The sequence below is a fragment of the Streptomyces sp. NPDC059785 genome (assembly GCF_042732375.1).
Taxonomy (GTDB): Bacteria; Actinomycetota; Actinomycetes; order Streptomycetales; family Streptomycetaceae; genus Streptomyces.
Map to the genome: position 1 here is coordinate 1 of NZ_JBHWHV010000006.1, position 54,306 is coordinate 54,306.

At 73.1% G+C, this 54,306-nt stretch carries 54 protein-coding genes and 5 tRNA genes; 22 read left to right on the top strand and 37 right to left on the bottom strand.

Translation table 11 applies throughout. The annotated features are described in order from the left end of the window. Positions 1–199: 199 nt before the first annotated feature. Positions 200–763, top strand: coding sequence for a CGNR zinc finger domain-containing protein (locus tag ACFV6E_RS06030; RefSeq protein ID WP_385169506.1), 564 nt, complete (start codon positions 200–202; stop codon positions 761–763). Between the two features lie 168 nt (positions 764–931). On the opposite strand, the gene ACFV6E_RS06035 is transcribed toward ACFV6E_RS06030, so the two are convergent. Beyond that, complete coding sequence (locus ACFV6E_RS06035) at positions 932–1,084, bottom strand: hypothetical protein (RefSeq protein WP_385169509.1); 153 nt, start codon at positions 1,082–1,084, stop codon at positions 932–934. 162 nt (positions 1,085–1,246) lie between these two features. Then, on the bottom strand, positions 1,247–1,696 hold the full coding sequence (locus ACFV6E_RS06040; protein WP_385169511.1) for a hypothetical protein: 450 nt from the start codon (positions 1,694–1,696) through the stop codon (positions 1,247–1,249). Positions 1,697–1,911: 215 nt separating this feature from the next. Between ACFV6E_RS06040 and ACFV6E_RS06045 the strand changes: the two genes are divergently transcribed. Next, complete coding sequence (locus ACFV6E_RS06045; RefSeq protein ID WP_385459633.1) at positions 1,912–2,436, top strand: DsbA family protein; 525 nt, start codon at positions 1,912–1,914, stop codon at positions 2,434–2,436. Positions 2,437–2,521: 85 nt separating this feature from the next. Here the strand turns inward: ACFV6E_RS06045 and ACFV6E_RS06050 are convergent, their stop codons facing one another. The 3 genes from ACFV6E_RS06050 to ACFV6E_RS06060 form a co-directional block, all read right to left on the bottom strand. Further along, positions 2,522–3,346 (bottom strand): GNAT family N-acetyltransferase, encoded by an 825-nt coding sequence (locus ACFV6E_RS06050; protein WP_385459635.1) that lies wholly within the window; start codon positions 3,344–3,346, stop codon positions 2,522–2,524. Positions 3,347–3,466: 120 nt separating this feature from the next. Next, positions 3,467–4,288: an aminotransferase class IV gene (locus ACFV6E_RS06055; protein ID WP_385169518.1), complete on the bottom strand. Its 822-nt coding sequence runs from the start codon at positions 4,286–4,288 to the stop codon at positions 3,467–3,469. A gap of 23 nt (positions 4,289–4,311) precedes the next feature. Then, positions 4,312–5,328, bottom strand: a complete 1,017-nt coding sequence (locus tag ACFV6E_RS06060) for a chorismate-binding protein (RefSeq protein ID WP_385169520.1) — start codon at positions 5,326–5,328, stop codon at positions 4,312–4,314. 156 nt (positions 5,329–5,484) lie between these two features. Between ACFV6E_RS06060 and ACFV6E_RS06065 the strand changes: the two genes are divergently transcribed. The 5 genes from ACFV6E_RS06065 to ACFV6E_RS06085 all read left to right on the top strand — a co-directional run bounded on the left by ACFV6E_RS06065 (position 5,485) and on the right by ACFV6E_RS06085 (position 5,963). Then, positions 5,485–5,557: transfer RNA gene (locus ACFV6E_RS06065), tRNA-Gly, on the top strand. 38 nt (positions 5,558–5,595) lie between these two features. Next, positions 5,596–5,669, top strand: a tRNA-Cys gene (locus ACFV6E_RS06070). 1 nt (position 5,670) lies between these two features. Next, a tRNA-Val gene (locus ACFV6E_RS06075) sits at positions 5,671–5,742 on the top strand. Positions 5,743–5,767: 25 nt separating this feature from the next. After that, positions 5,768–5,839: transfer RNA gene (locus tag ACFV6E_RS06080), tRNA-Val, on the top strand. A 49-nt stretch (positions 5,840–5,888) separates the two neighbouring features. Next, a tRNA-Val gene (locus tag ACFV6E_RS06085) sits at positions 5,889–5,963 on the top strand. Positions 5,964–6,011: 48 nt separating this feature from the next. Here ACFV6E_RS06085 and ACFV6E_RS06090 read toward each other — a convergent pair. The 4 genes from ACFV6E_RS06090 to ACFV6E_RS06105 form a co-directional block, all read right to left on the bottom strand. After that, positions 6,012–6,305: a zf-TFIIB domain-containing protein gene (locus tag ACFV6E_RS06090; RefSeq protein WP_385169523.1), complete on the bottom strand. Its 294-nt coding sequence runs from the start codon at positions 6,303–6,305 to the stop codon at positions 6,012–6,014. A 79-nt stretch (positions 6,306–6,384) separates the two neighbouring features. Next, the gene (locus ACFV6E_RS06095; RefSeq protein WP_385459771.1) at positions 6,385–7,287 is read right to left on the bottom strand and encodes an aminoglycoside phosphotransferase family protein; all 903 of its coding nucleotides are present in this window, start codon (positions 7,285–7,287) and stop codon (positions 6,385–6,387) included. Between the two features lie 696 nt (positions 7,288–7,983). Next, complete coding sequence (locus tag ACFV6E_RS06100; protein WP_385169525.1) at positions 7,984–8,193, bottom strand: hypothetical protein; 210 nt, start codon at positions 8,191–8,193, stop codon at positions 7,984–7,986. A gap of 247 nt (positions 8,194–8,440) precedes the next feature. Next, entirely contained in the window at positions 8,441–8,674 is a 234-nt protein-coding gene (locus ACFV6E_RS06105) for a hypothetical protein (RefSeq protein ID WP_385169527.1), read from the bottom strand. 196 nt (positions 8,675–8,870) lie between these two features. Between ACFV6E_RS06105 and ACFV6E_RS06110 the strand changes: the two genes are divergently transcribed. Then, positions 8,871–10,244, top strand: coding sequence for a serine/threonine-protein kinase (locus ACFV6E_RS06110; RefSeq protein WP_385459773.1), 1,374 nt, complete (start codon positions 8,871–8,873; stop codon positions 10,242–10,244). Positions 10,245–10,274: 30 nt separating this feature from the next. On the opposite strand, the gene ACFV6E_RS06115 is transcribed toward ACFV6E_RS06110, so the two are convergent. From ACFV6E_RS06115 to ACFV6E_RS06150, 8 genes are all read right to left on the bottom strand, one after another. Beyond that, positions 10,275–11,093, bottom strand: coding sequence for a TrmH family RNA methyltransferase (locus ACFV6E_RS06115; protein WP_385169530.1), 819 nt, complete (start codon positions 11,091–11,093; stop codon positions 10,275–10,277). A gap of 64 nt (positions 11,094–11,157) precedes the next feature. Continuing rightward, positions 11,158–12,414: a uroporphyrinogen-III C-methyltransferase gene (gene cobA / locus ACFV6E_RS06120; protein ID WP_385459637.1), complete on the bottom strand. Its 1,257-nt coding sequence runs from the start codon at positions 12,412–12,414 to the stop codon at positions 11,158–11,160. A gap of 459 nt (positions 12,415–12,873) precedes the next feature. Continuing rightward, complete coding sequence (gene cobT, locus ACFV6E_RS06125) at positions 12,874–16,650, bottom strand: nicotinate-nucleotide--dimethylbenzimidazole phosphoribosyltransferase (protein ID WP_385459639.1); 3,777 nt, start codon at positions 16,648–16,650, stop codon at positions 12,874–12,876. Positions 16,651–16,994: 344 nt separating this feature from the next. Next, positions 16,995–18,203, bottom strand: a complete 1,209-nt coding sequence (gene cbiE, locus ACFV6E_RS06130) for a precorrin-6y C5,15-methyltransferase (decarboxylating) subunit CbiE (protein ID WP_385169537.1) — start codon at positions 18,201–18,203, stop codon at positions 16,995–16,997. Between the two features lie 265 nt (positions 18,204–18,468). Further along, entirely contained in the window at positions 18,469–19,104 is a 636-nt protein-coding gene (locus ACFV6E_RS06135; RefSeq protein WP_385169541.1) for a GNAT family N-acetyltransferase, read from the bottom strand. Positions 19,105–19,291: 187 nt separating this feature from the next. Then, on the bottom strand, positions 19,292–20,119 hold the full coding sequence (locus tag ACFV6E_RS06140; RefSeq protein WP_385169544.1) for a MetQ/NlpA family ABC transporter substrate-binding protein: 828 nt from the start codon (positions 20,117–20,119) through the stop codon (positions 19,292–19,294). An 80-nt stretch (positions 20,120–20,199) separates the two neighbouring features. Further along, positions 20,200–21,003 (bottom strand): methionine ABC transporter permease, encoded by an 804-nt coding sequence (locus ACFV6E_RS06145; RefSeq protein ID WP_385459640.1) that lies wholly within the window; start codon positions 21,001–21,003, stop codon positions 20,200–20,202. Then, positions 21,000–22,034, bottom strand: a complete 1,035-nt coding sequence (locus ACFV6E_RS06150) for a methionine ABC transporter ATP-binding protein (protein WP_385459642.1) — start codon at positions 22,032–22,034, stop codon at positions 21,000–21,002. The genes ACFV6E_RS06145 and ACFV6E_RS06150 overlap by 4 nt, the downstream gene beginning before the upstream one ends. 730 nt (positions 22,035–22,764) lie before the next feature. On the opposite strand from ACFV6E_RS06150, the gene ACFV6E_RS06155 reads away from it, so the two are divergent. Together ACFV6E_RS06155 and ACFV6E_RS06160 are read left to right on the top strand one after the other, a co-directional pair. Continuing rightward, complete coding sequence (locus ACFV6E_RS06155) at positions 22,765–23,124, top strand: hypothetical protein (RefSeq protein ID WP_385169551.1); 360 nt, start codon at positions 22,765–22,767, stop codon at positions 23,122–23,124. 148 nt (positions 23,125–23,272) lie between these two features. After that, on the top strand, positions 23,273–23,638 hold the full coding sequence (locus tag ACFV6E_RS06160; protein ID WP_385169585.1) for a hypothetical protein: 366 nt from the start codon (positions 23,273–23,275) through the stop codon (positions 23,636–23,638). A gap of 162 nt (positions 23,639–23,800) precedes the next feature. Here the strand turns inward: ACFV6E_RS06160 and ACFV6E_RS06165 are convergent, their stop codons facing one another. The 4 genes from ACFV6E_RS06165 to ACFV6E_RS06180 form a co-directional block, all read right to left on the bottom strand. Next, positions 23,801–24,304, bottom strand: coding sequence for a GNAT family N-acetyltransferase (locus ACFV6E_RS06165; RefSeq protein WP_385169554.1), 504 nt, complete (start codon positions 24,302–24,304; stop codon positions 23,801–23,803). A 45-nt stretch (positions 24,305–24,349) separates the two neighbouring features. Then, positions 24,350–24,856, bottom strand: a complete 507-nt coding sequence (locus ACFV6E_RS06170; protein ID WP_385169556.1) for a sigma-70 family RNA polymerase sigma factor — start codon at positions 24,854–24,856, stop codon at positions 24,350–24,352. Between the two features lie 74 nt (positions 24,857–24,930). Continuing rightward, positions 24,931–26,094: a glycerophosphodiester phosphodiesterase gene (locus tag ACFV6E_RS06175; protein ID WP_385459644.1), complete on the bottom strand. Its 1,164-nt coding sequence runs from the start codon at positions 26,092–26,094 to the stop codon at positions 24,931–24,933. 171 nt (positions 26,095–26,265) lie between these two features. Further along, positions 26,266–26,502 (bottom strand): hypothetical protein, encoded by a 237-nt coding sequence (locus tag ACFV6E_RS06180; protein ID WP_385459645.1) that lies wholly within the window; start codon positions 26,500–26,502, stop codon positions 26,266–26,268. A gap of 198 nt (positions 26,503–26,700) precedes the next feature. Here ACFV6E_RS06180 and ACFV6E_RS06185 point away from each other — a divergent pair, with 198 nt between their 5' ends. Beyond that, positions 26,701–27,390, top strand: a complete 690-nt coding sequence (locus ACFV6E_RS06185; protein WP_385459647.1) for a lysophospholipid acyltransferase family protein — start codon at positions 26,701–26,703, stop codon at positions 27,388–27,390. 298 nt (positions 27,391–27,688) lie between these two features. Here ACFV6E_RS06185 and ACFV6E_RS06190 read toward each other — a convergent pair whose 3' ends face one another. From ACFV6E_RS06190 to argH, 4 genes are all read right to left on the bottom strand, one after another. Beyond that, on the bottom strand, positions 27,689–29,242 hold the full coding sequence (locus ACFV6E_RS06190; protein ID WP_385459649.1) for an MFS transporter: 1,554 nt from the start codon (positions 29,240–29,242) through the stop codon (positions 27,689–27,691). After that, the gene (locus tag ACFV6E_RS06195) at positions 29,239–29,790 is read right to left on the bottom strand and encodes a TetR/AcrR family transcriptional regulator (protein ID WP_385169568.1); all 552 of its coding nucleotides are present in this window, start codon (positions 29,788–29,790) and stop codon (positions 29,239–29,241) included. Before ACFV6E_RS06195 ends, ACFV6E_RS06190 begins: the two co-directional genes overlap by 4 nt. A 131-nt stretch (positions 29,791–29,921) precedes the next feature. Further along, on the bottom strand, positions 29,922–30,893 hold the full coding sequence (locus tag ACFV6E_RS06200; RefSeq protein ID WP_385169571.1) for an aldo/keto reductase: 972 nt from the start codon (positions 30,891–30,893) through the stop codon (positions 29,922–29,924). Positions 30,894–31,054: 161 nt separating this feature from the next. After that, positions 31,055–32,482: an argininosuccinate lyase gene (gene argH, locus ACFV6E_RS06205; RefSeq protein WP_385169573.1), complete on the bottom strand. Its 1,428-nt coding sequence runs from the start codon at positions 32,480–32,482 to the stop codon at positions 31,055–31,057. A 238-nt stretch (positions 32,483–32,720) separates the two neighbouring features. Here argH and ACFV6E_RS06210 point away from each other — a divergent pair, with 238 nt between their 5' ends. The 6 genes from ACFV6E_RS06210 to ACFV6E_RS06235 all read left to right on the top strand — a co-directional run bounded on the left by ACFV6E_RS06210 (position 32,721) and on the right by ACFV6E_RS06235 (position 38,205). Continuing rightward, positions 32,721–33,584 carry a hypothetical protein gene (locus ACFV6E_RS06210; RefSeq protein WP_385459651.1) on the top strand — a complete coding sequence of 288 codons (864 nt, stop codon included), beginning with the start codon at positions 32,721–32,723 and terminating at the stop codon, positions 33,582–33,584. Between the two features lie 145 nt (positions 33,585–33,729). Further along, on the top strand, positions 33,730–34,317 hold the full coding sequence (locus ACFV6E_RS06215; RefSeq protein WP_385459653.1) for a pyridoxamine 5'-phosphate oxidase family protein: 588 nt from the start codon (positions 33,730–33,732) through the stop codon (positions 34,315–34,317). A 2-nt stretch (positions 34,318–34,319) separates the two neighbouring features. Beyond that, positions 34,320–35,030: a L,D-transpeptidase gene (locus ACFV6E_RS06220; protein WP_385167445.1), complete on the top strand. Its 711-nt coding sequence runs from the start codon at positions 34,320–34,322 to the stop codon at positions 35,028–35,030. Between the two features lie 164 nt (positions 35,031–35,194). Beyond that, positions 35,195–36,532, top strand: coding sequence for a ferric reductase-like transmembrane domain-containing protein (locus tag ACFV6E_RS06225; RefSeq protein WP_385167505.1), 1,338 nt, complete (start codon positions 35,195–35,197; stop codon positions 36,530–36,532). A 40-nt stretch (positions 36,533–36,572) separates the two neighbouring features. Then, the gene (locus ACFV6E_RS06230) at positions 36,573–37,412 is read left to right on the top strand and encodes an FMN-binding protein (RefSeq protein WP_385459655.1); all 840 of its coding nucleotides are present in this window, start codon (positions 36,573–36,575) and stop codon (positions 37,410–37,412) included. 55 nt (positions 37,413–37,467) lie between these two features. Beyond that, positions 37,468–38,205: an FAD:protein FMN transferase gene (locus tag ACFV6E_RS06235; protein WP_385167507.1), complete on the top strand. Its 738-nt coding sequence runs from the start codon at positions 37,468–37,470 to the stop codon at positions 38,203–38,205. A 34-nt stretch (positions 38,206–38,239) separates the two neighbouring features. Here the strand turns inward: ACFV6E_RS06235 and ACFV6E_RS06240 are convergent, their stop codons facing one another. From ACFV6E_RS06240 to ACFV6E_RS06265, 6 genes are all read right to left on the bottom strand, one after another. Next, entirely contained in the window at positions 38,240–38,776 is a 537-nt protein-coding gene (locus ACFV6E_RS06240) for an arginine repressor (RefSeq protein WP_385167448.1), read from the bottom strand. A gap of 7 nt (positions 38,777–38,783) precedes the next feature. After that, on the bottom strand, positions 38,784–40,001 hold the full coding sequence (locus tag ACFV6E_RS06245; RefSeq protein ID WP_385167450.1) for an acetylornithine transaminase: 1,218 nt from the start codon (positions 39,999–40,001) through the stop codon (positions 38,784–38,786). After that, entirely contained in the window at positions 39,998–40,930 is a 933-nt protein-coding gene (gene argB, locus ACFV6E_RS06250; protein ID WP_385167452.1) for an acetylglutamate kinase, read from the bottom strand. The genes ACFV6E_RS06245 and argB overlap by 4 nt, the downstream gene beginning before the upstream one ends. Further along, positions 40,927–42,078, bottom strand: coding sequence for a bifunctional glutamate N-acetyltransferase/amino-acid acetyltransferase ArgJ (argJ, locus tag ACFV6E_RS06255; RefSeq protein ID WP_385167454.1), 1,152 nt, complete (start codon positions 42,076–42,078; stop codon positions 40,927–40,929). The genes argB and argJ overlap by 4 nt, the downstream gene beginning before the upstream one ends. Further along, complete coding sequence (gene argC / locus ACFV6E_RS06260) at positions 42,075–43,103, bottom strand: N-acetyl-gamma-glutamyl-phosphate reductase (RefSeq protein WP_385459657.1); 1,029 nt, start codon at positions 43,101–43,103, stop codon at positions 42,075–42,077. Before argC ends, argJ begins: the two co-directional genes overlap by 4 nt. A gap of 103 nt (positions 43,104–43,206) precedes the next feature. Beyond that, on the bottom strand, positions 43,207–44,328 hold the full coding sequence (locus ACFV6E_RS06265; RefSeq protein ID WP_385459659.1) for an FAD-dependent oxidoreductase: 1,122 nt from the start codon (positions 44,326–44,328) through the stop codon (positions 43,207–43,209). A gap of 53 nt (positions 44,329–44,381) precedes the next feature. Here ACFV6E_RS06265 and ACFV6E_RS06270 point away from each other — a divergent pair, with 53 nt between their 5' ends. After that, positions 44,382–45,074, top strand: coding sequence for a TetR/AcrR family transcriptional regulator (locus ACFV6E_RS06270; protein WP_385167459.1), 693 nt, complete (start codon positions 44,382–44,384; stop codon positions 45,072–45,074). 74 nt (positions 45,075–45,148) lie between these two features. On the opposite strand, the gene ACFV6E_RS06275 is transcribed toward ACFV6E_RS06270, so the two are convergent. Continuing rightward, positions 45,149–45,355 (bottom strand): hypothetical protein, encoded by a 207-nt coding sequence (locus ACFV6E_RS06275; RefSeq protein WP_385167461.1) that lies wholly within the window; start codon positions 45,353–45,355, stop codon positions 45,149–45,151. 90 nt (positions 45,356–45,445) lie between these two features. Between ACFV6E_RS06275 and ACFV6E_RS06280 the strand changes: the two genes are divergently transcribed. Beyond that, on the top strand, positions 45,446–45,604 hold the full coding sequence (locus tag ACFV6E_RS06280; protein ID WP_385459661.1) for a hypothetical protein: 159 nt from the start codon (positions 45,446–45,448) through the stop codon (positions 45,602–45,604). A gap of 171 nt (positions 45,605–45,775) precedes the next feature. On the opposite strand, the gene ACFV6E_RS06285 is transcribed toward ACFV6E_RS06280, so the two are convergent. The 3 genes from ACFV6E_RS06285 to ACFV6E_RS06295 form a co-directional block, all read right to left on the bottom strand. After that, positions 45,776–46,237 carry a hypothetical protein gene (locus ACFV6E_RS06285; protein ID WP_385167463.1) on the bottom strand — a complete coding sequence of 154 codons (462 nt, stop codon included), beginning with the start codon at positions 46,235–46,237 and terminating at the stop codon, positions 45,776–45,778. A 60-nt stretch (positions 46,238–46,297) separates the two neighbouring features. Beyond that, on the bottom strand, positions 46,298–47,488 hold the full coding sequence (locus ACFV6E_RS06290) for a DUF6745 domain-containing protein (RefSeq protein WP_385167464.1): 1,191 nt from the start codon (positions 47,486–47,488) through the stop codon (positions 46,298–46,300). A gap of 298 nt (positions 47,489–47,786) precedes the next feature. Beyond that, complete coding sequence (locus ACFV6E_RS06295) at positions 47,787–50,267, bottom strand: alpha-L-arabinofuranosidase C-terminal domain-containing protein (RefSeq protein ID WP_385167466.1); 2,481 nt, start codon at positions 50,265–50,267, stop codon at positions 47,787–47,789. A gap of 136 nt (positions 50,268–50,403) precedes the next feature. On the opposite strand from ACFV6E_RS06295, the gene ACFV6E_RS06300 reads away from it, so the two are divergent. Continuing rightward, the gene (locus ACFV6E_RS06300) at positions 50,404–50,859 is read left to right on the top strand and encodes a DUF6314 family protein (protein ID WP_385167509.1); all 456 of its coding nucleotides are present in this window, start codon (positions 50,404–50,406) and stop codon (positions 50,857–50,859) included. On the opposite strand, the gene ACFV6E_RS06305 is transcribed toward ACFV6E_RS06300, so the two are convergent. Together ACFV6E_RS06305 and ACFV6E_RS06310 are read right to left on the bottom strand one after the other, a co-directional pair. After that, entirely contained in the window at positions 50,856–51,440 is a 585-nt protein-coding gene (locus ACFV6E_RS06305) for a histidine phosphatase family protein (RefSeq protein ID WP_385167467.1), read from the bottom strand. The two genes, ACFV6E_RS06300 and ACFV6E_RS06305, sit on opposite strands and share 4 nt — an antisense overlap. Before the next feature lie 62 nt (positions 51,441–51,502). Further along, complete coding sequence (locus tag ACFV6E_RS06310; protein WP_385459663.1) at positions 51,503–52,990, bottom strand: PLP-dependent aminotransferase family protein; 1,488 nt, start codon at positions 52,988–52,990, stop codon at positions 51,503–51,505. Between ACFV6E_RS06310 and ACFV6E_RS06315 the strand changes: the two genes are divergently transcribed. Both ACFV6E_RS06315 and ACFV6E_RS06320 read left to right on the top strand, forming a co-directional pair. Next, entirely contained in the window at positions 52,989–53,981 is a 993-nt protein-coding gene (locus tag ACFV6E_RS06315) for a DMT family transporter (RefSeq protein ID WP_385459665.1), read from the top strand. The two genes, ACFV6E_RS06310 and ACFV6E_RS06315, sit on opposite strands and share 2 nt — an antisense overlap. Positions 53,982–54,079: 98 nt before the next feature. Then, the gene (locus tag ACFV6E_RS06320; RefSeq protein WP_385167473.1) at positions 54,080–54,274 is read left to right on the top strand and encodes a DUF1918 domain-containing protein; all 195 of its coding nucleotides are present in this window, start codon (positions 54,080–54,082) and stop codon (positions 54,272–54,274) included. Positions 54,275–54,306 lie beyond the last annotated feature (32 nt).

The following is a 54,306-nucleotide window of genomic DNA, read 5'->3' on the forward strand; positions in this document are numbered from 1 at the left end:
ACCGGAGGCGCCACGACCGCCCCACCCCGGACCGGAGGCGCCACGACCGCCCCACCCCGAACCGGAGGCGCCACGACCGCCCCACCCCGAACCGGAGGCGCCACGACCGCCCCACCCCGAACCGGCACGCACGACGAAACCGCTAGGCTCGGCCAGCATCGGCGGGCGCCCGCCCGACCTCCAGTCCAGGGAGCGAAACGTGCTGATCACCCACGACACCCGGTGCGCACTGGACACCGTGGTGGATCTGGTGAACACCGCACCGGACGACGACGTACCCGAGCGGCTCCCGGACCTCGCCGCGCTCGAAAGCTTCGTCCAGGGCCACGAGGTCAGCGACGTAGGCGCCCTGTCGGACGCCGACCTCACAGCCGTACGCGCGGTCCGCAACCGATTCTCCGGCGTCTTCGCGGCAGCCGACGCGCACACCGCCGCCACCCTCATCAACGACCTGGTCGCAGGAGCGGGCACCACACCCAGGCTCACCGACCACGACGGCTACGACTGGCACGTCCACTATTTCGCGCCCGGCGCCTCACTCGCCGACCACCTGGCGGCCGACTGCGGCATGGCGCTGGCGTTCTTCGTGGTCGCCGGTGAACAGGAACGGCTACGCCGCTGCGAGGCACCGGACTGCCGGCGCGCCTTCGTCGACCTCTCCCGCAACCGCTCCCGCCGCTACTGCGACAGCCGCACCTGCGGCAACCGCCTGCACGTGGCGGCCTACCGCGCACGACGCAAGGAAGCCGAAGCGGCCGGCTGACTGCCGGCCCCCGCAAGAAAACCGAAGCCGCAGCCGAAACCGAACCCAGCCCCACCCGCAGCCCCAAACCCAAACCCAAATCCAGCCCCGATTCTGAAGCCAAACGTGAAGCCAAACCTGCTGGCTACGGAGCCCGCGACGGGTGACGCCAGGGGCTCCGTGTACGGCTCACAGCAACAGCAGGTCGTGCAACGCAGCCATGAGCAGCAGACAGCCAATCACCGCCAGGAAGATCATCAGCGGGGGCTGGGAGAGCGCGAAGAGACATCCGCGTCGCTCCTCGGAAGGGGCGCCGGTGTCGCTCTGTGTTGTGTCCGCCATCTCGCCGCGATGATGACGTACCCGGCACCTTGTCTGCGATCAACACGCCCGGAATGGCCGGGAGTTCACGTATGTCCCCGAGCCACATTAACGGACATGATCACTTCCGCGGGCACACCTGATCACTTCCGGCCGCACCCGGTCCGAGGGGGTCGTCCCGGTTCATATGCCGTGCTTCTTGAGGATCGCCTCGATGTCACTGAAGTCGTCCGCGGCGGAGGGGCCGGCCTTCGGCGCGGCGGCGGGCCGCACGGCGGGCGTCGAGCCCTGACCGAGCGAGGGCGCCGACGCGGCCGGAGCCACCGCCTCCCGCCGGGCGGCCCTGGCCGCCGCCTTGCGCTCCTTGCGCGTGCCACCACCGCGCCGCTCCAGGGCACGCGTGGTCATGAACAGCAGCCAGGCGGCGCCGAGCACCCCGAAGCCGGCCCAGGCGGCCGGACTGAAGGCGGTGTCCGCCGCCCAGCCGACGACGCCGGTCATCACCAGCCCGACGGGCACCAGCGAGTAGGCGGCGACACGGGCGGCCGCGAGGAAACGCCTGCGGTACGCGGTGACCACGGCGATGCCCAGCCCGGCCGCGGACACGGCGGAACAGACGGTTTCGGCAATCATCCGGTCCTCCGGACGGGATTCGGTCGAGCACGGGCGCTTTCGTCCCTTCCATCCTGCACCGTCCCCCAGCCGCCATGCCATGCCCCCGGCAGACCTCAGGGACATCTCCGGGTCGCCCTCCTCCCCAGGTGCCGCCCCGAAGCGCTCCCCGACGCCCCCGATCGCCCCCGGGTCCCGGTTGGGCCGCCGGCGCCGGGGCTGGAAGACTGTCGACCATGAACGACGCCTCCCCCGCCCGCCCCGCCGCACCCGTACTGGACGTCTGGTGCGAGCTCCAGTGCCCCGACTGCCGCACTGCCCTGGACGACCTGCGCGCCCTGCGCGCCCGCTACGGCGACCGCCTGGAGCTCCAGCTCCGGCACTTCCCGCTGGAGAAGCACAAGCACTCCTTCGCCGCCGCGCAGGCCGCCGAGGAGGCCGCGGTCCAGGGCCGGGCGTGGCCGTACGTCGAAGCCGTGCTCGAGCGGGTCGAGGAGCTGGACCGTACGGGAGAACCCTTCCTGGTCGAGGTGGCCCGCGAACTCGGCCTGGAAGCCGACGAGTTCGACACCGCGCTGATCGACGGCCGGCACATCCTGGTCGTCGACACGGACCAGGCCGAGGGCAAGGCCATCGGCGTCACCGGCACCCCGACGTACGTCATCGGCGGGGAGCGCCTGGACGGGAGCAAGAGCCAGCAGGGCCTGCGCGAACGCATCGAGCAGATCGCCGACCGCCTGCTGTCGGAGCAGGGCGCGTAGTCAGTCGGGGCAGGGCGCGTAGTCAGTCGGAGCAGGGCGCGTAATCAGAGCGGCCCAAAGCGCCCCCAGCACCCTGCCCCAGCCCCTAGGCCAGCTGCTTGGAGAAGTGGTACGAGGTGGTCCGGTACCCCAGCGACTCGTAGAGCCGCTCGGCCGGAGCGTTGTCGGCGAAGACGTTGAGGGCGATGGCGGGCCTGCCCGCGGCCACCGCCTGCGCCTCGCCCAGCAGCATCAGCGTACGGCCGTGCCCCCGGCCCCGGTGGGCGGCGTCGACCACGACGTCGAAGACGAAGGCGCGCTCCTCCTGGAGGGCCAGCCACAGCGTCCCGACCGGGACGCCCTCGTTCTCCAGGACGCTGAACAGCATGTTCTCGCTCGCCGTCCCGCGCCCGAGGAGCTGTTCATGGTCCCGCCGCGCCTTCTCGCGTGCCTGCGCCTCGGGCACGCCGCGCTCCATCCAGGTCTGCGCGTAGCTCTCCCGGCCCTGCTCCTCCCAGGGGACGAACTCGGCCTCGGTCATGGGCCGGCCCGAGCTGCCGGCGGGCAGTCCGGGCGGGGTGGGGCCGAGCGGCTTCTCCATGCCACGGTTGCGGAGCACGTACCCCAGGGCGCGCGTCAGCCGCAGCGCGGCCTCGGCGTCGGCGGACACGGACACCTCGATCCGGCGGCACCCCCAGCCGCGCGCCACCTCCTCGGCGGCCAGCGCGGCGACCGTGCCCCGCCCGCGCCCGCGGTCCGGTTCCTCGATGCGCAGGTCGGTGAGCCGGGCCACGGAGGACCCGAAGACGGGGTGGGTGCTGAGGCGTATGCCGCCCACGGGACGGCTGTTCACGCACACCTGGTAATGGCGCGAACGCGTGCCGTCGGCGGCGTTCTGAAGCGGCTCGGTCGGCCGCAGAGTCGTGGTCATCACGGGTGTTGTACCCGCCCGTGGCCCACCCGTCATCCGGATTTGACGGTCACGCGCCCCGCCGTGACCCGTGCCTCCTGCCGCCTCCCCGGTCGGCTCCCCGCCCCCCCGTCCCATCCCTCACGGATCGAGGTCGTCCCCGGCCCGCTCGCGGAAGATCTGCATCGCCTTGGCGGTCACCGGCCCCGGCGCCCCGGGCAGTTCCCGCCCGTCGACCCGGTGCACACCCTGTACATCGCGCAGCGTGGACGTCAGGAAGACCTCCTCGGCGCGCCCGAGGACGTCCAGCGGCAGGTCGGTCTCCCGGGCGCCGGTCCACTCGACGGTCAGGGCGCGGGTGATGCCGGCCAGGCAGCCGGAGGCGACCGGCGGGGTGTGGATCTCGCCGTCGAGGACGACGAAGACGTTCGACCCGGTGCCCTCACACAGCCGCCCCACGGTGTTCGCGAACAGCGCCTCGGTGGCGCCCTGTTCGCGCGCGCGGGCGAGCGCCATCACGTTCTCCGCGTACGAGGTCGTCTTGAGGCCGGCCAGGGCGCCGCGCTCGTTGCGCGTCCAGGGCACCGTGACGACGGCCGTGGCGTCGGGGCGCGGGGTGACCTCGCCCAGCGCGACGACCAGGGTCGGCCCGTACTCCCCCCGGTCGGAGCCGAGCGGCCCGTGGCCTCCGGTGTACGTGATCCGCAGCCGGCCCAGCGGCACGGGGCCCGCGTCGACGACCGCGGCGCAGGCCCGCCGTACCTCGTCGAGGTCGGGCTCGGGCAGCCCCAGACCGCGCGCCGAGCGGGCGAGCCGGTCGAGGTGCCGGGTGAGGGCGAACGGCCGCCCGCCGACCGTCTTCACGGTCTCGAAGATGCCGTCGCCCACGGTCAGCCCGTGGTCGAGGACGGAGACACGGGCGGACTCCATGTCCTGGAGCGCGCCGTCGAGCCAGATCTTCACGTCAGGGTCCCTCCACTCGCCTGTTACGCGCCCGACGCTACCCCGAGCAGCCGGGACGCCTTCAGCTCGGTCTCCTGCCACTCCCGGTCCGGGTCCGAGCCCCAGGTGATGCCGGCTCCCGTGCCGAAGCGCAGCGCCCCGGCGGCCCGGTCGAGCCAGAACGTACGTATGCCGACGGCGAGCTCCGCGGTGCCGCGGTCGGCGTCGACCCAGCCGATCCCGCCGCAGTACGGGCCGCGGGGCGCGGTCTCCAGGGCGTCGATGATCCGGAGCGCGCTGGACTTGGGGGCGCCGGTGACCGAGCCCGGCGGGAAGGCGGCGGCCAGCAGCTCCGGCCAGCCCGCGTCCGCGCGCAACTCGCCGCGGACGGTGGAGACGAGGTGGACGAGTCCGGGGTGCTTCTCGACGGCGCAGAGGTCGGGCACGGTCACGGTGCCGGGGACGCAGACCCGGCCGATGTCGTTGCGGACCAGGTCCACGATCATCACGTTCTCCGTGTGGTCCTTCTCCTGGAGATCGGCCTCCGTGCGTCCGGTGCCCTTGATCGGCCCCGACTCGACCGTTCGTCCGACGCGGCGCAGGAACAGCTCGGGCGAGGCGGTGGCCACCTCCACGCCGTGCCCGGGCAGCCGGACCGTCCCGGCGTACGGGGCAGGGTTGCCGCGGGCGAGGAGGGCGGTCAGCGCGTCCACGTCGGCGTCGGGGGCGACGGACGCCGAGAGGACGCGGCAGAGGTTCGCCTGGTAGACCTCGCCGGCCGCGATGTGCTCGCGGATGCGGCGGACGCCCGCGGTGTACGCGGCGCGGTCGAGGGAGGACACCCAGTCACCGGCCGCGGGGCCGCGCCAGCCGCCGGGAACCGGGGCGGGCACGGGCTCGGCCCGTACGTGGTCGAACCGGGCGCAGACGAGCCGGCCCTCGAAGTCGGCGCAGACCGCCCAGAAGCCTCTGGAGTCCAGGGCTCCGGGGTCGTGGGTGACGTCGGCGAGACCGGTCGCGACGAGGCCGCCGAACCGGGCCAGAGCAGGGAGGTCGTGCACATGGTCGAGTCTATGGCGGGTGACCTGCGGGTGGCCCGGCCGTGTCCGGGCGCGGACGCACCGCAGCACGCTGCACAAACGCGTTTTTGTACTGGCCCCGGAATCCGCTAGAGTTCAACACGTCGCCGGGACGCGCAAGCGGGCCGGAACCGACAAGCGGACGTAGCTCAGTTGGTAGAGCGCAACCTTGCCAAGGTTGAGGTCGCCAGTTCGAACCTGGTCGTCCGCTCGCTGGAAGCGGTGGTCCTCGTGGACCGCCGCACTCCTGGTGGAGTGGCCGAGAGGCGAGGCAACGGCCTGCAAAGCCGTCTACACGGGTTCAAATCCCGTCTCCACCTCCAAGGACGATTAGCTCAGCGGGAGAGCGCTTCCCTGACACGGAAGAGGTCACTGGTTCAATCCCAGTATCGTCCACTGGATCTTCCGAAGATCCGTACCCGCGCGATTAGCTCAGCGGGAGAGCGCTTCCCTGACACGGAAGAGGTCACTGGTTCAATCCCAGTATCGCGCACGCAGCACCCGCAGTACCTGTAGTGAGCGTGGCTCTGGCCTCGCGACCTGCGCGATTAGCTCAGCGGGAGAGCGCTTCCCTGACACGGAAGAGGTCACTGGTTCAATCCCAGTATCGCGCACCAGCCGAAGCCCCCGGCCGTCTCGTACGGCCGGGGGCTTCGTCGTGCACCTCAGGACGAGAAGAGCATGTGGCCGAAGCTCTTGTGCCGGTGGTGGCCGCCGTGGCCGTAGTGACCGCCGTGGCCACCGTGCGGGGCGCCCCAGGCCGGGGCGGGAGCGGCCGGGTAGGCCTGCGGGGCGGCCGGGGGCGGTGGCGCGGGCTGCGACCACTGGGACTCCAGGCGGGTCAGCGACTCCAGCTCGCCGTAGTCGAGGAATATCCCGCGGCAGCCACTGCACTGCTCGATCTGGACGCCATTGCGGTTGTACGTGTGCATGGGCGCGTGGCACTTCGGACACTGCATGCTCGGCTCAACTCCTCGCCGTCGGTGCTGCTTCGTTTTACGCCAGCACAGACACTGTCCGGCCGCCGTCGGTTGCAGCCTACTTCGCGCCGTCCGCGGCCAACTCCGGCGGGACGGCGGGCATTCGGGCGCAGGCGTCGACCACGGCCTGCTGGACCTCGTCCAGCGGACGGTCCGCCGCCGCCGACTTGGCGATCGCCAGCGCCGCGGTCTGCACGGTGAGGGCGCGGGCCGGCACGTCCAGGGCGGGCCAGGGGTCGCCGTCCGGGGGCACGGCCGGGCCGCCCGCCCGCTGGTAGGCGGTGAGGAAGCGGTGCCACTCGTCCGGGGGCAGCAGGCCGCAGGCGTACCAGGCGGCCGGGCGGGCCAGGTCCCAGGCGGGGACTCCGGCGCCGAGATCGTCCACGTCGATGAGCAGCCAGGGGCCGGTCGCCGCGGGGTGGCGCACGAGCTGGCCGAGGTGGAGGTCGCCGTGGCAGAGCCGGGCGGGCCGGCCGGGCCGCTCCGGCATCGGGGCCTCGGCGCGCGCCCAGGGCGGCAGGCCTGCCCAGGCGCGCAGTACGGGGGCGGCGGCCGGGTGGGGGCCGGCCGCGCGGAGCCGCGCGACGGCCCGGGCCGCCTTGGCCGGGCCGCGCATCGGCGGCAGCCCGTCCGGTACGGGCGCCCGGTGCAGGCGGGCCAGCAGGACGGCGGCCTCCTCCCAGGGGGCGGCGTCCGGGTCCAGCGGGTCCACGGGGCTGCCGTACGGCCAGAAGGTCACCGGGTGGCCGTGCAGTTCGACGGGGTCGGGGCGCAGCGGGGGCAGGAGGACGCCGGCGAGGGCGGGGTCCGCGGCGACAGCCAGCCGCCGGGCGAGCGCGCCGCGGTCGCTGCCCGCCTCGTGGGCCTTGCCCACGGTGTCGCCGTGCCGGACGACAGTACCGTCCCGCCGGTCGGCGAGCACGGCGTCGCGGTGCCCGCACCCGGTACTACCGCCGGACACGACGGCGGCACGGGTACCGGTGTCGGTCCCGGCACGGGTCACGGTGTCCGCACCAGCACGAGTCCCGGTGTCCGCACCAGCACGAGTCCCGGTGTCCGCACCAGCACGAGTCCCGGTGTCCGCACCGGCACAGGCCCCGGCGTCGGCCCCGCCGCGGGTACCGGTGTCGGTCCCGCCGCGGGTACCGGTGTCGGTCCCGCCGCGGGTACCGGTGTCGGTCCCGCCGCGGGTACCGGTGTCGGTCCCCGCGCGAGTACTGGTGTCGGTCCCCCCACGGCCCTCGGTGTCGGTACCGGCACGGATCCCGCTCCGGAAACCGTCCCCGCCGTGGGCGGTCGCCCGGGCCTCGGCGGTCAGGGCGGGCAGTACGGACAGGGCGTCCGCGGTCACGGGTCCCTCCCCCTGGGGTGTGGTCCGGGACGGGCTCGACACGGCCCGTACGCGTTCGGTCGAGTGGTGAGCGTACGTGAGGGCGCGGCGTCCCCGGCCAGGGCGGTCGTGCTCCCAGCGCAAGACGGCCGCCGGGCGCTCCTCCACAGGGAACGCGCGCTCGGTCGCGGTGCGGGCGGGCAAGGCAATGCCCGCGCAGCTCCCCAGCTGCGCGGGCATATGTGCCGTCCGCCGCACCCCCGTCCCCACGGGGTTTCATGGCCGGATGTCCCCGCCCGGACCGCTCTTCCGGGCCTGGGGCGCCGCTCAGCGCCCCAGCATCACGCCCACGGACGACGCTTGTGTGACCACTGCCTCCCAGCCGCCGAAGGCGACCACCAGCAGGGCCGCCAGAGGAAGGACCATCGCCGCCGCCACCAAGGGGTGGCGCCGGCCCGTACGGCGGGTGCCGAACGCGACGCCGTACGCCCTGCGTCCCTGCGTGCGGAGCTGTGTCCGCTGTGCCGTGTGGGCCATGGTCCCTCTCCTGACCGAACTCTTCTTCGCTCGATGTGTGGCAGCGGCGGGTGCTTGACCTCGGGGGACGAGTGCTGCACCCGCCGCTTGACCTCAAATCTAGGCGCGGGGCCCAGGCGGGTCGTCATGCCTTCGTACTGATTGGCGGGCCTCCCGGAGGATGAGCCATGACCTGCGGCGTACTCCTCTGGGTGGAGACGCGGCCGCGGGTCTCAGGGTCTCCCCCGAGGGGACGCCCGGAGTGCGGCTACTGTTCCGAACTGTCCTCGCGCGGCACCGGCTGTTCCACCAGTGCCAGAACCCGGTTCGCCATGAAGCGGGCGGTGCGCACCACTGATCCACTTCGGGTGACTTCGCTCACTTCCACCACACCTCGGCGGACGGCTGTCTCCACCCTGCGGCCGGCTCTGCTGGCCACCACCTCGTACGTACGCGTCGTGTCCCCGGCGTCCACGACTATCTCGACTCGGTCACCCTTCACGGGTCCAATCCCCCTTCCGCGACGGATGGTTGGGATCACAGGCCGCCGGCAGCTGACCTGTCGGCCCGATCCCTGACCACCTCTCAAGTTTCCCACCTGGCACTGACAATCGATCGGCCCGCGAGGGCGCGGCCTATGCGCGCACCCGGCCGTGGAAACGTAAGCTGTGGCTCGTCAAACGGACCGGGCAGCGGGGATGGACATGGCGATGATGCGCCTGAGGCGCGAGGACCCGCGTGTCGTCGGCTCGTTCAGGCTTCACCGACGGCTCGGCGCGGGCGGTATGGGTGTGGTCTACCTGGGCTCCGACCGGCGTGGTCAGCGGGTCGCCCTGAAGGTGATCAGGCCCGATCTGGCGGAGGATCAGGAGTTCCGGTCGCGGTTCGCGCGGGAGGTCTCCGCGGCCCGGCGGATCAGAGGCGGCTGCACGGCCCGGCTCGTCGCGGCCGATCTGGAGGCGGACCGGCCGTGGTTCGCCACCCAGTACGTGCCAGGTCCCTCGCTGCACGACAAGGTCGCCGAGGAGGGTCCGCTCGGCGCGGCCGACGTGGCGGCGGTCGGTGCCGCGCTCTCCGAGGGGCTCGTCGCCGTGCACGAGGCCGGGGTGGTGCACCGCGACCTGAAGCCGTCCAACATCCTGCTGTCCCCCAAGGGTCCCCGGATCATCGACTTCGGGATCGCCTGGGCGACGGGGGCCTCCACGCTCACCCACGTCGGTACGGCCGTCGGGTCGCCCGGCTTCCTCGCCCCCGAGCAGGTGCGCGGCGCCGCCGTCACCCCGGCCACCGACGTGTTCTCGCTGGGCGCCACCCTGGCGTACGCGGCGACCGCCGACTCGCCCTTCGGGCACGGCAGTTCCGAGGTCATGCTGTACCGGGTGGTGCACGAGGAGGCCCACCTCCACGGCGTCCCGGACGCGCTGGCCCCGCTCGTACGGGCCTGTCTGGCGAAGGATCCCGAGGAACGGCCCAGCACGCTGCAACTGTCGCTGCGGCTGAAGGAGATCGCGGCCCGTGAGGCGCAGGGGCTCGCGGACGTGCGGCCGCCGGCGCCGCGCAACGATCCGGACCGGCCGAGCGGACGGCTCGCCGAGCAGTACGCGGAACAGCGGACCCAGCGGCGTCCGCAGCACACCCAGGGCACGCAGGGCTCCCAGGGCAGCGGTCCGCGCTCTCAAGGCGGCGGGGCACCCCGTACGGGTGGCGGGTCCCGTACCGGCGGCGGGGCGCGGACGGGCGGCGGCTCCCGGTCGGGTGCGCGGCCGACGCCGCCCCGCAACACCACCCGCTCCGGTGGCCGCCCCGCGCCGCGCAGTGGCGCCGGACGTCCGGCCTCCCGCACCACCAAGACCGGGCGCCGCCCCGCCAATCCCCGGCTGCTGCGCCAGCGGCTGATCGTGTTCGTCGTGGTGACGCTGCTGGTGGCGCTGGGCATCGCGGCGGCCCAGGGCTGCCAGGGCCCGTCGCGCGGCCTCGACGACGGGGGCGTCCGCAAGGACGTACAGCAGGGGCAGTCGTACGGGGGGACGGCCGGCGGCGAGTCCGGCGGGCGGTCCGCGGCGCCGCAGTAGCCGGAACGGCTGTTTCGGCGGGCCTCGTGGTCAGAGCTGCGGGCGGCCCGTCGCCACCGCGTAGAAGGCGACCGCGGCGGCGGCGCCCACGTTGAGCGAGTCGACGCCGTGGGCCATCGGGATGCGGACCCATTCGTCGGCGGCCACCAGGGCCCGGGTGGACAGGCCCTCGCCCTCCGCTCCCAGCATCAGGGCGACCCGGTCCATCCGGTGCGGCGCGGTCTCGTCGAGGGTCTTGGCCTTCTCGTCGGGGGTGAGCGCCAGCAGCGTGAAGCCCGCCTCGCGGACCGATTCAAGGCTCCGGGGCCAGGAGTCGAGCCGTGCGTAGGGCACCGAGAAGACCGCGCCCATGGAGACCTTCACGGAGCGGCGGTAGAGCGGGTCGGCGCAGTCCGGCGAGAGCAGGACCGCGTCCATGCCGAGGGCGGCGGCCGAGCGGAAGATCGCGCCGATGTTGGTGTGGTCGTTGACCGACTCCATGACGACGACGCGGCGCGCGGTCCGCAGCAGGTCGGCCGCCGTCGGCAGCGGCTTGCGCTGCATGGAGGCGAGCGCCCCGCGGTGCACGTGGTAGCCGGTGACCTGCTCGGCGAGTTCCGGGCTTACCGCGTACACCGGGGCCGGGAGTTCGTCGATGACGTCGCGCATGACGTCGACCCACTTGGCGGAGAGCAGCATCGAGCGCATCTCGTAGCCGGCCTCCTTGGCCCGCCGGATGACCTTCTCGCCCTCGGCGATGAACAGGCCCTCGGCGGGTTCGCGCTTGCGGCGCAGCTCGACGTCGGTCAGGCCCGTGTAGTCGCGCAGGCGCGGGTCGTCGGGGTCGTCAACGGTGATGAGATCGGCCACAGGGTGATACTGCCTTGTCCTGGGTGTGGTGCCAACGGCTGGGAACGGGTCGGGTTACCCGCGGTTACTCGGAAGACTCCGGGGCCGCCTGCGCGGACCCCCGCGGGCCCACCTCCACCACGTCGCCGATGACGATGACGGCCGGGGGCCTGACGTCCTCGGCGCGTACGGTGTCGGCGACCGTCGCGAGGGTCGCGTCGACGCGGCGCTGGGCGGCGGTGGTGCCCTCCTGGACCAGGGCGACCGGGGTGCCGCCCGGTCGGCCGTGGTCCATGAGCGTACGGGCGATGGCGCCGATCTTGTCCACGCCCATCAGCACGACCAGGGTGCCGCGCAGCTTCGCGAGCGCCGGCCAGTCGACGAGCGAGCGCGCGTCGTCGGGGGCGACATGGCCGCTGACCACGGTGAACTCGTGGGCGACCCCGCGGTGCGTGACCGGGATGCCCGCGGCGCCGGGCACCGAGATCGAGCTGGAGATGCCGGGCACGACCGTGCAGGCGATGCCCGCCTCGGCGAGCGCCTGCGCCTCCTCCATGCCGCGGCCGAAGACGAAGGGATCGCCGCCCTTGAGCCTGACCACCGACTTGCCCTGCTTCGCGTGCTCGATCAGCGCGTTGTTGATGGCCTCCTGGGCCATGTAACGGCCGTACGGGATCTTCGCCGCGTCGATCACCTCGACGTGCGGCGGCAGCTCGGCGAGCAGGTCGCGCGGGCCGAGGCGGTCGGCGATGACCACGTCGGCCTCGGCGAGCAGCCGCCGGCCGCGCACCGTGATCAGGTCGGGGTCGCCGGGGCCGCCGCCGACCAGGGCGACGCCCGGGGTGCGGGTGCGGTGGTGCGGCGCCACCAGGGTGCCGTCCCGCAGGCCCTCGACCACCGCGTCGCGGATGGCGGCGGTGTGCCGGGGGTCGCGGCCCTGCGCCCTGGTGGTGAGCACGGCGACGGTGACGCCCTCGCTGTGTCCGGTGGCGGGCGTCCAGGCGGTGGCCGCGTCGGCGTCGTCGGCGCGGACGCACCAGACGCGGTGCGCCTCGGCCTCGGCGGAGGCTCGCGCGTTCGCCTCGACGTCGCCGGTGGCGATCAGGGCGTACCAGGCGTCGGCGAGGTCGCCGTCCTCGTACGGGCGCCGGGTCCAGCTGATCTCGCCGGCGTCCGCCATGGCCTCCACGGAGGGGGTGGCGGACGGCGACACCAGACGGACGTCAGCGCCCGCCGCGATCAGCGCGGGCAGCCGGCGCTGGGCGACCTGGCCGCCGCCGAGGACGACCACGCGGCGGCCGGCGAGGCGGAGGCCTACGGGGTAGGCGGGGTGTTCGGCCATGGCGGTACGGCTCCTCGTGCGGGGCGGTGGGGACGGGGCCCCTGCGGCAGCGGAACGGGCCCCTGCGGCGCTGGAGCGGCCCTTGACGTGCGCATCTGTGCGGATTTTAGAGTGCGGGCGGGTGCGGTGGCCGGGCGGGTCGGGATGTGTCACCCCAGGCTCGCACCGGACTCGCACCGAACCCGCACTGGGCCCGCGCCTGCCTCCGGCCCGGTGCGCGGTGCTGCCGGGCCGGAGCGCGGTGTCACCCGGCCGGTCCCGGGGTGCGGACGGTCCGGTTCGCGGTGTCACCCGGCCGGTCCCGGGGTGCGGACGGTCCGGTTCGCGGTGTCACCCTGCCGGTCCCGGGGTGCGGACGGTCCGGTTCGCGGTGTCACCCTGCCGGTCCCGGGGTGCGGACGGTCCGGTGTCACCCGGCCGGTCCCGGGGTGCGGACGGCCGGGTGGTACCGCGGAACCGCTACTTCTCAGTTACTCCCGCGGAGTCGAAGGTCGCCACCTCGTGCATGGCCCGGGCCGCGCTCTGCACCACCGGCAGGGCCAGCAGGGCGCCCGTGCCCTCGCCGAGCCGGAGGTCCAGGTCGACCAGCGGGCGCAGGCCCAGCTTGTTCAGGGCGGCCACGTGGCCGGGCTCGGCGCTGCGGTGGCCCGCGATGCACGCGGCCAGCACCTCGGGGGCGATCGCGCGGGCCACCAGGGCGGCGGCACCGGCGCTGACGCCGTCGAGGACGACCGGCGTACGCAGGGACGCGCCGCCCAGCAACAGGCCGACCATCGCAGCGTGTTCGAAACCGCCGATCGCGGCGAGCACCCCGATGGGGTCGGCCGGGTCCGGCTGGTGCACCTCGAGCGCGCGGCGCACGACCTCGGTCTTGCGGGCCAGCGTCTCGTCGTTGATGCCCGTGCCGCGGCCGGTCACCTCGCCGGGGTCGGTGCCGGTGAAGACCGAGATCAGGGCCGCCGACGCGGTGGTGTTGGCGATGCCCATCTCGCCGGTGAGCAGCGCCTTGTTCCCCGCCGCCACCAGGTCACGGGCCGTCTCGATGCCCACCTCGATGGCCGCCTTGGCCTCCTCGCGGGTCATCGCGGGACCGGTGGTCATGTCGGACGTGCCGGCGCGGATCTTGCGCGGCAGCAGACCGGGCGTCGCGGGCAGGTCGGAGGCCACGCCCACGTCGACGACGCAGACCTCGGCGCCCACCTGGTTGGCGAAGGCGTTGCACACCGCGCCGCCGCCCAGGAAGTTGGCCACCATCTGGGCCGTGACCTCCTGCGGCCAGGGGGTGACGCCCTGGGCGTGCACTCCGTGGTCGCCCGCGAAGATGGCGACGGCCGCGGGCTCCGGGATCGGCGGCGGGCACTGCCGGGACAGACCGGAGAGCTGCGCGGAAATGATCTCCAGCATGCCGAGCGCGCCCGCCGGCTTCGTCATCCGCTTCTGCCGCTCCCACGCCTCGCCGAGCGCCTTGGCGTCCAGCGGCCGGATGTTGGAGACGGTCTCGGCGAGCAGATCGTGCGGCTCCTCACCGGGCAGCGCCCGGCGGCCGTACGTCTCCTCGTGCACGACCCACGACAGCGGGCGGCGCTTGGACCAGCCGGCCTGCATCAGCTCGGGCTCGTCCGGGAACTCGTCGACGTAGCCCACGCACAGGTACGCCACGACCTCCAGGTGCTCGGGCAGGCCGAGGGCGCGGACCATCTCGCGCTCGTCGAAGAAGCTGACCCAGCCGACGCCCAGGCCCTCGGCGCGCGCCGCGAGCCACAGGTTCTCGACCGCGAGCGCGGAGGAGTACGGGGCCATCTGCGGCTGGGTGTGCCGGCCCAGGGTGTGCCGGCCGCCACGGGTCGGATCTGCGGTGACCACGATGTTGACCGGGGTGTCGAGGATGGCCTCGATCTTCAGTTCCTTGAACTGCTTGGCCCGGCCCTTGGGCAGCGATTTGGCGTACGCCTCGCGCTGGCGCGCCGCCAGTTCGTGCATCGCCCGCCGGGTGTCGGCGGAGCGGATGACCACGAAGTCCCAGGGCTGGGAGTGGCCGACGCTGGGCGCGGTGTGGGCGGCCTCCAGGACGCGCAGCAGCACGTCGTGCGGGATGGGGTCGGAGCGGAAGCCGTTGCGGATGTCGCGGCGCTCGCGCATCACCCGCAGGACGGCCTCGCGCTCGGCGTCCTCGTAACCGGGAGCGGCCGGACCGGTGGACTCTCGGACGTCTTCCACGGGGGCCGTGCTCTCTTCCTCGTCGGCGGCCGAGCCCTCGATGGGGGCCAGGTCCTCCGCCTGCTGTGCGACTACGGGTTCCGGGGCGACGGGCTCCGGAGCGACGGCGGGCTCACCCGCGCGGGGGGCGGGCACGGTGGCCTGCTCCCCGGCCGCCGGTACGACGGGCTCGGGGGTCGCGGGGGCCTCGAAGATTTCGGGGGTCTCGGGAACCTCAGGGGTCTCGGGGACCTCCGCGATCGGGGCCTCGGCCGCCGGGGCGACGGACTGCTCGGCATCGGGGGCGGTTTCGACCGCGGGCGCGGGCGCAGGCGCGGCTGCGGCTGCGGCTTGGATCTCAGGCTCCGCCTCGGGCTCCGGGTCGGCGTCGGCCTCGGCCTCGGGTGCCGGGGGCGCCACGACCGGTTCCGGGGCCGCCTCGCCGGGCACGGCGGCGGGGGCCTGGACCTCCGGCTCGACGGCGGCCGGAGCGTGTGCCTGTGCCTCGGGCTGCTCGTCCGGTTCTGCCTGCGCCTGCTGGTCCTGTGCCTGCTGCTGCTCCGGTGCCTCCGGGAGGTCCGGTACGGGTGCGGGGGTCGGGGCCAGATGCGGCGCGGTCGGCACCGAGCCCTCGACGGGCACGAACTGGCCGAGGGCCGGGTCGGCGGGCTGCGGTGCGCCCTGCGCCTGTCCCATGACGGCGTGCGCTCCGCCGGCCGGAACGCCGACGGCGACCGGGACACCCTGGAACTCGTGGAGCTCATGGAACTCCTGGGCGCCCTCGCCGAGTTCGTCGGAGGCTACGGCCTCGGGTACCGCAGCCTCAGGAAACTGCTGCTCCGCGTACTGCGGCTCGGCGTACTGCGGTTCCGCGTGCTCAGGCTCCGCCTGCTGCTGGACCAGCGGCTCCTCCGGCTCGTCGGCGGCCGGGACCTGCGCCTCGTCCACCGGGGGCGGGGTCTCGGCGGCCGGGACCGCCGGGTCCTCGGCGAGCCGCGGGCCCTGGGGGTCCGGAACGGACTGGAACTCCGGGAGGACCTGTCCTTCCGGCGCGAGCACGGGTTCGACCGCCTGCTCCGACTGCTGCTCCGGCTGCTGCTCCGGCTGCTGGTCCTGCGCGGGCACAGGCTCGGGCGCGGGCTGCGCGACGTCCTGGCCGGGGACACCGGCGTGCGGTTCCACGACCGGCGCGGCAGGCGCGGCAGGCGCGGCCGGAGAACCCTCCAGCGGCCCCTGCACCGAGCCGTCCAGCGAACCGTCCAAGGATCCGTCGAGCGAGCCGTCCCAGGCGTTGGGGTCCGGGGCGCCCTCGTACGGCTGCGGAATCGCGTCGGCGACGGCCTGCACGGGCGGTACGGCAGCGGGCGCGGGCGCGGCTTCGGGGGTCACGGGAGCGACCGCGTCCTGCGACGGCTGCGCGGGCGCGGGCGCGGGCTCCTGGAGCGCGGACGCCTCGGCGCCGGGTCCGAACTCGACGGGCGTACCGGCCTGGTCGGCGGGGAGGGGAGCGGCGGCCGACGGCGCGGCGCCGGGCTGCGGGGCGGCGCCCCAGGGCGCGCCCTGCTGCGGCAGGTCGGCGAGCTGGGGGCCGTCGAGGTACTCGGGCGCGGGCGCCGGAGGAGTCGGCTGCCGTACGGGTGCCGGGGCACCGGCCGGGCCGCGGTCCGCGAGCGAGCGCACCGGGCTCGACGAGCCGTCCGGGGTCGGCGGGCCGAGGTGCAGCGGGCGGCGCGGCGCCACCGGCTGCGGGGCGGGCGCGGGTGCGGGCGGCGGCGTGCGGACGGCGCCGACGTCGACCGAGCCGGTGTCCCGGCCGCCCGTCTCGTGCGGTCCCGGCTCATGGGCCGCGGGCACCGGGGGCGGCGGCGCCACCTCGTTGCCCCAGGCACCCTGGGCACCCGGCATGAGCAGCAGATCGTCGTCCTCGGCGGGGGTCTCGGAGGGTTCGAGGTAGGCGTACGCAGCGGGGGCGCCCGGCTGCTCCACCATGCCTGCGTTCTCCGGCAGCCCCTCGCCCGGGACCTGGCCGGTGTCGGTCATGCGTACCCCTCGCCCATCGGTTAGTGCTCCTACGACCAGCTCGCCGGAACGGCGCACCGACCGCCCCGCCATGAAGAACGAGCGTGCGTGCCGAGCGGCACGAACGACCCGCCCGCAAAGCAGACAAAGCCATTAACTGGCATTGTCGCGGTCGTCCCGCCGTCGCGACAGCTTGATCCGCGACGGCCCACTGTGGACTGCGCCACGTTGCGCGTCCTCCGGTCCCGCCGTACCACACCCACCTCAAACGGGTGGCGTTTTCCGGACATTGGCCGACGAAGCGCCGGGCAGCCGGGTGCGGTACAACGATCGGCCAGCCTACCCCGCGCGGTAGGACAAACAGATCACGGGGCGCGGTCCGGGAGGACCCCGGTGAGCAGGAACGCGACGCTCCGCTCCGTCTCCGTCCAGGCCCTGGTGTCGAGTTCGACGGACTGCAGGAGGGCGCACTCGACGAGGTAACCGTGTTCGGTCAGATTCCGGCCGACGAGTTCGGCCGCGTCGCGGGTGGCGGCGTGCGTGACGATGCGCTGCGGGCGGCGGTCGGCGACGGCGGAGACCACTGCCGCTCCCCCGCCGCCGACGCGTACGACGTCGGGTTCGGGGAGGTTCTCCAGGACGTGCGGGGCGATGCCGTGCACGACGTGCAGCTGGACGCCGAAGCGGCGGGCGGCGTCCTCGGTGCGGGCGCAGTACCCCTGGTCGCGGTCGACCGCGATGACGGCGGCGCCGCCGCGCGCGGCGTCCGTGGCGAAGGCGCCGCTGCCGCAGCCGATGTCCCAGACGAGGTCGCCCACGCGGGGTCCGAGGCGGGCGAGTTGGGCCGCGCGCAGCAGCTCCGTCTCGCCCTCGCCGACCGTGCCGCCGTACGCCTCGGCGGGCAGCGCCCAGCCCCGGGGGCCGGCGGGCTCGCGTCCGGCGATCCAGCCGCCGCCCTCGGCCGCGGCCATGAAGCCGCCGATGACGATGACGACGTTGGGGTCGCGCCAGGTGTGGTCGGCGGCCTTGTCGGAGGTGACGACGGTGACCTGTTCGCGTTTGGTGCCGAGTTCCTCGCAGATGACGAAGGTGCGGTGCACTCCTTCGAGGAGCAGCCCGAGTTCCGCGGGGCCCGCGCCCGGTGAGGTGAGTACGGCGACCTTGGTGTGGGCTCGGCACACATTCACCGCGCGTCGCAGCGAGCGGGGGTGTGCGACGACCACGTGTGCGTCGTCCCAGGGCATACCGGCGCGGGCGAAGGCGGCGGCGACCGAGGAGACGGCCGGGACGACCTCGACCTCGAGGCCGAACTCGGGGGCGCGCAGGGTGCGGACCACTCCGAAGAAGCCGGGGTCGCCGTCGGCGAGGACGACGGCGGTGCCGCGGTGTCCCGCGATGCGGCGGGCGGCGAGGGCGACGCTGCCGAGGCGGATGCGTTCGGCGCCGGCCGGTACCTCGGGCAGTGCCAGGTGGTGTCCGGCGCCGGCCACCAGCGTGGCGGCGCCGAGGGCGGAGCGCGCCGCGGCGGTCAGCGGCGAGCCGTCCCAGCCGATCACCGTGACCCGGTCGGCCATCGTCGTCAGTCTCCAGGGTTCTCGCAGCTCGGCAGGGGTACGCCCGGGGGCGGGCTTGGTGAGGGTACCTGGTGGGGCCGGGCGGCGCCGCGCCGGGTACCGCGCCGTGGGAGCGGTCCCGCGGCTCCGGTTCCGCTCCTGGTACGGGAGGGGTCCGGGTACGTGGGGCCGGTTCCGGTCCTGGTACGGGGTTCGGTTCCGGTCCTTGTACGGGGTTCGGTGCCGGGCCGGGTACGAGGGCTCGGTGCCGGTTCGGTACGAGGGTTCAGTTCCAGTCCGAGTACGAGGTGAAACCCGAGTCGGCGAGATCCTCCGCGACTCCCTCAAGGTCCTCGGGCAGCAGGCTCCACACGATGAAGTCGGTGCGGATCTCGGCCCAGGTGCCGTCCTCGGTGCGGGTGCGCGCTATGCAGGCGTTGCGCAGGACGCCCTCGCTGATACAGCCGATCTTCTGGGCGACCTGCTGGGAGGCGGTGTTGGCGGCCGCGGTGCGCAGCTCGATGCGTTCGAACTTCTGGTCGCGGAACAGCCATTGGGCGGTCGCGAGGGCCGCTTCTGAGGCGTAGCCCTCGCCTCGGGCCCAGGGCGCGATGATGTACGACAGCTCGGTGGAGCGCACGTGCCAGTTGGTCTTGCCGAGCTGCACGACGCCGACCAGGCGCTGGGTGAGGAACTCGGTGACGGCCAGGTCGAGGCCGCGGCCCGCGGCGCGTTGGGCGGGCGCGTACTCGGTGATCCAGCGGCGGGCGCCGGTCTCGCCGAACGGCTGCGGCACCGATGTCCAGGCCGCGACCAGTTCGTCGTTCATCATCTCGGCCAGGGCGGGGACGTCGTCCTCTTCGAGCGGGCGCAGCACCAATCGCTCCGTGCTGATGGAGATGCCGGGGAAGGTGCTCGTCATGCGCCGCTCCGTAACCTTCGGAAACCTTCGGGCCTTCGGAAATCGTCGGGCCTGCTGAACTGCCCAGCATGCAGCATGAAAGCATGCCGCCGCACCACGGGGTCCACTCCCGGTGAGGAGTGGACCCCGTGCGGTGACCGGCGGGCCGGCCGGCGTGGCCGGTCCCCGCCGTTCGCGGAGGCGTGGGTCAGAAGGACGCGATGACGGAGCCGGCGTACTTGTCCTCGATGAACTTCTTCACCTTGTCCGAGGTGAGGAGCTTGGCCAGCTTCTTCACGCGCGGGTCGTCCTCGTTGCCCTCCTTCACGGCGAGGAAGTTGCCGTAGGGGTTGTCCTTGGCGGACTCGAGGACCAGGGCGTCCTTGGACGGCTTGAGGTCGGACTCGATGGCGTAGTTGCCGTTGATCACCGCGGCGTCGACGTCGTCCAGGGAGCGCGGGGTCTGGGCCGCCTCCAGCTCCTTGAACTCGAGGTTCTTCGGGTTCTTCGCGATGTCCTTGGGCGTCGCGTCGTTGCCCGCGCCGTCCTTGAGCGTGATGATCCCGTTGGCGTCGAGGAGCTTGAGCGCCCGCGCCTCGTTGACCGTGTCGTTCGGGACGGCCACCGTCGCCCCGCTCTTGAGGTCGTCGACCTTCTTGATCGTGTGCGAGTACAGGCCGAGCGGCTCCAGGTGCACCGTGACGACGGGCACGATGTGGGTGCCCTTCTTCTTGTTGAAGTCGTCGAGGTAGGGCTGGTTCTGGAAGTAGTTGGCGTCCACGGACCCGTCCTCGGTCGCCGTGTTCGGCGTGACGTAGTCGGTGAACTCCTTGACCTCGAGGTCGAGCCCGGCGTCCTTCGCCAGGTTGTCCTTGACGTAGTTGAGGATCTCGGCGTGCGGGACGGGGCTCGCGGCGACGACCAGCGGGCCGCTGGTGTCGGAGCCGGAGTCCTTGTCGGAGCCGCAGGCGCTGAGCCCGAGGGTGAGGGCTCCGGCGGCGAGGACGGCGGTGGTGATCTTGGCGGCGTTACGCACGAAAAGTGCCTTTCCTTGGTGAAGCGGCCCCGTCGTCGGGTGGGACGGGGAGATCGGGGGGACGGGCGTCCTTGCGGGCGTCAGCCCTTCCTGACGGCATCGGCCGCCACGGTGCCGGGCTTGACCGTGTCGGTCCCGGCCGTGCCGGTCCCGGCCGAGTGAGTCCCGGCCGTGCCGGGCGCGCCGCCCCTGAGCGGGCGGAAGAGCAGCAGCGGACCGGTCCTCGCCGCCCTGCGGTGCAGCGAGCGGGCGGCGAGGTCGCCGCCGAACTGGAGCACCGAGATGACGACGGCCAGGATGGCCACGGTGATCCACATCAGGCCGGTCTCGAAGCGCTGGTAGCCGTAGCGGATGGCGATGTCGCCGAGGCCGCCGGCGCCGACGGTGCCCGCCATGGCCGAGTAGCCGATCAGCGCGACGATCGTCGTCGTGGCGCCGGATATCAGCGACGGCAGGGCCTCGGGCACCAGCACGCTGCGTACGGTCTTCCAGGTGCTGCCGCCCATCGACTGCACGGCCTCGACGAGACCGTGGTCGACCTCGCGCACGGACATCTCGACCAGGCGGGCGTAGAACGGGATCGCCCCGACCGCGAGCGGCACGATGGCGGCCTCGCGGCCGATGGTCGTGCCGGTGATGGTGCGGGTGAAGCTCATCAGCGCGACCATCAGGATGATGAACGGCATCGAGCGGGCGATGTTCACGACCTGCCCGATGACTCTGTTCGCCAGGACGTTCTGGAGCAGTCCGCCGCGGTCGGTGAGGACCAGCAGGACACCGAGCGGCAGTCCGCCGACGATGGCGATGAGCGTGGACCAGCCCACCATGTAGAGCGTGTCCCAACACGCCTGGGACAGCAGCGGCTGCATCTCCGACCAGGTCACTTCGTACCTTCCTTCACCAGGGCGGGCGCGTGGCCCAGTACGTCGATCTGCAGGCCGCGCTCGCGCAGGAAGCCGATCGGCACGACGTTGTCCTCGTAGCGGCCCGGCAGCTCGATGCGCATCCGGCCGACCTGCTTGCCCGCGACGGTGTCCATGGCGGCGCCGAGGATCGAGATGTCGATGTTGTACGTGCGCGAGAGCTGCGAGATGACGGGTCGCGTCGCGGCCTCGCCGTGGAAGGTGACGTCGACGACGGTGCGGTCCTCGCCGGAGGCGTCGCCGGAGACCGGGAACAGCGCCGAGGCGAGCTCGGAGCCGGGCGTCGCGAGCAGTTCGCCGACCGTGCCGGATTCGACGATCCGGCCGTTCTCCATGAGCGCGGCCGAGTCGCAGACGCTCTTGACGACGTCCATCTCGTGCGTGATGAGCAGGACGGTCAGGCCGAGCTGGCGGTTGAGGTCGCGCAGGAGCTGGAGGATGGAGCGGGTGGTCTCCGGGTCCAGGGCGCTGGTCGCCTCGTCGGAGAGCAGCACCTTCGGGTCGCCGGCCAGGGCACGGGCGATGCCGACGCGCTGCTTCTGGCCGCCGGAGAGCTGGGCCGGGTAGGACTTGGCCTTGTCGGAGAGGCCGACCAGGTCGAGCAGCTCGCGCGCCTTGCGGGAGCGCTGTCCGCCGGAGACGCCGAGGATCTCCAGCGGCAGCTCGACGTTGTCCTGGACGGTGCGCGAGGACAGCAGGTTGAAGTGCTGGAAGACCATCCCGATGCGGCTGCGCGCCTTGCGCAGCTCCCGGCCGGCCCGGGGGCCGCGGCCGGCCAGGGCGGTGAGGTCCTGCCCGGCCACGGTCACGGTGCCGGCGGTCGGACGCTCCAGGAGGTTGACGCAGCGGACGAGGGAGGACTTGCCGGCGCCGGACTGGCCGATGACGCCGTACACCTCGCCTTCGCGGACGTGCAGGTCGACGCCGTCGAGGGCGGTGACCTCGCGGCCGCGCGAGCGGTAGACCTTCGTGAGGCCCGTTGTCGTGATCACTGGGGTTTCCGTCACTGTCGAGTGCGGGGCGTGGGTGTGCGCCGGGCACGGGTGCATGCGGTCGGGATCGCGGCACGGTTCTCGCTGTGGCGAGGGAACCGGAGGGAGAAACGTGTGCGCGGGGCGGCCCGGTCACGTACGCGGTACGGCCAGGGCGCGGCTGCCTCGCTTCGGGGCGCGAGGCTCTGGGGGTGGTGCGGGGGCCCTCAGAAGGCGCACATTCGACACATACAACGAGCACCGGGCGTCATGGTCGCCTCGGTCGCAAGGATGCGGCTGCTCGTCGTGGTCATGCCTGCAAGTAAAGCAGACACGGGGTCCGCGACCACCTCCACTGTCCGCATACCGGACACCGCCGAAACGCCCTACGCCCCGGCCAGGCCGCCCCACCCACCCCCCGCACCCCAGCGAGGACGCGGCCCAGCGCCCCCTCGCCCCCGCGACGGCCTGTCCGCCGGGTGTCCGGGTGCTGTGTCCAATGCCACGACGGCGGGGGCGCGGGCGCGGGCGGCCTCGCGGGAGCGGCTGCCGCGTGGGTGCCGCCGAGCGCGGGTGCCGCCGTCCACGCGGACGGCCGGACGGGGCACGCGAGGGCCGGGGGGCATGCGCTGCGGGTCGGAGGACGGCATGCGCGGACGGCCCGGGTGCGGTCCGGGTCCGGTCCGGGCGTGGCCCAGGCCCGCCCGGGGTCGCGCGCGGCGGGTCTTTTGGGGCGTAATAGGGTCGCGGCATGCTTGATGCCCTGACGGTCGCCACGGCCGTCGCCGCGCTCGTGCTCGCCGCCTGGTGCGGCTGGGCCGCCTACCGCGATGAGCCCACCAAGGACTGGCACCTCATCGGCATGGCCGTGGTGTCGCTGCTCGCGCTCGTCCAGCTCGTCGTCGGTATCGTCCAGCTCGCGCGCGGCGAGAAGCCGGACCAGGGCACGACGATCTTCGTCGCCTATCTCCTGGGCGCCTTCGCGTGCCTGCCGGCCGCCGGCTTCATGTCGCTGGCCGAGCGCACCCGCTGGGGCTCGGTGACCGCGGCGGCCGGCGGCGTGGTCCTCGCCGTGCTCGAAGTACGGCTCTACGACATCTGGGGAGGCTGAGATGGCGGCCACGGAGAAGAACGGCAGCACGCCGACCAAGTCGGAGCAGAGCTCTGCCCCGACCGCGTCGGGGCAGAGCTCTGCTCCGACCGTGCCGGACGGCAAGGACGAGAAGCGGACGCGGACCCGGCTCATCAGCGGGCCCGGCATGCTGCTGGTCTGGCTGTACGGCGTGATGGTCGTCGGCGCCGTCTCGCGGTCCGCCGTGCAGATCTCCACCGAGTTCGACAAGGCCCCGCTCGCCTACTCCCTGTCGGCGGTCGCGGGGGTCGTCTACGGCTTCATCACGTACTCGCTCGTGCGCGGCGGCGAGACGGCCCGCAAGGCGGCGCTCGCCTGCTGCGCCGCCGAGCTGGCCGGGGTGCTCGTCGTCGGGACGTGGACCCTGGCCGACAAGTCCGCCTTCCCCGACGCCACGGTGTGGTCGGACTACGGGATGGGCTACCTCTTCATCCCGGTACTGCTGCCGCTGACGGCGATGTACTGGCTGCGCAAGTCCCGCCCGACAGCGTGAGGGGGAACGCGCCCCCGAAGGGGGCGCGCCGTAAGGGGCGCGGGGAGCCGCGCGCCCAGCCCCCACCGGCCCGCAGCCGACCCACACACAGAGTCCCGTCCCCCCGCCCGCCGCAGCCGAGCTCACCCACGTCCACCGAACCCCGCAAACCCGGCGGAGCGCCTACGCGCTGGCGACGAACGCGCTCGCCTCCGCCTCCTTCGCCAGCGTCACCAGGGTGAGCCGGTCGTCGATCCGCTCCGTGGAGATCTGCGCGTAGCCGTGCTTGCGGTACAGCCGCAGGTTGTGCTCGCTGCGGTGGCCCGTGAAGAGCGTGTACGACTTGGCCCCGCCGTCCGCGCCGAGCTGCGTCTCGATGGCGGCGAGGAGCCGGCCGCCGAGGCCGTGGCGCTGCATGCGGGGGTGCACGATGAGCTTGTTGATACGGGCCGTGCCGTCGGCGTCCACGACGCCGCGCACGGAGGCCACCACCTCGTCGCCCAGCCGGGCCACCAGGAACTTGCCCGCGGCCAGCTCGGCCTTGAGCGAGTCGAGCGGCTGGGTGAGCGGTTCGATGCTGTAGTCGCCGTACAGCTCGGCCTCGCTCTGGTAGCAGAGGTACTGCAGCTTGAGGATCTGCTCGGCGTCCTGCTCGGTCGCCTCCGAGATGGTCACGCTCATGCCCATGTGTGCATGCCTCCCGCTCACCTGTTCCACCGGTTTCCCCCACTCCTATCCCCGCCGTTCGACGCCCGCAACCTCCGGGGCCAGCGAACGACGCAGACATCCCAGGCATCTGGAACGTTCCGGACCCAGACTCCCCTGTGAGATACCCAACTCGCCTGCGATCTCCCGGTACGTCAGGTCCTTGGGGGACAGCAGTGCCGCCAGCAGCTTCGGGCAGCGGCCGGGGAGCCTGCGCACCGCCTCGTGCAGCGCGCGGTGCCGTGCCGCGGTGAGTACCTGCTGCTCGGGGCGGGTCTCGCGGTCGTCGGCCGGCTCGGCCCCGTACGGCCGCTCCCGGCGCACCGCGCGGCTGGTGCGGCGGGCCTCGGAGCGGATGGCGCGGCGCAGCCAGCCCTCGGGGTTCACCGGTGGGCCGTCCGTGTCGAGGCGCTCGAGCAGACGCACCCAGACGGCCTGTTCCAGATCGCCCGCCTCCACGCCGGACGCATATGCCTCGGCCGACGCCTCCGCGATCAGCAGGGGACGCAGAGCGACAACCATTTCGTGTGTCATATGCAGCACGACGTGGCCGCCCCGGCATAAGTTGCCGGGGCGGCCGTCGGTTCATCCCATCCGGGGTGCGCGGGTCATCCGTTGACGAAGTCCGCGCGGGCCAGCAGCGCGGTGTCGGCGTTGTCGGAGAAGATGCCGTCGATGCCCGTCTCGAAGTACGCCTGGAAGGCGCCGAAGGCGTCGCCGTAGGCGGTCGGGTCGCTGCCCTTGCGGAAGTTCGCGGGCAGGAAGGTGTTCTCGTTGCGCATCGTGTACGGGTGCAGGATCAGGCCCGCCTTGTGCGCGTCGGCGACCAGGGTGGTCGGCGTGCCGAGGGCGCCGCTCGCGTCCCTGGGGATGATCAGGTCGAGCGTGGGCCCGATGCCCTGCGCGTACGTCGCGATCTCCTTGAGCCCCTTGGGCGTGATCAGGTCGGCGACCGTACGCGGGTCGCCCGTGTCGACGAAGTCGTAGGGGCGGCTGCTCGCAGTCGACAGGAGCACGGCGAGCGGGTTGTCCACCAGCTTGTCCAGCCGCTGGATGCTGGTCGGCTCGAAGGACTGGATGATGACCGGCGCGTTCCTGCCGTCCTTGCCGTGCTTGCGCAGGATCCTGGCCAGCCGCTCCTCGACGCCGAGGCCGAGCCCCCGGAAGTAGGTGGGGTGCTTGACCTCGGGGTAGATCCAGACCTGCTTGCCGCGCTTGCGGGTCTGCTCGTCCTGCCAGCGCAGCACCTCCTCGAAGGTGGGGATCTCCCAGCGCCCGTTGTAGAGGGTGTTGTGCGGGCGGGTGCCGGGGATGCGCTCGGCGGCGCGCAGGGTCTTCAGCTCGGCGAGCGTGAAGTCCTCGGTGAACCAGCCGGTGGTGGCGACCCCGTCGAGGCTCTTGGTGGTCTTGCGGCCGGCGAACTCGGGGTGGTCGGCGACGTCCGTGGTGCCGCCGATCTCCGGCTCGTGCCGGCACACCAGGTGGCCGTCCTTGGTGGGCACCAGGTCCCCGGCCTCGATGACGTGCGCGCCCATGTCCAGGGCGAGCTGGTACGAGCCGAGGGTGTGCTCGGGGCGGTAGCCGCTGGCTCCGCGGTGCGCTATGACGGTCGGCGTGGGCAGAGCGCGGTAGCCGCCGCTGCCGTGCCGCGCGGCGGCGCTCGCCGCACCGGGCAGGCCGAGGACGGCTCCCCCGGCGCCGAGCACCGCCGCGCCGAGCAGTGCCCGCCGCGCCGTGCCCCGTTCCTGCTCGTTCGACCCCTGCGTCCCCATGAGCGCTCCTCTCGCCTTCCGCCTTGCACCTGTCAAAGCGGGACGATCGTAGGTGCCCGTGGATGACCACAGGGAGACCCCGGAGGGAACACGGAGGTGACGCTGGATGTCGTACGGGGAACGAGTGGTGACGTTCCGTCAAGTTTGGGGCCGGGATCCTGGGTACCCGGCTCAGTGGTCGCCGTGGCCGTCGCGGTCGCGGAGGGCGCCGAGTCCGGCGGACCCGGCGAAGTGGTCGGCGGCGTGGGCCCTGCCGCGTGCGTCGCGCAGTCCGCGGGTCGCGCGCGCCTCGATGCCCGCGGAGTCGTGCCCGCCGGCGAACCGGCGGCGGTCCCTGCGGACGAGCGCGGTCACGGCTGCGGCGACGATCACGAACGGTACGGCTACGGCCACCACGAAGTACCCCATCGCTCCCCCTGATCCACCCGCCGGCCGGCACCCGGCGCGACGTCCGTCACATCCTGCGCCCCGGCGGGCGGCCGGGCAACCGGGCGCCGCCGCAGGTAAACGTGCGTCAACACCTCGTATCGGGTCGGTGAACCCGATGTGCAATCACCCGGGAGCCACGAGTATCGTCCTCACCTGCACAGACTCATACCGAAAACCTTGACACCGGAGGGCCCGTTGTCCCGCTTCGCGCTCATCAAGGCAGTGCTCGGACCGATCGTGCGCCTGATGTTCCGACTGAAGGCGGAGGGCGTGGAGAACATCCCGGGCGAGGGCCCGGTCATCCTCGCCGGCAACCACCTCACGTTCATCGACTCGTTGATCCTCCCGCTGGTCTGCGACCGTCAGGTCTTCTTCATCGGCAAGGACGAGTACGTGACCGGCAAGGGCTTCAAGGGCCGCCTCATGGCCTGGTTCTTCACCGGCACCGGCATGATCCCGGTGGACCGGGACGGCGCCAACGGCGGTGTCGCGGCGCTGATGACCGGCCGCCGGATCCTGGAGGAGGGGCGGATCTTCGGCATCTACCCCGAGGGCACCCGCTCCCCCGACGGCCGCCTCTACCGCGGGCGCACCGGCATCGCCCGGCTCACCCTGATGACCGGCGCCCCCGTCGTCCCGTTCGCCATGATCGGCACCGACAAGCTCCAGCCGGGCGGCTCCGGCATCCCGCGCCCCGGCCGTGTCACGGTCCGCTTCGGCGAGGCGATGGAGTTCTCCCGGTACGAGGGCATGGACCGCGACCGCTATGTCCTGCGTGCCGTGACCGACTCGGTGATGACCGAGGTCATGCGCCTGTCGGGCCAGGAGTACGTGGACATGTACGCCACCAAGGCGAAGGCCGCGTAACGCTCGCGCTGTTCGGTTTCCGCGACTTCCACGACGGCGGGCCACCCTTCGGGGCGGCCCGCCGTCGGCGTCGAGGTGCTCCCCTCGGCGCTCCGGGCGGCGGGCTCGGCAGCCCCTCGGCGCCTCGGGACGGCGGCCCCGCCCAGTGGGGCCGTCACCGGTCCGGGGAACGGCCCACGGCCTCCGCGAGCCGTGGCAGGCGGACCCGCAGCCCGCCGGCGGCCCGGCGGCACGTAACGGCGAGCCCACGGCAGTTCGGCAGCCTGGGGCAGGCGGCTCCGGGGCCCCTCCGTCACCGTCACGAATGCCCCGAGCCACCCCCGTCCCCGTCCTCCAGCCGCTGCCCGCGCAGCATGAACCAGGCCGCCACCGCCGTCGCGAGCAGCACCACCGCGCCCGCGCCTGCGGCCAGCGTCAGCCCGTCCACGAAGGCGCCCCGGGCCGCCGCCAGCAGCGCGTCCGCGGTGTCGGCGGGCAGTCCGGCGGCCGACTCGACGGCGCCGCCCAGGGACTCGCGGGCCGCGGCCGGGGAGCCCGCCGGGCCGGTGAAGCCGCGGTACACGCCGGTCACGATCGAGCCGAGCACGGCGATGCCGAGCGCGGCGCCGAGTTCGTACGCCGTCTCGGAGACCGCGGACGCCGCGCCCGCCTGCTCCTTGGGCACGCTGGAGAGGATCACGTCGGCGGTGACCGTGAACGAGAGGCCGGCGCCGACGCCGACGGCCAGGAGCGCGCCGCCGAGCAGCGGATAGCCGGTGGACTCGGTGAGCAGGGTGAGCGAGGCGAGCGCGAGGCCGACGGCGGCCAGACCGCCGGAGACCACCGCGCGCACCGAGAACCGCCGGGCGGCCGTGCCCGCGACCAGCCCCGCCGCGACCGCGCCGATCGCGGCGGGCAGTTCGGCGAGCCCCGCCTCGAACGGCCGTCTGCCCTGGACGAGTTGCAGGTACTGCGAGAGGAAGAAGACCAGTCCGGACAGTCCGAGCACGGTCAGCAGATCGGCGAGGACGGCCCCCGAGAAGCCACGGTTGCGGAACAGCCGCATGTCCAGCAGCGGTGCGGTCAGGGTGAGCTGACGGCGTACGAAGGCGTACAGGGCGGCGGCACCGAGCAGGCCGACGGCCACCGGCGGCCAGGCGAACCCGTGCGAGGCCAGCTCCTTGACCGCGTACACGACGCCGATCATGCCGACGAGGGAGAGGGCGACGCTGACCAGGTCCCAGGGCCCGCCGCCGGGGTTGCGCGACTCGGGCAGCAGCCGGCTGCCGACGAGGACGAGCACCGCCATCACCGGCAGGTTGATCAGGAAGACCGAGCCCCACCAGAAGTGTTCGAGCAGGAAGCCGCCCGCCACCGGGCCGACCGCCGTGCCCGCGGACGCGGTGGCGCCCCATATGCCGATCGCCAGGCTGCGTTCGCGCGGGTCGTGGAAGAGGTTGCGGATCAGGGCGAGCGTGGCGGGCATCAGGGTCGCGCCCGCGACGCCGAGCAGGGCCCGCGCCGCGATCATCAGCTCCGGGGTCGTCGCGTAGGCGTTGAGCACGGAGAGCGCGCCGAACGCGGTGGCGCCGATGAGCAGCAGCTTCTTGCGGCCGATGCGGTCGCCGAGGCTGCCCATGGAGACGAGGAAGCCCGCGATGACGAACGAGTAGACGTCCCCGATCCACAGCAGCTGGGTGCCGGAGGGCTTCAGGTCCTCGCTGATGTACGGCGTGGCGAGGCCGAGGACGGTCGCGTCGACGGCCACCAGGAGCACGGCGAGGACGAGCACGGACAGGGCGAGCCAGCGTCCCGGGCGCCGCTCCGCCGCCGTGTCCTCGCGCGGGGCCGTGCGCTGCTGGGTGCCGGTCATGGTGCCACTCTCCGTACGGCGCCGCCGAGCAGCAGCTCGACGATCATGAACTGGAAGTCCTTGGCGGCCACCCGGCCGTCCAGCACCGCCCAGGCGCCCGAGCCGATCAGCCCGTAGAGCGCCTCGGTCAGCCAGGCGGGGGTGAGGTCGATACGGAACTCGCCGCTCTCCTGGCCGCGCCGGAACAGCGCGGCGATCCGGGCGTCGAGCCGGGCCCAGCCCTCGTGCTGGGCGTCGCCCTCGAAGAGCTGGTTCTCGGTGACGAGGAAGGCGAGCAGCCCGGCCGCCGGCTCGATCTCCTTCACCAGGCGGCGCACGGCGTCGCTCGCCGCGCCCTCGTCGAGCCGGGCCGCGTCCAGGGCCGTCTCGCACTCCCGGATGCCGAGGTCCTCAAGGGCCCGTACCAGGGCGTCGCGCCCGGCGAACCGGCGGTGCAGCGTGGCCCGGCTGATCCCGGCGGCTCTGGCGACCTCGTCCATGGTCGCGGTGGCTTTCCGGGTCAGCAGGGCGGCGGCACTGCGGAGCACGTGGTCACGTTCGACAGCCATGAGACGAGTGTAACCCATGTGAGACACAGATGTCTCATGCGCGGCACGCGTGGATCAGCACCGTCACCGGTGGTGATCCACGCGGCTCCGAGCCTGTGTCGCGCGCCCGGCCGGGGACATGACACAGGCGCTCAGTGCCAGGGAAGCTGTCCGCGGTGCTCCCAGTAGGCGCGCGGGTCCTCAGCCAGGGCGTCGAGGCGGGCCACCTGCTCGTCGTCGAGGTCGACGGCCGCGGCGTGCAGGTTCGAGGCGAGCTGTCCCGTGGTGGCCGCGCCCGAGAGCACGACGCCCGCCCAGGGCCGGCGCAGGATCAGCGCGAGGGCGACCGCGTCGGCGCCGAGGCCGGTCGCGGCGGCGATCTCCCCGACCGCCGCGGGCGCGTGCGGGGCGGCGAGCCGGCCGTTGGCCATGCCCTCCTTGACGATCACCGTGAGCCCGGCCGCGTGCGCCTCGGCCAGCGCGGGCCCTGCGGAGGTCTCCAGCACGTTGTACGTGGACTGGACGGTACGGAAGAGGGGGGCGCCGTCGACCGTCACGGCGAGTGCGGCGCGGATCGCGTCGGCCTGCGCGGGACCGCTGGTGGAGAAGCCCACGGCGAGGCCCCCGGCCGCCGCCTCGGCCAGCCTGGCGTGCAGCTCCTTGTCGGTCAGGGCCGGGCTGTCCGGCGTCACCGAGTGGATCTGGTAGAGGTCGAGCCGGCCGCCGAGCAGTTCCGCGGTCTCCGCGCGCTGCCGCTCGTACGTGGCGAGGGCGTGGTCCTTGACCTCGTGCCGCTCGGCGTCGGTGCGCCAGCCGGCGGTGTAGGTGTAGCCCCACTTGCTGCCGATGACGACGTCGTCGGCCTCGGGATGGTCGCGCAGCCAGCCGGCCAGGAACTCCTCGGAGCGGCCGTAGGAGCGGGCGGCGTCGAAGTAGCGCACGCCCTGGGCGTAGGCGGCGTCCAGGAGAGCGTGGGTACGCTCGCGCAGGGCCTCGACGCTGCGGTCCTCCGGGAGGTCGGTGTCGCGGCCGAGGTTGATGTAGCCGGGGCGGCCCACGGCGGCGAGGCCCAGGCCGAGGTGGGCGGTCGGGGTGGTCGCCGAGGCGAGTCGGGCGAAGGGCATCGCGGTGCTCCGTGGGGTCGGCTTCTACGGCTGCCGACCAACGTAACCCGTGATCCTTTTCGCGGTGCGGGGACGGGTGCCCGAAATCCGGCCGGACTCCGGGCACCCGCCCCGGCGGTTGGGCCTGCGCCATATCCCGGCCGGAGATATGACACAGGCTCCTACTTCTTCGCGTTCGCCCACGTGTGCTGGGCGGCCACGTCCGTCTTGAGCTCGGCGAGCTGGGCGGCGACCGCGGAGGGCGCGGTGCCGCCGCGGCCGTCACGGGAGGCGAGGGCGCCCGGGACGTTGAGCACGGAGCGCACGTCCGGCGTCAGGTGCGGGGAGATCTTCGCGAACTGCTCGTCGGTGAGGCCGTCCAGCTCCTTGCCGTCGGCCTCGGCGACCTTGACGCACTCGCCCGCGACCTCGTGCGCGACACGGAACGGCACGCCCTGCTTGACCAGCCACTCGGCGATGTCGGTGGCGAGCGAGAAACCGGCCGGGGCCAGCTCCTCCATGCGCTCGCGGTTGACGGTGAGCGTGGCCATCATGCCGGTGAAGGCGGGCAGCAGGATCTCGAGCTGGTCGCAGGAGTCGAAGACCGGCTCCTTGTCCTCCTGGAGGTCGCGGTTGTACGCGAGCGGGAGGGCCTTGAGGGTCGCCATCAGGCCGGTCAGATTGCCGATCAGCCGGCCGGACTTGCCGCGCGCCAGCTCGGCGATGTCCGGGTTCTTCTTCTGCGGCATGATCGAGGAGCCGGTCGAGAAGGCGTCGTGCAGGGTGACGAAGGAGAACTCCTTCGTGTTCCAGATGATGACCTCCTCCGCGATCCGGGAGAGGTTCACGCCGATCATCGCGGTGATGAAGGCGAACTCGGCGACGAAGTCCCGGGAGGCGGTGCCGTCGATGGAGTTGGCCGCGCTGCCGTGCTCGAAACCGAGGTCCCGGGCGACGGCCTGCGGGTCGAGGCCGAGCGAGGAACCGGCCAGGGCGCCCGAGCCGTACGGGGAGACGGCCGTGCGCTCGTCCCACTGGCGCAGCCGCTCGGCGTCCCGGGAGAGCGCCTGGACGTGCGCGAGGACGTGGTGCGCGAAGAGCACCGGCTGGGCGTGCTGGAGGTGCGTACGGCCGGGCATGGCGACGTCCGGGTGCGCCTCGGCGAGGCCCGTCAGCGCGTCCTGGAGGTCGGCGAGCAGGCCGCCGATGATCCGGGCGTGGTCGCGCAGGTACATCCGGAAGAGGGTCGCGACCTGGTCGTTGCGGGAGCGGCCCGCGCGCAGCTTGCCGCCGAGGTCGGGGCCGAGCCGCTCCAGCAGACCGCGCTCCAGGGCGGTGTGCACGTCCTCGTCGGCGATGGTGCCGGTGAAGGAGCCGTCCGCGACGTCCGCCTCGAGCCGGTCGAGGCCCGCGATCATGCGCGTGAGCTCGTCCTGGGTGAGCAGGTCCGCCTGGTGCAGCACGCGCGCGTGGGCACGCGATCCGGCGATGTCGTAGGGCGCGAGCCGCCAGTCGAAGTGGACCGACGCGGACAGCTTGGCCAGGGCCTCGGCGGGTCCGTCGGCGAACCGGCCGCCCCAGAGCCGGACGTCACCGCTGTTGCTGCTCACTTGCGTGCTCCTCGGAAGAAGGTGAATCCCGGCAGCGCCATCGCTGCATGCATGAGTATGCAGAACCCTGCATGATTCGTCAAAGCGAGAGGCCGGGGAGCGGGGTGCCGGGAAACACGGCCCACGGGCGTGAACAAGAGGAAGCGCTTTCTCGTATCTGTTGTCGAACGAACGCAGGCGCCGCGTTCGGCACATGAGTGCGCACCGAGGACTCCCCCGACCCGAGTGAGGCATCCGCATGTCCAGGGCTCTCCCGAAGTACCACAAGCGCCGGGTGGCGCTGATCGGCGGCGCGGCCGCCCTCGTGCTGTCCGGCGCGGTGATCGCCGGAAACGCGCTGGCCGGCGAGACGGACGACAGCGGCGGGGACGGCCGTACCGCGGCGTCCCCCGGCACGGTCGACTGCCCCGACGTCGAGCCCGGCCTGCCCGCGATCCCGGCCTCCGCGCAGGCCGAGGTCGACCGCAACCTCGCCCTCCTCGACACCCAGATCAGCGAAGCCAACCAGCGCCTCGTCGACACCGTCGGACAGGGCGGACCCAACTTCGTCCAGAACGCCATCCTCGGCCCCCTCGAAGACAAGCGGATCGCCACCGTCAACCGCATCGCCACCGCCATCGGCCGCACCGCCGACCGGCCCGAAGGGCTGGAAGCACTGGCGCCGTGCACGCTGAGCTCGGCGGACGACGGCGGCGGGGAGGACACCGCGACGGCCGATCCCACGGCGAGCGCGTCGGCGACCGAGGGCACCGGCGGCGAGGACACCGGGGACGCGGGTGACACGGGCGACGAAGGCGGCGCCGGCGCCGTGGGCACCATCGACTGCCCCGACGTCGAGCCCAGTCTCCCCGCGATCCCCGCCTCCGCGCAGGCCGAGGTCGACCGCAACCTCGCCCTCCTCGACACCCAGATCAGCGAAGCCAACCAGCGCCTCGTCGACACCGTCGGACAGGGCGGACCCAACTTCGTCCAGAACGCCATCCTCGGCCCCCTCGAAGACAAGCGCATCGCCACCGTCAACCGCATCGCCACCGCCATCGGCCGCACCGCCGACCGGCCCGAAGGGCTGGAAGCACTGGCCGCCTGCACTCTCGACGAGTGACAGGCGCCGTGGCCGCCCCGCGCGCCGGCCGGGGCGGCCATGGACGGTGCCGGCACCGCGACACCGGCACGGCGGCGACCGGATCTGCGCACCGAACCCGTAATTCCTTAGACGAACGAACGACCGTGCCCGATAATCGTCGGACATGGGGAAGACCTATGAGCGCATAGACGGCAGGCTGCGTACGTTCATCGAGGCGCAGCCCATCTTCTTCACGGCGACCGCGCCCCTGTCCGGGGACGGCACGGTGAACCTGTCGCCGAAGGGACTGGCGGGCTCCTTCGCGGTGCTCGACGAACTCACGGTCGCGTACCTGGACTTCGCGGGGAGCAACGCGGAGACCATCGCGCACCTGCGGGAGAACGGGCGGATCACCCTCATGTGGTGCGCCTTCCAGGGCCCGCCGACCATCGTCCGGGTGCACGGCCGAGGCGAGCCGGTCTTCCGTGACGACCCCCGCTTCGGCGGGCTGCTCGCCCGCTTCCCCGACATCGACCCGACGCCGCACGGCCTGCGCGCGATCATCGTGGTGACGGCCGAGCTCGTCCGCGACACCTGCGGCTACGCGGTGCCCTTCATGGCGTACGAGGAGGACCGCGACCTGCACGGCAAGCGGTTCGCGCACGAGGACGACGCCTCGCTGGACGCCTACTTCCACAAGAAGGAGCACGTAGCGACGAGCCTGGACGGACTTCCCGGGCTGCCGTTGCCGCTGCCGCCCAGTACGGTCTGAGCATGCGCCTCGCCGCCGCCGCTCTCGCGTCCGCGTCCCTGCTCGTGCTCGCGCCGGGCGCCGCGAGCACACCGGGCGCACCGCCGGCCGCGCTCGCGCAGTGGCCCGCGGACACCGGCGGCGGCAGCCAGCTCATCACCGCGCGGGCGCCGCGGACCTCGTCCACCACCGGCACGGTCACCTGGTGGGACCTGCGCGGCGGCCGCTGGACGGCGGCCGGTTCGGCCCCCGCCCGCTTCGGCTCCGGCGGGCTCGTCGAGGGCACCTCGCGCGAGCAGGGCACGAACACCACCCCGACGGGCGTGTACGACCTGCCGTACGGGTTCGGGATCAAGGCGGCGCCCCCGGGCACGACGGTGCCGTACCGCCGGGTGCACCAGGACTCCTGGTGGTGCCAGGACAACGCCTCCCGCGCCTACAACCGCTGGACCGAACCCCGCCCGCCCGACTGCCGCGCCACCGAGTCCGAGCACCTCGTCTCGTACGGCACCCAGTACGCGCACGCCCTGGTCATCGGCTTCAACTACCACCGCCCGGTGCCCGGCCGGGGCGCCGGCATCTTCCTGCACGTCGACGGGGACGGCCCGACGGCGGGCTGCGTGTCCGTGCCCGCGTCCGCGATGCGGCGGATCCTGGCGTGGGCCGACCCGGCACGCGACCCGCACATCGCGATCGGCACGGACAGCGGGACGACGGCGCCGGGCCGCTACTGAACCGCCGCTGCTCCGCCCCGGGTTTCCCCACCGGCACTGAACGGACGGCCGCCCCGGCCCGTATCTCTGGGCCAGGGGGCCACTTCCCTTGCCCCGTCCACCCGGAGCAACACGGAGGAACCGTGTCCACGATCGCCGGTGGTCGCGCCGCGCGACGCCAGACCATGCGCCGCATCCGCCCCCGCCGCTCCCCCGCCGTCCCGCTGCTGCTCGCCGTCTGGGCGGGCGCCGCCGGGGTGATCTGGCTGTGGTGGAGCAACACCCCGTCCATCGCGGACGACACCAGCAGGGTCCTCAACGCGGGACGCATCACCGGGCTGCTCGCCGGTTACCTGATGGCGCTCGTGGTCCTCCAGATGGCCCGGGTGCCGGCACTGGAGCGCCGCGTCGGCTCCGACCGGGTGGCGCGCTGGCACGCGATGAGCGGCCGCTACACGCTCTGCCTGGTCCTCGCCCACCTCGTCCTGATCATGTGGGGGTACGCCCTCCAGGCCGGGCTCGGCTTCGGCGACATCGTCCAGCAGACCGTCGACTCCGTCGAGCAGCTGCCCGACATGGGCAAGGCGGCGATCGGCACCGGACTGCTGATCCTCATCGGCCTCCTCTCGGTCGGCCCGGTGCGCCGCAGGATCCCGTACGACTTCTGGTACCACGTGCACCTGCTGACGTACGCGGCCGTGTTCCTGACCTTCTGGCACCAGCTCTCGACCGGGAACGAGTTCGCGGTCGAGCCGGTCGCGAAGACCGTCTGGTACGGGCTGTACGGGTCGGTGACGGCGCTGGTGCTGTGGTACCGGGTGCTCGTGCCGATCCGGCTGAACCTGCGGCACCGGATGCGGGTCGAGGCGGTCATCGAGGAGACGCCGGGCATCGTGTCGGTGCTGATCCGCGGCCGGAAGCTGCACCGCATGGGCGCGGAGGCGGGGCAGTTCTTCCGCTGGCGGTTCCTCGCCCCCGGCATGCGGATGAGCTCGCACCCGTACTCGCTGTCGGCGGCGCCGCGCCCCGAGATGCTGCGCATCACGGTCAAGGCGATCGGCGACCACAGCGCCGCGCTGCGCGACCTGGAGCCCGGCACCCGGGTGTGGGCCGAGGGGCCGTACGGCGCGCTGACCGCGTCCCGGCGCAGCCGCGGCAAGGTGCTGCTGGTCGCGGGCGGGGTGGGCATCACGCCGATGCGGGCGCTGTTCGAGACGCTGCCCGGCGCCTCCGGCGACCTGACCCTGCTCTACCGGGCCAACAGCACCCAGGACCTGGCCCTCTGGGACGAGCTGTCCAAGATCGCCGATGAGCGCGGGGCCCGGCTGATGTACGCGGTGAACAGCCCCGACGGGGAACGGCCCGACATCTCGGCCGAGACCCTGCGGATGAAGATGCCGGACATCGACCGGCACGACGTCTTCCTGTGCGGGCCGCCCGGCTTCGCGCAGTCGGTGTACGAAGCGCTGCGCGGCGCGGGGGTCCCCGCCCGCCGCATCCATCACGAGTCGTTCGAGATGTGAGCGACGGGACCGGAAGAACGGGAATCGGGAGTCCAGAACGATGAAGAAGAGCCATCCCATACGGCGTGTCGTGCTCGCCACCGCCGCCACCGTGTCCGGGGTCGTCCTGCTGCTGTCGCTGAAACCGGGCGGCGACGCCGCCGCCTCGGCGCAGGGCGGGGCCGCCGCGCAGCAGTCGGCGGCCGGTCAGGAGTCGCCGCAGGGCGGCACCTCCGCGCAGTCCGGCACCGTCACCGGCAGCGTGACGCAGACCCAGTACGGTCCGGTGCAGGTCCGCCTCACGCTCAGCGGCGGCAAGGTCACCAAGGCGGAGGCCGTACAGGCGCCCAGCGGGGGCCGCAGCGACCAGATCTCCGGCGACGCCGTGCCCAAGCTCAACCAGGAGGCGGTGGCCGCCCAGGACGCCGACATCGACGCCGTCTCCGGGGCCACGTACACCAGCGCCGGCTACAAGAAGTCGCTCCAGTCGGCCCTGGACAAGGCGAAGACCTCCGGGTCCGCCGGATCCTCCGGGTCTTCCGAACCCTCAGGGTCCTCCGGGGCCTCCGGTTCCTCCGGGGCCTCCGGTGGCGGAGCCGCGTCGTCGCAGGCGCCCGCCCCCGAGGGCAGCCGCACCGTCGACGGCGACGTCGTGCAGACCCAGTACGGCCCCGTACAGGTCCGCCTCACCGTGAACGGCGGCGCGATCAGCAAGGCGGAGGCCGTCAAGGCGCCCAGCGGCGGCCGCAGCACGCAGGTCTCCGCCGACGCCGTCCCCAAGCTGAACGAAGCGGCCGTCACCGCGCAGAGCGCGCAGATCGACGCCGTCTCCGGAGCCACGTACACCAGCGCCGGCTACAAGAAGTCCCTCCAGTCCGCGCTGGACGAGGCCGGTGTCTGAGCCGCCCGCCGACACCGCCGGGTCACCGGCCGCCCTGCGCCACACGGAGGAGGTCATGGGCACGGTCTTCTCGTTCGACGTCCGCGGCGGCGAGCCGGAGGCGGTGCGGGCCGCGCTGGAGGAGGCGGTCGCCGGGCTGCATCACGTGGACCGGGTGTTCAGCACCTACCGGGACGACAGCCAGATCTCCCGGCTCGCCCGCGGTGAGCTGACCGCGGCGGAGTGCGATCCGGAGGTCGCCGAGGTGCTGGCCCTGGGCGCCGAGGCGGAGCGGCTCAGCGACGGCTGGTTCAGCACGACGTACGAGGGGGTGCTCGATCCGACGGGGATCGTGAAGGGCTGGGCGGCCGAGCGCGCGGCCCGGCACCTCGCCACCGCCGGGGCGAGCGGCGTCAGCGTGAACGGCGGCGGCGACGTGCAGCTCTACGGCGCGCCCGGTCCGCACCGGCCCTGGCGGATCGGGGTGTCGGATCCGCAGCGGCCCGGTGCGCTGGCCGCCGTGGTGTCCGCCGCGGGCGTGTCCCGACTGGCCGTGGCGACCTCGGGCACGGCGGAGCGCGGCGCGCACATCGTGGACCCGCGCACCGGCCGGTCGGCGGTCACCGACCTGGTCGCCGTGACCGTGGTGGGGCCCCGGCTGACCTGGGCCGACGCCTGGGCGACCGCGGCCTTCGCGATGGGCTCGCGGCAGGCGCTCCAGTGGCTCGAATCGCTCCCGGACGTGGAGGCCCTGCTGATCACGGCGGGCAGCGAGGTCCGCTGCACGGGCGGGCTGCCCGACCGGCTGGGCTGAGAGCCTGTGTCATGTCCCCGGCCGGGCGCGGCGCTCAGTGGTGGTTCTGCGCCAGTCGCAGCAGGTGGTCGGCGAGCGCCTGGCCGCCGGTCGGGTCGCGGCTGATCAGCAGCAGCGTGTCGTCGCCCGCGATGGTGCCGAGGATGTCGTGCAGTTCGGCCTGGTCGATGGCCGAGGCGAGGAACTGCGCGGCGCCCGGCGGGGTGCGCAGGACCACGAGGTTGGCCGAGGCCTCCGCGGAGATGAGGAGTTCCGCGGACAGCCGCCGCATCCGCTCCTCCTTCGCCGACTCGCCCAGCGGTGCGCGCGGGGTGCGGAAGCCGCCCTCGCTCGGTACCGCGTAGATGAGGTCGCCGTCGTTGTTGCGGATCTTCACCGCGTTCAGCTCGTCCAGGTCCCGGGAGAGCGTCGCCTGCGTGACGGTCAGCCCGTCGTCGGCGAGCAGCTTCGCCAACTGGCTCTGGGAGCGCACCGGTTGCCGGTTGAGGATGTCCACGATCCGGCGGTGGCGTGCGGTGCGGGTCTGCGGTACGGCGGGCCCGGCCTGCTCGTGGTCCTGCGCCTGACTCATCGTCGCCTCATTCTCCGGCTCGTCCTTCCCCGTCGGCCGCGTCGACCGCGCTGACTGCGTCGAGGACGCCGGGCAGCGCCCCGAGCAGCGCGTCCACTTCGTCGTCGCCGAGGTTCAGCGGCGGCATCAGCCGTACGACGTCGGGGGCGGGCGCGTTCACGAGGAGGCCGGCGTCCTGAGCCGCCTGCTGCACCTGCGGCGCGAGCGGCTCGGTGAGCACGATACCCAGGAGCAGGCCCGCGCCCCGGACGTGGCCGATCAGCGGGTGGCCGAGCGCCTCGATCCCGTCGCGCAGCCGCGCCCCGGCCCGCTTGACGTTCTCGAGCAGTCCCTCGGACTCGATGGTGTCGAGCACGGCGAGACCGGCGGCGCAGACGACCGGGTTGCCACCGAAGGTGGTGCCGTGGTGGCCGGGCTTCAGCAGTTCGGCGGCGCGTCCGAAGGCGACGGTGGCGCCGAGCGGCAGGCCGCCGCCGAGCCCCTTGGCGAGCGTGACGACGTCCGGCAGGACCCCGTCGTGCGCCTGGTACTCGAACCACTGCCCGGTGCGGCCGATGCCGGTCTGCACCTCGTCGAGGACGAGGAGGCTGCCGGTGGCGGCGGTGATCGCGCGGGCGGCCTTGAGGTAGCCGGGGGGCGGTACGACGACGCCGTTCTCGCCCTGGACCGGCTCGATGATCACCAGTGCGGTGTCTTCGGTGACCGCTGCCTTCAGCGCCTGGGCGTCGCCGTACGGGACGTGGGTGACGTCGCCGGGCAGCGGCCGGAAGGGGTCCTGCTTGCCGGGCTGGCCGGTGAGGGCGAGGGCGCCCATGGTCCGGCCGTGGAAGCCGCCCTGGGTGGCGACCATGTGCGGCCGTCCGGTGAGCCGGCCGATCTTGAAGGCGCCCTCGTTGGCCTCGGCGCCGGAGTTGCAGAAGTAGACCCTGCCGTCACGCCCGAAGAGGCTGAGCAGCCGTTCGGCGAGCGCGACCGGCGGCTCGGCGACGAAGAGGTTGGAGACGTGCCCGAGGGACGCGATCTGCCTGCTGACGGCCTCGACGACGGCCGGGTGGGCGTGGCCGAGCGCGTTGACCGCGATGCCGCCGACGAAGTCGAGGTACTCCTTGCCGTCGGCGTCGTACAGCCTGGTGCCTTCGCCGCGGACCAGGGGGAGGCGGGGGGTGCCGTAGTTGTCCATCAGCGAGCCCTGCCACCGCTGGGTCAGTTCCTCGTTGGCGGTCATGCGGCGTCCCCCTTCTCCTTCTGTTCTTCGTCGTCCGGCACGACCATCGTGCCGATCCCTTCGTCCGTGAAGATCTCCAGCAGGATCGAGTGCTGGACGCGGCCGTCGATGACGCGGGCGGTGGTGACGCCGTTGCGCACGGCGTGCAGACAGCCCTCCATCTTGGGCACCATGCCGCTGGCCAGTTCGGGCAGCAGCTTCTCCAGCTCGCTCGCGGTGAGGCGGCTGATCACCTCGTCGCTGTCGGGCCAGTCCTCGTAGAGACCTTCGACGTCGGTCAGGACCATCAGCGTTTCGGCGCCAAGCGCCGCAGCGAGTGCCGCAGCCGCCGTATCAGCATTGACGTTGTAGACATGCCCCTTGTCACCGTCGTCCTGTGAGCGGGCGATCGAGGAGACGACCGGGATGCGGCCGTCGGCGAGCAGGGCCTCGATCGCGCCCGTGTCGATCTCGGTGATCTCGCCGACCCGCCCGATGTCGATCAGCTCGCCGTCGATCCGGGGTGTGTGCTTGGTGGCGGTGATCGTGTGCGCGTCCTCGCCGGTCAGGCCGACGGCGAGCGGTCCGTGCTGGTTGAGCAGCCCGACCAGCTCGCGCTGCACCTGTCCGGCGAGCACCATGCGTACGACGTCCATGGCGTCCTCGGTGGTGACCCTGAGGCCCGCCTTGAACTCGCTGACGATGCCGTGCCGGTCGAGCGCCTTGCTGATCTGCGGTCCGCCGCCGTGCACGACGACGGGCTTGAGGCCCGCGTGCCGCAGGAAGACGACGTCCTGGGCGAAGGCGGCCTTCAGCTCCTCGTTCACCATGGCGTTGCCGCCGAACTTGATGACGACCGTCTTGCCGTGGTGCCGGGTCAGCCAGGGCAGCGCCTCGACGAGGATCTGGGCCTTGGGGAGTGCGGTGTGTTTCCGCGTCACATTGCTCATGACGAGTACGCGCTGTTCTCGTGGACGTAGTCCGCGGTGAGGTCGTTGGTCCAGATGGTGGCCGTCTCGTCGCCCGCGGCGAGGTCGGCGACGATGTGGACCTCGCGGTAGCGCATGTCGACCAGGTCGCGGTCCTCGCCGACGCCGCCGTTCTTGCAGACCCAGATGCCGTTGATGGCGACGTTCAGCTGATCCGGCTCGAAGGCGGCGGACGTGGTGCCGATCGCGCTGAGCACCCGGCCCCAGTTGGGGTCCTCGCCGTGGATGGCGCACTTGAGCAGGTTGTTGCGGGCGATGGAGCGGCCCACCTCGACGGCGTCGGCCTCGCTCGCGGCACCCACGATCTCGACCTTGATGTCCTTGCTGGCGCCCTCCGCGTCACGGATCAGCTGCTGGCCGAGGTCGTCGCAGACGGCCCGTACGGCCTCGGCGAACTCCGCGTACCCGGGGCTGACGCCGGACGCGCCGGAGGCGAGCAGCAGGACGGTGTCGTTGGTGGACATGCAGCCGTCGGAGTCGACGCGGTCGAAGGTGACCCGGGTGGCGTCCCGCAGCGCCTTGTCGAGGACCTCGGCGCCGAGGTCGGCATCGGTGGTGACGACGACGAGCATGGTGGCCAGGCCCGGGGCGAGCATGCCGGCACCCTTCGCCATGCCGCCGACGGTCCAGCCGTCCTTCGTCACGACGGAGGTCTTGTGGACGGTGTCGGTGGTCTTGATGGCGATGGCGGCCTTCTCGCCGCCGTGCTCGGACAGGGCGTCCGCCGCGGTCTCCACCCCCGGCAGCAGCTTGTCCATGGGCAGCAGGACGCCGATCAGCCCGGTGGAGGCGACGGCGATCTCCCCCGCGTTCTGCCCGAGGACCTCGGCCGCCTTCTCGGCGGTGGCGTGCGTGTCCTGGAAGCCCTTGGGTCCGGTACAGGCGTTGGCACCGCCGGAGTTGAGGACGACGGCCGAGACCAGACCGCCCTTGAGCACCTGCTCGGACCAGAGGACCGGCGCGGCCTTCACACGGTTGGAGGTGAAGACGCCCGCGGCGGCCAGACGGGGCCCGTTGTTGACCACGAGGGCCAGGTCCGGGTTGCCGTTCTCCTTGATCCCGGCGGCGATACCGGCCGCCGTGAACCCCTTGGCAGCGGTGACACTCACGGTGCGACTCCGATCGTGGAAAGACCCGTGGCCTCGTCGAGGCCCAGGGCGATGTTCATGCTCTGGACGGCACCGCCCGCGGTGCCCTTGGTCAGGTTGTCGATCGCGCTGATCACGATCATGCGGTGCGCCGCCGCGTCGTACGCGACCTGGATCTGAACGGCGTTGGAACCGTGGACGGACGCGGTCGCGGGCCACTGCCCCTCGGGAAGCAGGTGCACGAACGGCTCGTCCGCGAGTGCCTTCTCGTAGGCGCTCCGCACCGACTCCCCGCTCACCCCGGGGCGGGCCTTCGCGCTGCACGTGGCGAGGATGCCGCGGGGCATCGGGGCGAGCGTCGGCGTGAAGGACACGGAGACGGACTCGCCGGCCGCCGCGGAGAGGTTCTGGATCATCTCGGGCGTGTGCCGGTGCCCGCCGCCGACGCCGTACGGGGACATGGAGCCCATGACCTCGCTGCCCAGCAGGTGCGGCTTGGGCGCCTTGCCCGCGCCGGAGGTGCCGGACGCGGCGACGATCACGGCCTCGGGCTCGGCGAGCCCGGCCGCGTACGCCGGGAAGAGCGCGAGCGAGACGGCCGTCGGGTAGCAACCGGGCACCGCGATGCGCTTGGACCCCTCCAGCGCTCCGCGGGCACCCGGCAGTTCGGGGAGCCCGTAGGGCCAGGTCCCGGCGTGCGCGGAACCGTAGAACCGCTCCCAGTCGGCCGGGTCCTTCAGCCGGAAGTCGGCGCCCATGTCCACGACGAGGACGTCCGGACCGAGCTGCTCGGCCACCGCGGCGGACTGGCCGTGCGGCAGCGCGAGGAAGACCACGTCGTGCCCGGCGAGGACGTCGGCGGTGGTCTCCTGGAGCACGCGGTCGGCGAGCGGCAGCAGGTGCGGTTGCAGGGCGCCCAGGCGCCGGCCCGCGTTGGAGTTGCCCGTCAGGGCGCCGATCTCGATCTCCGGGTGCGCCAGGAGCAGACGCAGCAGTTCCCCGCCCGCGTATCCGCTCGCTCCGGCCACCGCCGCACGTACCGCCATGGAACCCTCCTCTTGGATGGCATGACTATACGTATCGATGCACGTTTATGCAATATCGATCCATGGGTACGGGAGGGGCGGCGGGGCCGGGCGGGCCCCGCGGTCAGGACGGCTGGACCTCGTCGAAGAGGGCGAGGGCCTGGGCGGGGTCCGGGCTGACCAGGCGTTTCAGACCGGCCGTCGTGAACTCCGCCCACCGGCCCGCCCGCGCCCACATCCGTTCCTCGAAGGCGCGGACGGTCGCGTCCAGCTCTCCGGGGGCGGCGACGGCGACGGCCTCGGCGAGTTCGGCACCCTCCAGCATCGCGAGGTTCGCGCCCGCCCCCAGGGGCGGCATCAGGTGGGCGGCGTCGCCCAGCAGCGTCACCCCGGGGACGTGGGTCCAGGTGTGGGACACGGGCAGGACGTACAGGGAGCGGCGGACGAAAGCGGTGCCGTGGCGGAGGAGGTCCAGAAGGGGAGCGGCCCAGCCGTCGAACAGGGCCAGGAGGCCCGATCGCACGGTCTCGGTATCCGCCGACTCGGGGTCCGTGCGCCGGTCCAGGGGCGCCCGGAGCTGGGCGTAGACCTTGACGTGGCCGTCGCTGTTGCGCTGGGCGACGAGCGACCGGTTCACGCCGTACACGGCCAGGGAGCCGTCACCGACCAGCCGGGCCAGGTCGGGGTGGCGGGTGTCGATGTCGTCCAGGGAGGTCTCGACGTAGGTGACGCCGGTGTAGTGCGGCGTCACCGGCGTCAGGGCCGGGCGGACCCGCGACCAGGCGCCGTCCGCGCCGACCACGAGGTCGTACGTCTCCTGCCGTCCGTCCGCGAAGTGGACGCGTACGCCGTCCCGGTCCCCCGGCACCACCTGCGTCACGGTCCGCCCCCACTGGACGTCGAGGGGGCCGAGCAGCAGGTCGCGGAGGTGCCCGCGGTCGATCTCGGGGTTGGCCCGGTCGTCCGGACGGGCCGGCCAGTCGCGCAGGACGGTCCCGTCGGGGTCCAGGATGCGCATGGCCTGCCCCTCGGGACGCGACAGCGCCCGGAACTCCGCCAGCAGCCCCGCCTTGTCCAGCGCGCGCTGGCCCAGCCCCTCGTGCAGGTCCAGCGCGCCGCCCGGCGGACGGGCGTCGGGGGCGGGGTCGCGTTCGAGGACGGTGACGGGACGGTCGTGGCGGTGCAGGACGCGGGCGAAGGTGAGGCCGCCGGGACCGCTTCCGACGACGGCGATGCGTTGTCTCATGTCGATACACTGTATTGGCTCGATACACCGTATCGCAACAGTACGGTGTGACCATGACTGTCTGGGACCGGCCCGAGCCGCCGCATCGCCCCGTACCGCTCGACCGGGAGCGGATCGTCGCCGCCGCCGTCGCACTCGCCGACGAGGGCGGCCTGGAGGCGGTGTCCCTGCGCAAGGTCGCCGCCCGGCTGAACGCCGGGCCGATGCGGCTGTACGGATTCATCTCCACCAAGGAGGAGCTGTTCGACCTCATGCTGGACGAGGTCCAGGCCGAGATCGTCCCGCGGGAGCGGCCCGGTGACTGGCGGGAGACGCTGGCCGACCTCGCCCACCGGACGAGGCGGGCCGCGCTGCGTCACGTGTGGCTGGCCGACCTGCTCGGCGGCCGTCCGGCCATGGGCCCGAACGGGCTCGCCGTGGCCGAGGCCACGCTGTCCGCCCTCGACGGCCTCGCCGACATCGACACCGTCATGCGCGCCGTGGAGACCGTCAACGCGTACTGCATCGGCGCGATCAGGCGCGAGACCGCGAACCTGCGGGCCGAGCGCGCCACGGGTCTGTCCAGGCACGACTGGCAGCGCTCCCGCGGCCCGCACATGACGAAAATGCTGGCCACGGGCCGCTTCCCGGCGGTGGCCAGGGCCGTGCACGACGGCACGGACGTGGACGCCGAGACCACCTTCGCGACCGGCCTCGACTGGGTCCTCGACGCCGTGGCCGCCCGGATCGCCCCGCCGCCGGCGTGATGACGGCCGCCCGCCGCTCCTCGTGACCCCGGGGGCCGGGCGGGGGCGGCCCGCCCGGCCCCCGGACTCGTGGCTCAGGCCGCGTCGAGGACCGCGATGTCGACGGCCCGGAGCCGGTCCGGGTCGGCGATGACGTCGATGCCGGTGACCGCGCCGTGGGCGGCCGGGTCCGAGGTGCGGATCCTCAGCCGGCGCGGCGGCGATCCGGGGCCCGGCGTCGAGCACGTCGCGGTCGACCTGCTCGGTGACCATGACGGCAAGGGGCTCGGCGCCGCGCTCACGGGCGTGGCGACGGTGCTGCACCTGGCGGGCGGCGACAAGGGCGACGACAGGGTGGCGCGGAAGCCGGCCGGTGCCGCCCGCTGCTGCCGGTGCGGATGCCCGGGAAGGCGGGCCGTGCCTACCGCGCGGGCGAGAACCTGGCCCTGACCGGCCATGACGTCGGCGAGCGGACCTGGGAGTCCTTCCTCGCCGAACGGGTCGGCGCGGCTGCGGTGGGCGGCGGGCAGCGGGTACCGGCGGGGTCCTGAGCCCGAGGCCCGGGCCCGCGGAGGATGGGCCCGAGGCCCGGGCCCGCGGAGGATGGGCCCGAGGCCCGGGCCCGCGGAGGATGGGCCCGAGGCCCGGGCCCGCGGGGGACGGGCCCGGGCTCCGGCCGCCCCCTCCCGGCTCGATGGCCGGGCCCCGGCCGCCCCTTCCGGTCAGTCGGCGATCAGGCGGTTGCCCAGTCGTCCGGCGCGCTGCGAGCCGCGTTCGCGCTGGCGGCGTACGACATAGCGGCCGGGTGCGATACCGGTGCCGCCGTGCTCGGGGTGGATGAGATACGCGACCGCCGTGGTGTCGAGCATGCCGAGGCAGAGGCCGAGCGGATCGCGGAGGCCGGTCGTCCACCGGCAGGTGCCGGGGTCGGCCACCAGGGAGTGCGGGTTGCCGCCCGCCGCGCCGCGCAGCAGCTCGACGCCGTCGGCGGGCACGTCGGTCCAGGTGGCCCACGAGTGCAGCCGCACGCTGTGCGCGACGAACCCGTAGGGGACGACGATCAGATCGCCCTGTGCCTGGAGCCCGTCGACGACGGGGATGGTGACCTGGCGCTCCAAATGGTCGAGGACGTCGAGTCCGGTACGGCTGGTGAGGTCGGCGAGGGTCATGGTCGGCATGGTCATCTGCATCACCTTGGGTGTGGGTGGAAGAGGTGTACGGGTCGGGCGGCCGGGCACGGGCGTTCACGTACGGCGGGCCAGCCGGGCGTACTGCTCGCCCGAGAGCCCGTAGGTCCAGCCGGCGGCCGCGACCGGGTCGTCGAAGTGGGCGGGGACGCCGAGCCCGTAGCGGCGGTGGCGTCCGTCCGGCTCGACGGAGCCGTTGACGACGAGCAGCAGCCGCGCGGGGCGTCCCCACAGTTCGTTCGGAACGTCGTAGAGGTGCAGGTCGGAGCCGTCGTTGCCGGGGTCGCGGGCGGTGGCGACGAGGCCGAGGCGGGCCTGTGCGAGGTAGCCGTCCCAGCCGATGCGCTCGATGGCGCTGCGGCGGACCTCCACGTTGCGCTCGGCGTGGATGCGTTCGACGGTGGGGTCCGTGATCACCCAGGCCGGCACGTGGGTGCCGTGCAGGGCGTGCACCGCGGCGCCGTCGGCGAAGCGGACGGCGGGGCCGTCGCCGCGGTGCAGCCGCCGCTCGCCGTGCCAGGCGTCGGGGAGGGGTTCGGTGTGGATTTCGGTGGGCCGTTCGGCCAGGACGCACACTCCGGCGCCGGGCCACCACCAGCCGGTGGCGCGCGCGAGCGCGGCCCACAGGCCGAGCTGGGCCCGGTCGCCGGACCGGTAGCGGGCGAGTCCGACGCGGTCGAAGACGTCGTAGTGCCCGATCCACTGGGCGTCGTGCTGCCCGTACCAGGTCGTTCCGTCCAGGCCGCCCGTCGTGGGCATGAACTCGGTGCGCAGCAGGGCGCGTACGGAGCTGTGCAGGGTGGTACGCAGCGCGAGCCGGCCAACGCTGTCGATCACCGAGTTCAGCGGCCGGCCGGCCGCCAGCGCCTGTTCGGCCGGCAGCTCGCCCGGCGTCGGCCGGCGGTCCCGGCCCAGCGGGTGGCCCACCCGGTCGTCGAGCCGTTCGCGCAGGTCGCGCTGGAGGGAGGCGAGCCGGGCGGCGGGCGTTCTGAGGTCCGGCCGGACGAGCGCGGGCCCGCTGTCCAGCCGGAGCGGCGGGAAGGCTGCGGGGTACCGGCGCAGCAGCCGGAGTGCGGCGGGCGGCGACGGGGTCCAGCGGAACTCCGGGGCCGGTTCGCCGATCAGGCGGTACAGCTCGGTGACGGCGGCCTCGGCCGCGGGCCGGTCGGCCGGACACGCGGCCAGCCCGTGGGCGAGCCAGTCACCGGCGAGCAGCCGCGCCCGCGCGAGGCGGTCCTGTGGGGACACGGGCCGCGGGAGGTCGTGGTGGGGGGCGGACGGGACAGGTCCCTCCTGGGGACCGGGCACCGCGCTCACCGGACGGTGGCGGTGGCCGCCTTTCGCATCATCATGCGAGGGATCATGACAGCGACACCGGTACGCCGCAAGGCAATTACCGCGCGGACGATCACCACGGCGAAGGCCACGGCGGGCGCCCCGTACGGGAAGCCGTGGTCCACCGCCCGGTGGACGGCGGACCACGGCTCCGGCGGGCCCGGCTCACTCCCGGACCCGGGCCCGGCTCACTCCCGGACCCGCGTTGCGCCTACCCCTTCTTGATGCGCAGGAACGTCACGGAGTTCGCCGGGAAGGTGTACGTGAACCGGTCGGCGACCCCGGTGAAGGTCGACGTGACCGGGGCGACGGCCGTGTCCGTCTCGCTGTTCACCGCGTCCGGCGCGGCGGCGAGCGTGGTCACCGGGGCCTTCTTCGCGACCTTCGCACCACCGAGGTCGACGGCCGTACGGGCGTCCGCGGACTGCGCGTTGACGACCTTGACGATGAGGTCGCCGGTCTTCGCGTCCCGGGTGACGACCTGCCGGAACGGCTCGGCCGGCTTGTCGTCGGTGAAGCTGCCCCACTCCTCGCCGTCGAGCAGCAGGGTCACCTGCCGCCCCCGCACCTCGATGTCGATGTCGTAGGCGCGCCCCGTCTCGATCGAACCGGCCTTGGAGATCAGGGTCGACTTGCCGCCGTCCACGGCCTGTTCGACGGCGGAGGAGGTGTTGTTCCAGCCGCCCAGGTTCCACCAGTAGTAGTTGCCGGTGTCCTTGACACCGAAGGCGACGAGGAAGCCCTCCTTGCCGGACTTCTTGGTGGCCTTCACGTGCAGGTCGTAGTTCTGCCAGGAGGTGTCGCCCGCGGAGACCATGGTGTTCTCGGCGGCCTCGTCGGTCTGCACGTACTGCCCGTCCTGGACGCTCCAGCTCCCGCCGCCGGTGTGCGTCCACCGGGCGGCGTCACCGGAGAAGTCGTCGCTCAGCAGCGTCGAGCCGTCCTCGGCCGTGACCTTCACGTCGTCGTACGCGGCCGTCGTCGCCCAGGTGGACAGGCCGACGGCGCCGGAGATCGGGCCGCTCACGTCCGGGGTGGTGGTCGCGGTGGAGGGCACCACCCGGTCGCCCACGTTGTTCATGAAGAGCTTCTGCACCTCGTAGTCGGCGGAGCCCCACGAGGCGTGGTTGTTGAACCAGATCATGTCGGGGCGCCACTGCACGTAGTCCTCGTTGGCGAGCAGCGGGGCGTACGAGGCCAGCTTCACGACATCGGCGTTGCGCTCCAGGCCGGTCATGTACGCGGCCTCGGCGAGCGCGTTCTTGAAGGTGTTGCCGCCGGAGGCGTACTCGCCGAGGAAGACCTTGGGGCCGTTCCTGTCGTAGGAGTCGTAGCGGTCGTTGTTCTGGAGGAACCACTGGGGGCTGTTGTAATAGTGCTCGTCGACCATGTCGACGCCGGCGTCCTTGTTGAGCTGCCAGGCGGTGTCGAAGGTGGTGCCCGCGTCGTCGGGGCCGGAGTTCGAGATCACCTGGATGTCCGGGTACTCGGCCTCGATGGCGTCCCGGAACTGCGTGAAGCGCTCGAAGAACTCGGCCGGCAGGTTCTCCTCGTTGCCGACTTCGAGGTGGGTGAGGTGGAAGGGCTTGGGGTGCCCCATGGCCGCCCGCTTCTTCCCCCACTCGCTGGTCACGGGCCCGTTGGCGAACTCGATCAGGTCCAGGGTGTCCTGGATGTGCCGCTCGAGCAGCGCCTCGTCGTCGGTGGCCTTGTTCTGGCCGCAGCCGGTGACCAGCGCGGGCACGACGGGCAGCGGCATCGCGCCGATGTCCTCCGAGAACTGGAAGTACTCGTAGTAGCCGAGTCCGTAGCTCTGGTTGTAGCCCCAGAAGTTGGCGTTGGTCGCGCGCTGCTCGACGGGGCCGATGGTGTCCTTCCACTGGTACGAGCGCTTGCGCTGGTAGCCGGACGCCTCGTCGTAGCCCTCCATGGAGCCGGTGTTGACCAGGCAGCCGCCCGGGAAGCGCACGAAGCCCGGGTGCAGGGCGGCGATCTTCTCGGCGAGGTCCGTGCGCAGGCCGTGGCCTTTGTACGTGTCGCGCGGCAGGAGCGAGACCATGTCGAGCGCGACGGGCCCGCCCGCGGTGACGGTGAGCCGCCCGGTGGTGCTGTCGCGGGTCGCGGTGAAGGTCGCCCGGTACTCGGCCCAGCCGCCGCGCACCGCGACCTTGCGGGCGCTCGCGAGGGTGCCGTCGGCGTCGTGCAGGGTCACGGTGAGGGGGGTGGCCGCGTCGGCGCGGGCCCACACCGAGAAGTCGTAGCGCTCGCCCTTCTCGGTCCGGATGCCGGTGTTGTAGCCGGAGTTGGTGACCGCCGAACCGGCGCCGAGGGAGAGATAGGTGCGGTTGCGGGCGTTGAGCCGCCCGCCGTCGCTCACCGCCTCGGCGCTGCCGTCCGCCGCCCAGGAGGTGAGCGGGGTGTAGGAGGAGTTGTCCGCGGTGCTGTACTCGAAGGACCGGTTCTGGACGAGTTCCGCGTAGAGTCCGCCGTCCGCGGCGCGGTTGATGTCCTCGAAGAAGACGCCGTACATCGTGTCGTCGATCTTCGCGCCCGACCCCTTGGGGTCGACGGTGATCGAGTAGTCGGTGACGGCCTCGGCGTGGGCGGGTGCCGGGACGACGGCTCCGGCCACCAGGAAGGCGGTGGCGGTGAGACCCAGTCTCCAGCGCGTGCGGGTGCGGGTGCGTGACATGGACACTCCGTAGTTCGTCATTTCGAACATTGGTCAGCACTTCGAACGGCAAGATAGGGAGGGGACTGTGGAGCGTCAATGGGTCGCGCAGCACGGACAGGACGGAGAGCGGGACGGGATGGGCGGGACGGGCGGTATGGGCGGGGTGGGCGAGACCGGCGGGTTCTGGCCGGTGCCGGACGTACTGGCGTATCTCGCGGGGGACTGGCGTGTGGCGCGTACGGTGCGGGACCTGGCGAGCGGCGACGAGGGGGACTTCTCGGGCGGCACGGTGTTCGGCCCCCTGGAGGGCGGCGGGCTGCTGCACCACGAGTCGGGCACGTTCTCCTGGCGGGGCGCCGCCCGGCCCGCCGAGCGGACGCTGCGCTATCTGCCCGGCGACCGCCCCGGCACGGCGTCCGTACGGTTCGCCGACGGCCGCCCGTTCCACGACCTGGACCTGACGACGGGGCACCACGTCGCCGACCACCCGTGCGCGGCCGACCTCTACCGCGGCGAGTTCACCGTGTACGACCCCGGCCACTGGCGCACGGTGTGGCGGGTGGGCGGCCCGGCCAAGGACCTGCTGCTCACCACGGAGTACACGCGCTAGGGGTGCTGGGCGCCCGCCTCGATGCGCAGGTTCCAGCGGCCGTTGTGGCCGGTGAGCGTGACCGTCGACAGCGGGCGCACGTCGAGGTTCCAGTACGCGGACGGCGGCACCCTGAGGGCGTAGACCACGGCGGCCCTGACCACCGACGGCTCGGCGACGGCGACGATCCGGCCGCCGTCGTCGGCGGGCCGGGTGTCGAGCCAGCCGCCGACCCGGAAGACGAAGGCCAGCAGCGATTCACCGCCGTACGGGGCGGAGCGCGGGTCGGCGAGCCAGGCGTCGACGGCCTCGGGCTCGCGCGCCATCGCCTCGCCCAAGGTGAGCCCTCGCCAGCGGCCCATGTCACAGTCGCGCAGGGCGAGTTGGACGAGCGGGGAGTAGCCGAGGGCCTCGCCGGTGGCCCTGCTGCGCGGGGTCGGCGAGCAGTACCGCAGCTCGGCCGCGGCCAGCGGGACCAGCTCGTGGGCGACACGCTGCACCTCGCCCCACCCCGCCTGGTCCAGCGGCCGGTCGTCCTCGAAGCGCTCGGCGAGCAGCGAGGAGCTTCGCGCGGCGGCGACGAAGGTGACCCGACAATGCATGCGGCGATGGTCGACCGCGAATCAACGCAGGTCAAGAGCTGTAACTGAAGGTATTCTGAAATTCACGTACGCGAACGGGAGTCGGCGTGCGGGGCGTTGGAACCATCCAGCGCCTCGTCGCAAGCCGCCCGCAGCCGTCGTACCCCCTCCGTGATCTCCGCCGCCCCGGCGACGGCCGCGAAGCTGAGGCGGAGGTGGCCGGCCGGGGGCTCCGCGCTGAAGTAGGGGCGGCCCGGGGTGATGGCGACCCCCGCCCGCAGGGCGCCCGCGACCAGGGCGGATTCCGCCGCGGCGCCGTCGGGCAGCCGCAGCCAGAGGTGATAGCCGCCGGACGGGACGTGCGGCAGGTCCAGCTCGGGCAGGTGCAGGCGGAGCGCGGCGGTCATCATGTCGCGCCGGTTGCGCAACTCCGCGGCGATGGACCGCAGATGACGCGGCCACGCGGGCGAGCCGACGAGTTCGAGCGCCGCCTCCTGGAGCGGGCGGGGGACGAAGAAGGTGTCGACGACCTGGATGGCGCGCAGCCGTTCCAGGACGGGCCCCTGCGCGGCGAGCGCGCTCACCCGGAAACTGGGCGAGGTCGCCTTGGTCAGCGAGCACACGTGCACGACGATTCCGTCGGGGTCGTCGGCGGCGAGCGGACGCGGCAGCGGCCCCGCGTCCTCGTGCACGAGCCGGCGCACGAAGTCGTCCTCGACCACGAACGCCCCCGCGTCCCGCGCGATGCGCAGCACCTCGGCGCGCCGCGCGGGCGCGAGCACCGCGCCCGTCGGGTTCTGGAACAGCGGCTGGCAGACGAACACCCGCGCCCCGGTGGCCTTGAACGCGTCGGCGAGCAGCGCCGGTTTCACCCCGTCGGGGTCCACCGGCACCGGCACCGGGCGCAGCCCGGCGGCGCGGGCGATGGCGAGCATGCCGGGGTACGTCGGCGACTCCACGAGCACGGGCGCGCCGGGCGGCGCGAGGGCGCGCAGGGCGGTGGTGAGCGCGGACTGCCCGCCCGCGGTGACCAGTACGTCGGCCGCGCCGATCGCCCCGCCGATGCCCCGCGCGAACCACTCCCGCAGCTCGGGCAGGCCCTCCATGGGCGGCCGCCCCCAGACCCCGGGCCTGCGCCCCGCCCGGGACAGCGCCGCGCCCATCGCCCGCTCGGGCTGGAGGGACGGATGGAGGTAGCCGCCGTTGAACTCGATCACTCCGGGTGGCGGCGCGGCCAGCGACACCAGCACCCCGGAGGCGTCCACGGTGCGCGGTACGGACTCGGTGGCGGCGTCCGCGCTGAGCGCCACGGTCTGCCAGGCGGTGTCGCCGGCGGCCGGCGCGGTGCGGGGCTCGGCCCGGAAGGCACCGGCTCCGGGCCGGGTGACCACCAGGCCCTCGGCGGACAGTTGCGCCAGCGCCCGCGAGACCGTCACCGGACTCACCCTGAACCGCTCCACGAGCGCCCGGCTGGACGGCAGCTTTCCACCCGGCGAGTAGCGGTCCAGCTCCCGCCGGAGCCGATCCGCCAGACCATCGACGCTGCTACCAGCACTGCTACGCTCATGCATGAGAGCAGAGAATAGCGCTACCGCCGAAACCGCAATAGCAGTCAGCGCCTCCTCCCGGGAATCCACCGAGCCCGCCCCGGCCGTCACGCCCGCCGCGACCGCCACGGCCACCGAGCCCGGCGACCGTTCCCCCCACGCCCGCACCGGCACCCTTCAGGCCGCCCTCGGCGTCGTCGCCTTCTCGCTGACGTTCCCGGCCACCGCCTGGGGCCTGGAGGGCTTCGGGCCATGGTCGCTGGTGACCGTGCGCAGCGTGCTGGCGGCGGTCATCGCGGGCGGCTGTCTGCTGGCGCTGCGGGTACCGCTGCCGGCCCGGCGGCACCTGCCCGGCCTGGCCGTGGTCGCCCTGGGCGTCGTCCTCGGCTTCCCGCTGCTCACGACGCTGGCCCTGCGGACGTCCACCACCTCGCACGCGGCCGTCGTCGTCGGACTGCTCCCGCTGACGACCGCGCTGTTCTCGGCGCTGCGTACGGGCGCGCGACCCTCCCGTACCTTCTGGGGCGCCGCACTCGCGGGCGCCGCCGCGGTGATCGCGTTCACCGTGCAGCAGAGCGGCGGCGCCCTGACCGGTGCGGACGCCTATCTCTTCGGCGCGCTGCTGGTCTGCGCCGCGGGCTACACCGAGGGTGGCAGGCTGGCGCGGATCATGCCGGGCTGGCAGGTCATCGGCTGGGCGCTGGTACTGTGCCTGCCGCTCACCGTGCCGGGCACCGTCCTCGCCCTGGCGTACGAGCCGGTGCACTTCACGGCGCACAGTGTGACCGGTCTGCTCTGGGTGGCGGCCGGTTCGCAGTTCCTCGGCCTGGTGGTCTGGTACCGCGGCATGGCGGCGATAGGCATCCCGAAGGCCAGTCAGTTGCAGCTCGCACAGCCCCTGCTCACACTGGTGTGGTCGGTGCTGCTGCTCGGCGAGCGGCTCACCCCGGCCGCGCCGCTGACGGCCGCCGCCGTACTGGTCTGCATCGCGGTCACCCAGCGGGCGCGAGGCTGACCGACGGCGCGTACGGGCCGGGCCCAACCGGGCCCGCCCGCCGTAGACTTGCGGTCACGGACCGCTGGATCCGCACGTGCGAGAGGAGGCCCTCCAAGATGCGTGCAACCGTGGGCGACCAGTTGGTGACGCACGGCAGGATCGTCGGCCAGCACGACAAGGTCGGCGAGATCACCGAGGTCATGGGTGCGGGCGGCACTCCCCCGTACCGCGTGCGCTTCGAGGACGGACACGAGGCAGTGATGTCACCGGGCCCCGACTCCGAGATCCGCCACAAGGAAGCGCCCGCGTAGCGGCGCCGGTCCCGCACAGGGAAGAGCCGGGG

Excerpts from the sequence above, each read along its gene's own strand:
- ACFV6E_RS06035 (WP_385169509.1), bottom strand. The coding sequence starts at position 1,084 with ATGGCGGACACAACACAGAGCGACACCGGCGCCCCTTCCGAGGAGCGA.
- ACFV6E_RS06040 (WP_385169511.1), bottom strand. The coding sequence starts at position 1,696 with ATGATTGCCGAAACCGTCTGTTCCGCCGTGTCCGCGGCCGGGCTGGGC.
- ACFV6E_RS06045 (WP_385459633.1), top strand. The coding sequence starts at position 1,912 with ATGAACGACGCCTCCCCCGCCCGCCCCGCCGCACCCGTACTGGACGTC.
- ACFV6E_RS06050 (WP_385459635.1), bottom strand. The coding sequence starts at position 3,346 with ATGACCACGACTCTGCGGCCGACCGAGCCGCTTCAGAACGCCGCCGAC.
- ACFV6E_RS06090 (WP_385169523.1), bottom strand. The coding sequence starts at position 6,305 with ATGCAGTGTCCGAAGTGCCACGCGCCCATGCACACGTACAACCGCAAT.
- ACFV6E_RS06100 (WP_385169525.1), bottom strand. The coding sequence starts at position 8,193 with ATGGCCCACACGGCACAGCGGACACAGCTCCGCACGCAGGGACGCAGG.
- ACFV6E_RS06110 (WP_385459773.1), top strand. The coding sequence starts at position 8,871 with ATGGACATGGCGATGATGCGCCTGAGGCGCGAGGACCCGCGTGTCGTC.
- cobA (WP_385459637.1), bottom strand. The coding sequence starts at position 12,414 with ATGGCCGAACACCCCGCCTACCCCGTAGGCCTCCGCCTCGCCGGCCGC.
- cobT (WP_385459639.1), bottom strand. The coding sequence starts at position 16,650 with ATGACCGACACCGGCCAGGTCCCGGGCGAGGGGCTGCCGGAGAACGCA.
- cbiE (WP_385169537.1), bottom strand. The coding sequence starts at position 18,203 with ATGGCCGACCGGGTCACGGTGATCGGCTGGGACGGCTCGCCGCTGACC.
- ACFV6E_RS06135 (WP_385169541.1), bottom strand. The coding sequence starts at position 19,104 with ATGACGAGCACCTTCCCCGGCATCTCCATCAGCACGGAGCGATTGGTG.
- ACFV6E_RS06155 (WP_385169551.1), top strand. The coding sequence starts at position 22,765 with ATGCTTGATGCCCTGACGGTCGCCACGGCCGTCGCCGCGCTCGTGCTC.
- ACFV6E_RS06160 (WP_385169585.1), top strand. The coding sequence starts at position 23,273 with ATGCTGCTGGTCTGGCTGTACGGCGTGATGGTCGTCGGCGCCGTCTCG.
- ACFV6E_RS06165 (WP_385169554.1), bottom strand. The coding sequence starts at position 24,304 with ATGGGCATGAGCGTGACCATCTCGGAGGCGACCGAGCAGGACGCCGAG.
- ACFV6E_RS06170 (WP_385169556.1), bottom strand. The coding sequence starts at position 24,856 with ATGACACACGAAATGGTTGTCGCTCTGCGTCCCCTGCTGATCGCGGAG.
- ACFV6E_RS06175 (WP_385459644.1), bottom strand. The coding sequence starts at position 26,094 with ATGGGGACGCAGGGGTCGAACGAGCAGGAACGGGGCACGGCGCGGCGG.
- ACFV6E_RS06180 (WP_385459645.1), bottom strand. The coding sequence starts at position 26,502 with ATGGGGTACTTCGTGGTGGCCGTAGCCGTACCGTTCGTGATCGTCGCC.
- ACFV6E_RS06190 (WP_385459649.1), bottom strand. The coding sequence starts at position 29,242 with ATGACCGGCACCCAGCAGCGCACGGCCCCGCGCGAGGACACGGCGGCG.
- ACFV6E_RS06195 (WP_385169568.1), bottom strand. The coding sequence starts at position 29,790 with ATGGCTGTCGAACGTGACCACGTGCTCCGCAGTGCCGCCGCCCTGCTG.
- ACFV6E_RS06200 (WP_385169571.1), bottom strand. The coding sequence starts at position 30,893 with ATGCCCTTCGCCCGACTCGCCTCGGCGACCACCCCGACCGCCCACCTC.
- ACFV6E_RS06210 (WP_385459651.1), top strand. The coding sequence starts at position 32,721 with ATGTCCAGGGCTCTCCCGAAGTACCACAAGCGCCGGGTGGCGCTGATC.
- ACFV6E_RS06215 (WP_385459653.1), top strand. The coding sequence starts at position 33,730 with ATGGGGAAGACCTATGAGCGCATAGACGGCAGGCTGCGTACGTTCATC.
- ACFV6E_RS06220 (WP_385167445.1), top strand. The coding sequence starts at position 34,320 with ATGCGCCTCGCCGCCGCCGCTCTCGCGTCCGCGTCCCTGCTCGTGCTC.
- ACFV6E_RS06225 (WP_385167505.1), top strand. The coding sequence starts at position 35,195 with ATGCGCCGCATCCGCCCCCGCCGCTCCCCCGCCGTCCCGCTGCTGCTC.
- ACFV6E_RS06230 (WP_385459655.1), top strand. The coding sequence starts at position 36,573 with ATGAAGAAGAGCCATCCCATACGGCGTGTCGTGCTCGCCACCGCCGCC.
- ACFV6E_RS06235 (WP_385167507.1), top strand. The coding sequence starts at position 37,468 with ATGGGCACGGTCTTCTCGTTCGACGTCCGCGGCGGCGAGCCGGAGGCG.
- ACFV6E_RS06240 (WP_385167448.1), bottom strand. The coding sequence starts at position 38,776 with ATGAGTCAGGCGCAGGACCACGAGCAGGCCGGGCCCGCCGTACCGCAG.
- ACFV6E_RS06245 (WP_385167450.1), bottom strand. The coding sequence starts at position 40,001 with ATGACCGCCAACGAGGAACTGACCCAGCGGTGGCAGGGCTCGCTGATG.
- argB (WP_385167452.1), bottom strand. The coding sequence starts at position 40,930 with ATGAGCAATGTGACGCGGAAACACACCGCACTCCCCAAGGCCCAGATC.
- argC (WP_385459657.1), bottom strand. The coding sequence starts at position 43,103 with ATGGCGGTACGTGCGGCGGTGGCCGGAGCGAGCGGATACGCGGGCGGG.
- ACFV6E_RS06265 (WP_385459659.1), bottom strand. The coding sequence starts at position 44,328 with ATGAGACAACGCATCGCCGTCGTCGGAAGCGGTCCCGGCGGCCTCACC.
- ACFV6E_RS06270 (WP_385167459.1), top strand. The coding sequence starts at position 44,382 with ATGACTGTCTGGGACCGGCCCGAGCCGCCGCATCGCCCCGTACCGCTC.
- ACFV6E_RS06285 (WP_385167463.1), bottom strand. The coding sequence starts at position 46,237 with ATGACCATGCCGACCATGACCCTCGCCGACCTCACCAGCCGTACCGGA.
- ACFV6E_RS06295 (WP_385167466.1), bottom strand. The coding sequence starts at position 50,267 with ATGTCACGCACCCGCACCCGCACGCGCTGGAGACTGGGTCTCACCGCC.
- ACFV6E_RS06300 (WP_385167509.1), top strand. The coding sequence starts at position 50,404 with ATGGGCGGGGTGGGCGAGACCGGCGGGTTCTGGCCGGTGCCGGACGTA.
- ACFV6E_RS06305 (WP_385167467.1), bottom strand. The coding sequence starts at position 51,440 with ATGCATTGTCGGGTCACCTTCGTCGCCGCCGCGCGAAGCTCCTCGCTG.
- ACFV6E_RS06315 (WP_385459665.1), top strand. The coding sequence starts at position 52,989 with ATGAGAGCAGAGAATAGCGCTACCGCCGAAACCGCAATAGCAGTCAGC.
- ACFV6E_RS06310 (WP_385459663.1), bottom strand. The coding sequence starts at position 52,990 with ATGCATGAGCGTAGCAGTGCTGGTAGCAGCGTCGATGGTCTGGCGGAT.
- ACFV6E_RS06320 (WP_385167473.1), top strand. The coding sequence starts at position 54,080 with ATGCGTGCAACCGTGGGCGACCAGTTGGTGACGCACGGCAGGATCGTC.